This is a genomic window from Streptococcus mitis, from assembly GCF_023109105.1.
In the GTDB taxonomy this organism is placed as follows: Bacteria; Bacillota; Bacilli; order Lactobacillales; family Streptococcaceae; genus Streptococcus; species Streptococcus mitis_BW.
Map to the genome: position 1 here is coordinate 1 of NZ_JALDTZ010000009.1, position 57,671 is coordinate 57,671.

Sequence of the window (57,671 nt, forward strand, 5' to 3'; positions counted from 1 at the left end):
CGAGGGATTTGGTGATTTTTCTTGACGAGGGAAGTCTCAGCGACTGCCATTTTTGAGCACTGATAGCACTTAAAACGGCGTTTTTTCAGAAGGATTTTAGTATGCTTGCAAGTCGTTTAGAGGTAAGGAATCTTCGACGGTTTTTGAAAGTCATATTTCTTCATTAGACTTCCACAATCAGGACAAGATGGGGCATTATAATTTAGTTTAGCGATGATTTCTTTGTGTGTATCTTATTGATGATGTCTAAAATCTGAATATTAGGGTCTTTGATATCGAGCAGTTTTGTGATAAAATGTAATTGTTCCACATGAATCTTTCTAATGATGGTTTGGTTGCTTTTCATTATAGATCTTATGGGACTTTTTTCTACAACAAAATAGGCTCCATAATATCCATAGGGGATTTACCCACTACAAATATTATAGAGCCCCTTTTTTCTATGCAGTAGACTCCTATAGGGAGAGGTTTCTACTTTTCAAGGTAAACAAAAAGCCCTATTATAAGGGCTAAGCGCATTTAGGAGACTACACTTCAAATTCATAGAGTGCTGTAGACAAATAACGTTCGCCGTTATCTGGTGCAAGAGCAAGGACTTTCTTACCTGTACCTAATTTCTTAGCAACTTCAATGGCTCCATAGATAGCTGCAGCTGAAGAAATACCAACAAGGAATCCTTCTTTTCCACCAATCTCACGGCCAAGTGCGAGAGCATCGTCTGACGTTACACGAACGATAGCATCATAGGCATTTGTATCAAGTGTATCAGGAATAAATCCAGCTGAGATACCTTGAATTTTGTGAGGACCAGGTTTTTCACCAGATAGAATAGCAGATTCATCTGCTTCTACTGCATAAACTTGAATACCTGAATTTGCTGTTTTGAGTGCATGAGAAACACCAGAAATTGTTCCACCGGTACCAACTCCAGCAACAAAGGCATCTAATCCATCTTTACCGAAAGCAGCTAATATCTCAGCTCCTGTTGTTCTTTCGTGTACTTCTGGATTAGCTGGATTGTCAAATTGAAGAGGAAGGAAACCATCACGTTCAGCAGCGATTTCTTGAGCTTTAGCAATAGCACCTTTCATTCCCTCACTACCAGGAGTTAAGACGAGTTCAGCACCATAAGCTTGAATAATCTTACGTCGTTCTACACTCATAGTTTCAGGCATAACGATGACAACTTTATATCCTTTAGCAGCACCTACCCATGAAAGTCCAATACCAGTATTTCCACTTGTTGCTTCAACAATAGTAGAACCTGGTTTCAGAATACCGTCTTGCTCAGCTTTTTCAATCATGCTAAGGGCAATACGGTCTTTTACAGATGAACCAGGATTAAATGCTTCAAGCTTTACATAGACGTCCGCAGCACCTTCTGGCACGATGTTGTTGAGTTTAACAATCGGTGTTTGTCCGATTAATTCAGTAATGTTGTTATAAATAGACATATGAATACCTCTTTGTATAAGATATTTCTAGTATAACGCTATCTATAAAATTTGTAAAATATAGAAATACTATCGGAGCGATAGGATTTTTTTATATCATAGGTCTAAGCCATTAATTTTTAAGCGATTGTGATAAGCTAACTCTAGTAAATAGGTATAGAGTGGAACGATATCCGTTTTCTTAGGGAATTCAAATTTATGAGCACTAAAATGCTCATTATGTGCTTTTAGAAAGACATTTTCTAAATAAGTAATAGTAATTTCACTATCATCTATGCCTGCTCCTGCAGTTTCCATTTCAACGTTAACAATATTCATCAAAAAAATTGATTTAACGGACATCTTACGACCAGTAGCACCTTGTTTATCTGTAAAGATAATGCGGATATTTGTAAATATAATTGAGTCACGAATCAGTTTATATCCACTTTGGATTTCTTCATTTTCTAGTAGATATTGTCCATATTCTTTGATAAGAGTTTCTTTGTTTTGCTCGCTAAAGTTACCAGCGAGTCCTTGAATGAATTTACCAAATGCCATATTTTCTCCTTTTTTTACACTAAGTTTACAGGAACTTCAACTTCACGTAAACCTTGATCAGTTAAAGTGACTTTCCCATTAAAAAACTCTACAAGTGCAGCTTTAATATTTTCTTTTTCTTCTTTATCAACATAAATCATCGTATCGACTTGATCTGTAAAGTTTGTCTCAAGCTCCATGAGATTATATTCTTTAAGGAAGTTACTGTATTCTTGGTACTGAGCGTAAGACATTTGAATAGCAATGCCAGCCTGTTCCTTTATTTCAATGATGCCAATTTCCTTGACAGCTAAGGCCACACTGCCTGCGTAAGCACGAATTAGCCCTCCAGCGCCTAGTTTAATACCACCAAAGTAGCGTGTTACTACCACACAGATATTAGTAAGATTGTGATTTTCTAGTACCCCAAGCATGGGAACTCCAGCAGTACCACTGGGCTCACCATCATCACTTGTACGTTTAATTTCACTACGTTCCCCAATAATAAAGGCAGAGCAGTTATGCGTAGCTTTGTAGTGTTCTTTTTTGATGACAGTAATGAAGTCACGAGCCTCTTCTTCGCTATAAACACGCTTGGCATGACAGATAAAGCGTGATTTTTTAATTTCTTCTTGGACTTGACCGTCCTCTTTAATTGTTCTAAATTCCATGATTTAATTGTACTAAAAAATCATCTAAAGCGCTAGGTTTTTACGAATAAAGAAGTATGAAAGTAAATCCAAATTATCTCGGTCGATTGTTTACTGAGAATGAATTAACAGAAGAGGAACGTCAGTTAGCGAAGAAGCTTCCAGCAATGAGAAAGGAGAAGGGGAAACTTTTTTGTCAACGTTGTAATAGTGTTATTCTGGAGGAATGGTATTTGCCCATCGGTGCTTACTATTGTCGGGAGTGCTTAATTATGAAGCGAGTCAGGAGTGATCAAGCTTTGTACTATTTCCCGCAGGAGGATTTTCCGAAGCAGGATGTTCTTAAATGGCGTGGTCAATTAACTCCTTTTCAAGAGAAGGTGTCAGAGGGACTGATTCAAGCAGTAGACAAGCAAGAGCCAACTTTAGTTCATGCGGTGACAGGAGCTGGAAAGACAGAAATGATTTATCAAGTAGTGGCTAAAGTGATCAATGCGGGTGGTGCAGTATGTTTGGCCAGTCCTCGCATAGATGTTTGTTTGGAGCTATACAAGCGTCTGCAAAAGGATTTTTCTTGCGAGATAGCACTCCTACATGGAGAATCAGAGCCGTATTTTCGAACACCATTAGTTGTTGCGACGACCCATCAGTTATTGAAATTTTATCAAGCTTTTGATTTGCTGATAGTGGATGAAGTAGATGCTTTTCCTTATGTTGATAATCCCACGCTTTACTACGCTGTCAAGAATAGTGTAAAGGAGAATGGGCTGAGAATCTTTTTAACAGCGACTTCTACCTATGAGTTAGATAGGAAGGTTCGTTTAGGAGAATTAAAACGATTGAGTTTGCCAAGACGATTTCATGGAAATCCTCTGATTATTCCTAAACCTGTTTGGTTGTCGGATTTTAATCGCTATTTAGATAAGAAGTGTTTGTCGCCAAAGTTAAAATCTTATATTGAGAAGCAGAGAAAGACAGGTTATCCGTTACTCATTTTTGCTTCAGAAATTAAGAAAGGGGAGCAGTTAAAAGAAATCTTACAGGAGAAATTTCCAAATGAGAAAATTGGCTCTGTATCTTCTATCACAGAAAATCGATTAGAGCAGGTACAAGCTTTTCGAGATAGAGAACTGACAATACTTATCAGTACGACGATATTGGAGCGTGGAGTTACCTTTCCTTGTGTGGACGTTTTCGTAGTAGAGGCCAATCATCGCCTGTTTACCAAATCTAGCTTGATTCAGATTGGTGGACGAGTTGGACGAAGCATGGATAGACCGACAGGAGATTTGCTTTTCTTCCATGATGGGTTAAATGCTTCAATCAAGAAGGCAATTAAGGAAATTCAGCAGATGAATAAGGAGGCAGGTTTATGAAGTGTTTGTTATGTGGGCAGACTATAAAGATTGTTTTAACTTTTAGTAGTCTCTTACTGCTGAGGATTGATGACTCATATCTTTGTTCAGACTGTGATTTTACTTTTGAAAGAATTAGAGAAGAGCACTGTCCAAACTGTATGAAAATAGGTTTGTCAACAAAGTGTCAAGATTGTCAATTTTGGTGTAAAGAAGGAGTTGAGGTTAGTCATAGAGCGATTTTTACTTACAATCAAGCTATGAAGGATTTTTTCAGTCGGTATAAGTTTGATGGGGACTTCCTTTTAAGAAAAGTGTTCGCTTCAGTTTTAAGTGAGGAGTTGAAAAAGTACAAAGAGTATCAATTTGTAGTCATTCCCCTAAGTTCTGAAAGATTACTTGACAGAGGATTTAATCAGGTTGAAGGCTTGGTACAGGCGACAGGCTTTGCGTGTTTGGATTTATTAGATAAGAGAGAAGAGCGAGCCAGTTCTTCTAAAAATCGCTCAGAGCGCTTAGGGACAGAACTTCCTTTCTTTATTAAAAGTGGAGTCACTATTCCTAAAAAAATTCTACTTATAGATGACATTTATACTACTGGAACAACTATAAATCGTGTGAAGAAACTGTTGGAAGAGGCTGGTGCTGAGGATGTAAAAACATTTTCCCTTGTAAGATGAGGAAAAAATTTGCAAAAATAAAATGAAAGCGTTATAATGAAATTAGAAAAACAAAAATGTTTAGAAAGAAGGTACTCATATGATTAAATATAGTATCCGTGGTGAAAACCTAGAAGTAACAGAAGCAATTCGTGATTATGTAGTTTCTAAACTCGAAAAGATCGAAAAGTATTTTCAAGCTGAGCAAGAGTTGGATGCTCGAGTTAACTTGAAGGTGTATCGTGAAAAAACTGCTAAAGTAGAAGTAACGATTCCGCTTGGCTCTATTACTCTTCGTGCAGAAGATGTGTCTCAAGATATGTATGGTTCAATTGATCTTGTAACTGATAAAATTGAACGTCAGATTCGTAAAAATAAAACAAAAATCGAGCGTAAAAATAAAAATAAGGTAGCAACTAGTCAATTATTTACAGATGCTTTGGTGGAAGATCCAAATGTTGTCCAGTCGAGAGTTGTTCGTTCAAAACAAATTGATTTAAAACCAATGGATTTGGAAGAAGCTATTCTACAGATGGATTTATTGGGACATGATTTCTTTATCTATGTGGATGCTGAAGATCAAACAACTAATGTGATTTATCGTCGTGAAGATGGCGAAATTGGTTTGTTAGAAGTTAAAGAATCTTAATTAGAATACGTGTAAAGGTAGGTTTACTGAGTTGTAAACCTCCTTTTTCTTATAATTGATAGAATTACTGATTACACTTTTAAAAAGTCGCTTTTTGGTGGTTATTATGGTATAATGGGTGCCAAGAGGTTTGGAATGAAAAAATTTTATGTAAGTCCTATTTTCCCCTTAATATTAGGAATAGTGGCGTTCGGAGTGCTATCTGTGCAACTTGTTTTTGTAACGAATACACTAGTAACGCTATTTCTTTTGCTACTTATTTTGGGTTCATATAGTTTATTATTCATTCATCAGAGAGATTACTACTCAAGGAGTGAAGTAGAACAAATCCAGTATGTAAACCACCAAGCTGAAGATAGTTTGACAACCTTGTTGGAACAGATGCCTGTTGGGGTTATTAAGTTAGACTTGTCGTCAGGTGAAGTTGAATGGTTTAATCCTTATGCTGAATTGATTTTGACTAATGAAGTGGGCGAAATTGATGTGGCATTAATTCAAACAATTATCAAGGCTTCTGTGGGGAATCCAGGTTCTTATGCCATCTTGGGTGAGACCCGCTATTCGGTTCATATGGACAAGGTGTCTGGAGTTCTTTACTTCTTTGATGTGTCTGGAGAATACGAAGCGACTGTTGAGTTAGTCACGAGTCGTCCGGTTATTGGGATAGTTTCGGTTGATAACTACGATGATTTAGAAGATGAAACATCGGAGTCTGATATCAGTCATATCAATAGTTTTGTGGCCAATTTTGTTTCAGAATTTGCTGGGAAGCATGCCATGTTCTCCCGTCGAGTGAGTATGGACCGTTTTTATCTATTTACGGACTATACGGTACTTGAGGAATTGATGAATGATAAATTTTCTGTTATTGATGCTTTCAGAGAAGAGGCGAAACAGAGACAGTTGCCCTTGACCTTAAGTATGGGATTTTCTTATGGTGATGGAAATCATGATGAGATAGGGAAAGTTGCTTTGCTCAACTTGAACTTGGCTGAGGTGCGTGGTGGCGACCAGGTGGTTGTCAAGGAAAACGACGAAACGAAAAATCCTGTTTATTTTGGTGGTGGGTCTGCTGCCTCAACCAAGCGTACCCGTACCCGTACGCGCGCTATGATGACGGCTATTTCAGATAAGATTCGGAGTGTGGATCAGGTTTTTGTAGTTGGTCACAAAAATCTAGATATGGATGCTTTGGGTTCTGCTGTAGGTATGCAGTTATTTTCCAGCAATGTGACTGAAAATAGCTATGCTATTCATGATGAAGATCAAATGTCACCAGATATTGAACGAGCTGTTTCATTCTTAGAAAAAGAGGGAGTTACGAAGTTGTTATCTGTTAAGGATGCAATGGGAATGGTGACCAATCGTTCTTTGTTGATTCTTGTAGACCATTCAAAGACAGCTCTAACTCTATCAAAAGATTTTTATGATTTGTTTACTCAAACCATTGTCATTGACCACCACAGACGGGATCAGGATTTTCCAGACAATGCAGTTATTACTTATATCGAAAGTGGTGCAAGTAGTGCCAGCGAGTTGGTAACGGAATTGATCCAGTTCCAAAATTCTAAGAAAAATCGTTTGAGTCGTATGCAAGCCAGTGTCTTGATGGCTGGTATGATGTTGGATACTAAAAATTTCACCTCACGAGTGACTAGTCGGACATTTGATGTTGCTAGCTATCTCAGAACGCGCGGAAGTGATAGTATTGCTATCCAGGAAATTGCTGCGACAGATTTTGAAGAATATCGTGAGGTCAATGAACTTATTTTACAGGGGCATAAATTAGGTTCTGATGTATTAATAGCAGAGGCTAAGGACTCGAAATGCTATGATACAGTTGTTATTAGTAAGGCAGCAGATGCCATGTTAGCTATGTCAGGTATTGAAGCGAGTTTTGTTCTTGCCAAGAATACACAAGGCTTTATCTCTATCTCAGCTCGAAGTCGTAGTAAACTGAATGTACAACGAATTATGGAAGAGCTGGGAGGTGGAGGCCACTTTAATTTGGCAGCAGCTCAAATTAGGGATTTAACCTTGTCAGAAGCAGGTGAAAAACTGACAGAAATTGTATTAAATGAAATAAAGGAAAAGGAGAAAGAAGAATGAAAGTAATCTTTTTAGCAGATGTTAAAGGAAAAGGTAAAAAAGGCGAAATTAAGGAAGTACCGACAGGCTATGCGCAAAACTTTCTTATCAAAAAGAATCTAGCCAAAGAAGCGACTGCTCAAGCTGTAGGTGAACTTCGTGGTAAACAAAAATCTGAAGAGAAAGCTCACGCTGAGATGATTGCAGAAGCAAAAGCAATTAAAGCCCAACTTGAAGCAGAAGAAACTGTTGTAGAATTTGTTGAAAAGGTTGGTCCAGATGGCCGTACTTTTGGTTCTATTACCAATAAGAAGATTGCAGAGGAATTGCAAAAGCAATTTGGAATTAAGATTGATAAACGTCATATTCAAGTACAAGCTCCGATTCGAGCAGTTGGTTTGATTGATGTACCAGTGAAAATCTATCAAGATATCACAAGTGTAATCAATCTTCGTGTGAAAGAAGGATAAGTTTACACCTTCTTGACAAGATTGTAAAAGGAAGGGAAGTCTGATGGCAGAAGTAGAAGAGTTACGGGTACAACCTCAAGATATCTTAGCTGAGCAATCCGTTTTAGGGGCTATCTTTATTGACGAGAGTAAGCTTGTTTTTGTGCGAGAATATATTGAGTCTCGAGACTTTTTTAAGTATGCCCATCGTTTGATTTTCCAAGCTATGGTCGATTTATCCGATCGTGGCGATGCTATAGATGCAACAACGGTTCGTACCATTCTTGATAATCAAGGTGACTTGCAGAATATTGGTGGTCTGTCTTACTTGGTTGAGATTGTCAATTCTGTGCCAACTTCTGCTAATGCGGAGTATTATGCTAAAATTGTTGCAGAAAAGGCTATGCTACGGCGATTAATCGCCAAGTTGACAGAGTCTGTCAATCAAGCTTACGAGGCTTCGCAGCCAGCTGATGAAATCATTGCTCAGGCAGAAAAAGGGTTGATTGATGTCAGCGAAAATGCCAATCGAAGTGGATTTAAGAACATTCGAGATGTGTTGAATGTCAACTTTGGAAATCTGGAAGCTCGCTCTCAACAAACGACCGATATTACAGGTATTGCGACAGGCTATCGTGATTTAGATCATATGACGACTGGCTTGCATGAGGAGGAGTTGATTATCTTAGCAGCTCGTCCGGCGGTTGGTAAGACAGCCTTTGCCTTGAATATTGCTCAGAATATTGGGACTAAGTTGGATAAAACGGTTGCTATCTTTTCGCTCGAAATGGGTGCGGAAAGTCTAGTGGATCGTATGCTTGCGGCAGAAGGTTTGGTGGAATCCCATTCTATCCGTACAGGTCAATTGACCGATGAGGAATGGCAAAAATATACCATTGCTCAAGGGAACCTAGCCAACGCGAGTATCTATATCGATGATACTCCAGGAATTCGGATCACGGAAATTCGTTCGCGTTCACGCAAACTGGCCCAAGAAACTGGAAATCTTGGTTTGATTTTGATTGACTATTTGCAGCTTATCACGGGAACTGGTCGAGAAAATCGACAACAAGAGGTTTCTGAAATTTCTCGTCAGTTAAAAATCCTAGCCAAAGAACTGAAAGTTCCAGTAATCGCTCTAAGTCAGCTTTCTCGTGGTGTAGAACAACGTCAGGATAAGAGACCAGTCTTGTCTGATATTCGTGAATCTGGGTCTATTGAGCAGGACGCTGATATCGTAGCCTTTCTTTATCGCGACGACTACTATGAGCGTGGTGGTGAAGAAGAGGAAGGTATACCAAATAATAAGGTAGAGGTTATTATCGAGAAAAACCGTAGTGGAGCTCGTGGAACGGTGGAATTGATTTTCCAAAAAGAATACAATAAATTTTCAAGTATCTCAAAGAGGGAGGCATAAGATGTCAGATGCATTTACAGATGTAGCCAAGATGAAAAAAATCAAAGAAGAAATCAAGGCACATGAGGGACAAGTCGTAGAAATGACTTTGGAGAATGGTCGTAAGCGCCAAAAAAATAGATTGGGTAAGTTAATTGAGGTTTATCCATCCCTGTTTATCGTTGAATTTGGGAACGTTGAAGGAGATAAACAAGCTAATGTTTATGTTGAATCCTTTACTTACTCAGATATCCTTACAGAAAAGAATTTGATTCATTATCTGGACTAAAGTGAGAAATTTTCTCACTTTTTCTTTTTTCTCCGAATAGTTTAAGTGAAGGTAATCTTCAACTTATATTATTTTTCAAGGAGGAAGAATGAAAATTTCACCATTTAAAGTAACAGAGACAGGGTTTTCTTTTAGAAAATCAGTTAAAAAGGTTGTTCCTTTTTTAGTAGTAGGATTGATGCTAGCAGCAGGTGATAGTGTCTATGCCTATTCTGGAGGAAATGGATCGATTGCGCGTGGAGATGATTATCCTGCTTATTATAAAAATGGAAGCCAGGAGATTGACAAGTGGCGCATGTATTCTCGTCAGTGTACTTCTTTTGCAGCCTTTCGTTTGAGTAATGTCAATGGTTTTGAGATTCCGGCGGCTTATGGAAATGCGAATGAATGGGGCTATCGTGCTCGTCGTGAAGGGTACCGTGTAGATAATACACCAACGATTGGCTCCATTGCTTGGTCTACTGCAGGAACTTATGGTCATGTTGCATGGGTGTCAAATGTAGTGGGAGATGAGATTGAGATTGAAGAATACAACTATGGAATCAGGGAATCATACAATAAGCGCGTCGTGAAGGCCAATACCATGACTGGATTTATTCATTTTAAAGATTTAGTTGGAGGTAGTGCAGGGAATAGTCAATCCTCAACTTCAACAGGAGGAACACATTTTTTCAAGGCTAGGTCAGCTATCAAAAATCAGCCTCTAGCTAGCGCAACTGCGATTGATTACTATTATCCTGGGGAGAATGTTCATTATGATCAGATTCTCGAAAAAGACGGATACAAGTGGTTGAGTTATACGGCTTATAACGGAAGTCGTCGTTATATCCAGCTAGAGGAAGTGACTTCTTCACAGAATTATCAGAATCAACCAGGAAATAGCTCTAATTATAGCTCAAATAATGGATTGACTGTTGGTTGGAAGAAAATAAATGGTAGTTGGTATCATTTCAAATCAAATGGGTCTAAATCAACAGGTTGGTTGAAGGATGGTTCTAGTTGGTATTATTTGAAATCATCAGGTGAAATGCAGACAGGATGGTTAAAGGAAAATGGGGTTTGGTATTATCTGGATAGTTCGGGGGCAATGAAAACGGGATGGTATCAAGTCTCTGGTAAGTGGTATTATTCTTACTCTTCGGGCGCCTTAGCTGTTAATACGACGGTGGATGGCTACAGAGTAAATAGTGATGGAGAACGAGTATAGAAAATTGGAGTAGGAAAATTTCCTGCTCTTTTCTGTAAGCAGTTTCCTTGACATTTTTTTTGTTTTGCGCTATCATATTTCCATATAATATATGGGAGTCTGTGTACAGTCTGAGAGGAAGCGTTAAGCTTCGACCGCACCTGATCTGGGTAATGCCAGCGTAGGGAACGATACTTAGCCGAATTCTGCACCTTTTTCATATATGAAAGAGGTTTTTCTTTTTTTTACAAAGAAAAACTGTAACTTAGAAGGAGGTTTTAATGAAAGCAAGCATTGCTTTACAAGTCCTGCCCCTGTCACAAGGGATTGACCGCGTAGCTCTTATCGATAAGGTTATTGCCTATCTGCAAACCCAAGGAGTGACCATGGTGGTGACACCCTTTGAAACAGTTTTAGAGGGAGAATTTGATGAGCTTATGCGAATTCTCAAAGAAGCGTTAGAAGTGGCGGGGCAAGAAGCAGACAATGTTTTTGCCAATGTGAAAATAAATGTAGGAGAGATTTTAAGCATCGATGAGAAACTTGAAAAGTATAATGAGACGACATATTAGTCTGCTAGGATTTTTGTTTGTCTTATCCGTTTGGCAGGTGGCGGGATTCTTAAAACTCTTACCAAAGTTCATCCTACCGACTCCACTTGAGATCCTCCAGTCTTTTGTTCGTGACAGAGAATTTCTCTGGTACCATAGTTGGGCAACCTTGAGAGTAGCCTTATTAGGTTTGGTGTTGGGTGTCTTGATAGCCTGTATCATGGCCGTCCTTATGGATAGTCTGAGTTGGCTCAATGACTTGATTTACCCCATGATGGTAGTTGTCCAGACCATACCGACAATTGCCATAGCCCCTATCCTGATTTTATGGTTGGGTTATGGAATCTTGCCCAAGATTGTCTTGATCATCTTGACGACAACCTTCCCTATTATCGTAAGTATTTTAGATGGTTTTAGGCATTGTGACAAGGATATGCTGACCTTGTTTAGTTTGATGCGGGCCAATCCTTGGCAAATCCTGTGGCATTTTAAAATCCCTGTCAGTCTGCCCTACTTTTATGCAGGTCTGAGGGTCAGTGTCTCCTATGCCTTTATCACAACAGTGGTATCTGAGTGGTTGGGAGGCTTTGAAGGACTTGGTGTCTACATGATTCAGTCCAAAAAACTGTTTCAGTATGATACCATGTTCGCGATTATTATTCTGGTATCGCTGATCAGCCTTCTGGGTATGAAGCTGGTTGATATTAGTGAAAAATATGTGATTAAATGGAAACGTACTTAAAATAGAGCGTTTTAGAAAAAGAAAAGAGGAAATCAAAATGAAGAAAACATGGAAAGTGTTTTTAACGATTGTAACAGCCCTTGTAGCTGTTGTACTTGTAGCCTGTGGCCAAGGAACTGCTTCTAAGGATAACAAAGAAGCAGAACTCAAGAAGATTGACTTTATCCTAGATTGGACACCAAATACTAACCACACAGGGCTTTATGTTGCCAAAGAAAAAGGCTATTTTAAAGAAGCTGGAGTGGATGTTGACTTGAAATTGCCACCTGAAGAAAGCTCTTCTGACTTGGTGATCAATGGTAAGGCACCATTTGCAGTGTATTTCCAAGACTACATGGCTAAGAAATTGGAAAAAGGGGCAGGCATTACAGCCGTTGCAGCTATCGTAGAACACAATACATCAGGAATCATCTCTCGTAAATCTGATAATGTAACCAGTCCAAAAGACTTGGTTGGTAAGAAATACGGAACCTGGAATGACCCAACTGAACTTGCGATGCTGAAAACTTTGGTAGAGTCTCAAGGTGGTGACTTTGAAAAGGTTGAAAAAGTACCAAACAACGACTCAAACTCTATCACACCAATTGCCAATGGTGTCTTTGACACTGCTTGGATCTACTACGGTTGGGATGGGATCCTTGCTAAATCTCAAGGCGTAGATGCTAACTTCATGTACTTGAAAGACTACGTTAAAGAGTTTGACTACTACTCACCAGTCATCATTGCCAACAACGACTACTTGAAAGACAACAAAGAAGAAGCTCGTAAAGTCATCCAAGCTATCAAAAAAGGTTACCAATACGCTATGGAACACCCAGAAGAAGCTGCAGATATCCTCATCAAGAATGCCCCTGAACTTAAGGAAAAACGTGATTTCGTCATCGAATCTCAAAAATACTTGTCAAAAGAATATGCAAGTGACAAGGAAAAATGGGGACAATTTGATGCTGATCGCTGGAATGCCTTCTACAAATGGGATAAAGAAAATGGTATCCTCAAGGAAGACTTGACTGATAAAGGATTCACTAACGAATTTGTAAAATAATGACAGAAATTAGACTAGAACATGTAAGCTATGCCTACGATAATGAAAAGATTTTAGAGGATATTAATCTGCAAGTGACTTCAGGTGAAGTGGTCTCTATCCTAGGCCCCAGTGGTGTAGGCAAGACCACTCTCTTTAACCTGATTGCAGGGATTTTAGAAGTCCAGTCTGGCCGAATCATTCTTGACGGGGAGGAAAATCCCAAGGGGCGCGTGAGCTATATGCTCCAAAAGGATTTGCTCCTAGAACATAAGACAGTTCTTGGTAATATCATCCTGCCCCTTTTGATTCAAAAAGTGGATAAGGCAGAAGCCATTGCCAAAGCAGATGAAATCCTCGCTACCTTTCAGTTGACGGCTGTAAGGGATAAGTATCCTCATGAACTCAGTGGTGGGATGCGCCAGCGTGTTGCTTTACTCCGTACCTACCTTTTCGGGCACAAGCTCTTTCTCTTAGATGAGGCCTTTAGCGCTTTGGATGAGATGACTAAGATGGAACTCCATGCTTGGTATCTGGAGATTCACAAGCAGTTGCAACTAACGACTTTGATCATCACGCATAGTATCGAGGAGGCCCTCAATCTCAGCGATCGCATCTATATCTTGAAAAATCGTCCTGGGCAGATTGTTTCAGAAATTAAACTAGATTGGTCTGAAAATGAGGACAAGGAAGTTCAAAAGATTGCCTACAAACGTCAAATCTTGGCTGAATTAGGCTTAGATAAGTAGAAAAATAGGGACTTGGTGAAGATTATCCTTTACCAGCGCCCTTTTTCTTTTAAAAATGAGAAAATTTCGGTATAATAGTCAAAGATAGTCAAGGTTTAAAGAGAGAGGTGGGTTTGTTATGAGATTTAAAAATACATCGGATCATATTGAGGCCTACATCAAGGCAATTTTAGATCAATCTGGAATTGTGGAGTTGCAACGGAGTCAGTTGGCAGATACCTTTCAGGTTGTTCCTAGTCAGATTAACTATGTGATTAAGACACGCTTTACGGAAAGTAGAGGCTACTTGGTTGAAAGTAAGCGTGGAGGAGGAGGCTATATTCGTATAGGACGGATTGAGTTTTCTAGTCATCATGAAATGCTTCGAGAACTGCTTTATTCGATTGGCGAGCGAGTTAGTCAAGAAATTTATGAAGATATTCTGCAGCTTTTGGTTGAGCAGGAATTGATGACCAAGCAGGAGATGAATTTGTTGATGGCAGTAGCTTTGGATCGCGTTCTAGGAGAAGAAGCTCCAGTTGTTCGTGCTAATATGCTACGACAGGTCATACAAGAGGTAGATAGAAAAGAGAAGTAAGATGAACTATTCAAAAGCATTGAATGAATGTATCGAAAGTGCCTACATGGTTGCTGGCCATTTTGGAGCTCGATACCTAGAGTCTTGGCACTTGTTGATTGCCATGTCCAATCACAGTTATAGTGTGGCTGGGGCGACTTTAAATGATTATCCATATGAAATGGACCGTTTAGAAGAGGTCGCTTTGGAACTGACTGAAACGGACTATAGACAAGATGAAACCTTTACGGAATTGCCGTTCTCCCATCGTTTGCGGGTTCTCTTTGATGAAGCAGAGTATGTAGCGTCAGTGGTCCATGCTAAGGTGCTAGGGACAGAGCATGTCCTCTATGCGATTTTACATGATGGCAATGCCTTGGCGACTCGTATCTTGGAGAGAGCTGGTTTTTCTTATGAAGACAAGAAAGATCAGGTCAAGATTGCAGCTCTACGTCGAAATCTAGAAGAACGTGCAGGTTGGACTCGTGAAGATCTTAAGGCTTTACGTCAACGCCATCGTACAGTAGCTGACAAGCAAAATTCTATGGCTAATATGATGGGCATGCCCCAGACTCCGAGTGGTGGTCTCGAGGACTATACGCATGATTTGACAGAGCAAGCTCGTTCTGGCAAGTTAGAGCCAGTCATTGGTCGGGACAAGGAAATCTCTCGTATGATTCAAATCTTGAGTCGGAAGACCAAGAATAATCCTGTCTTGGTTGGAGATGCGGGTGTCGGGAAAACAGCTCTGGCGCTTGGTCTTGCCCAGCGTATTGCTAGTGGTGACGTGCCTGCGGAAATGGCTAAGATGCGCGTGTTAGAGCTTGATTTGATGAATGTCGTGGCAGGGACACGCTTCCGTGGTGACTTTGAAGAGCGCATGAACAATATCATCAAGGATATTGAAGAAGATGGCCAAGTCATTCTCTTTATCGATGAACTCCATACCATCATGGGTTCTGGTAGCGGAATTGATTCGACTTTGGACGCAGCCAATATCTTGAAACCAGCCTTGGCGCGTGGAACTTTGAGAACGGTTGGTGCCACCACTCAGGAAGAATACCAAAAACACATTGAAAAAGACGCAGCCCTTTCTCGTCGTTTCGCCAAAGTGACGATTGAAGAGCCAAATGTAGCCGACAGCATGAGCATTTTGCAAGGCTTGAAGGCGACTTATGAGAAACATCACCGTGTGCAAATTACAGATGAAGCGGTTGAAACAGCCGTCAAGATGGCACATCGTTACTTGACTAGTCGTCATTTGCCAGACTCTGCTATTGATCTCTTGGATGAGGCAGCGGCAACAGTACAAAATAAGGCGAAACATGTAAAAGCAGACGATTCTGGCTTGAGTCCAGCTGACAAGGCCTTGATGGATGGCAAGTGGAAACAAGCAGCCCAGCTAATCGCAAAAGAAGAGGAAGTGCCTGTCTATAAAGACTTGGTGACAGAATCAGACATTTTGACCACCTTGAGTCGCTTGTCAGGTATTCCAGTTCAAAAATTGACCCAAACAGATGCCAAGAAGTATCTCAATCTTGAAGCTGAACTCCACAAGCGAGTTATCGGACAGGAACAAGCGGTCTCTAGCATCAGTCGTGCCATTCGCCGCAACCAGTCTGGGATTCGCAGTCACAAACGTCCGATTGGTTCCTTTATGTTCCTAGGACCTACGGGTGTCGGGAAGACAGAATTGGCCAAGGCTCTGGCAGAAGTTCTCTTTGATGACGAATCAGCTCTTATCCGCTTTGACATGAGTGAATACATGGAGAAATTTGCGGCTAGTCGCCTTAATGGGGCTCCTCCGGGTTATGTGGGTTACGAAGAAGGTGGAGAGTTGACCGAGAAGGTTCGCAATAAACCATATTCAGTCTTGCTCTTTGACGAGGTAGAGAAGGCCCATCCAGATATCTTTAATGTTCTCTTGCAGGTCTTGGATGATGGTGTCTTGACCGATAGCAAGGGCCGAAAGGTCGACTTTTCAAATACCATTATCATCATGACGTCAAACCTTGGTGCAACTGCCCTTCGTGATGACAAGACAGTTGGTTTTGGGGCTAAGGAAATTCGTTTTGACCAGGAGAATATGGAAAAACGGATGTTTGAAGAGTTGAAAAAGGCTTATAGACCTGAGTTTATTAACCGTATTGATGAAAAGGTGGTCTTCCATAGCCTATCTAGTGATCATATGCAGGAAGTGGTGAAGATTATGGTCAAACCTTTAGTGGCAAGTTTGGCTGAAAAAGGCATTGACTTGAAATTACAAACTTCGGCACTGAAATTGTTGGCAAATCAAGGATATGACCCAGAGATGGGAGCTCGTCCACTTCGTAGAACCCTACAAACAGAAGTGGAAGACAAGTTGGCAGAACTTCTTCTTAAGGGAGAATTAGTGGTAGGCAGTACACTTAAGATTGGTGTCAAAGCAGGCCAGTTAAAATTTGATATTGCATAAAAATGGAGAATCAGGAGCAATCTTGATTCTCTTTTTTGCTAGTTTTTTATAAAAAATAATAAAAAACTATTGACAAAACAAAAATATAGTTTATAATAAAAACATATATAAGGTAAATATTAAAAACTATAAAAAGGTAATGTGTTTATGAAAAAGAAAACAGCAGTGGTTTTTGGGACCTTTGCTCCGCTTCATCAAGGTCATATCGATCTGATCCAGCGAGCGAAGCGGCAGTGTGACCAGGTTTGGGTTGTCGTTTCAGGCTATGAGGGAGACCGAGGGGAACAGGTAGGCTTAACGATTCAAAAAAGATTTCGCTATATCCGAGAGGCTTTTCGTGATGACGAGTTGACCTCGGTTTGTAAGTTAGATGAGACCAATCTTCCCCGTTACCCTATGGGTTGGCAGGAGTGGTTGGATCAGATGTTGCAGGCCATTTCCTATGACCAGACTGCTGAGGAGCTAATCTTTTTTGTAGGAGAGGCAAGCTACCAGCAAGAATTGTCTAATCGTGGTTTTGAGACTGTTTTACAAGAAAGAAAGTTTGGAATCTCAGCGACTATGATTCGAGAAAATCCAAGCAAATATTGGAAATATATCGCTCAACCTTTCCGACGTCAGTTTACCAAGAAAGTGTTGATTATGGGAAGTGCCAGCAATGGGAAGACCACTCTGGCCAAGGATTTGGCAAGGTATTACGATGCACCAGTCAGTTTGGAATACGCGCGTGAGTACCAGATCAAAAACAATGTCCGCGACGATGAATTGACTCCAAAAGATTACTATTATCTCCTGTTGGGGCAGTATGACCAGACCTCTAAGTTAATCGATAGCAATGCCAATAGGGGACTGGTGATAGCAGACACCAACTCCTTAGTAACCAAGGGCTACTATGACTATTACATGGAGACTGAGGATCAAGAGGACTTATCAGGAGAAACCTTTGACAATCTCTTTGCCTCGATTTTGGCTAAGGAAAAATGGGATTTAATCCTCTTTGTGCAACCTGTCGGCTCCTATATCAATGATGGCTTTAGAGATATGACCATGGCTGAAGACCATATTCGTCACAGTTTTTCCCAGCATTTGGATCAGATGAGGGAGCGCTACTTAGCAAACATTCCACTAGTTTATCTAGCTGAGGATTATCTAGGAAATTATGAAGCAGCAAAAGTGGCTATTGATGCCATTTACCAAGCAGATTAGGAGAAAATTATGAAAAAACTAACTGAAAAAATCACACAATTTATCGAAAACTTTAAAAATGTCCATGCAGAAGCCCGCAAGATTGGTTTTGCAGGAATCATGCACTTGCTCTGGAAAGATCTCTTTGTCGGCCGTAGTCTCTTCCAGTGGTTGTATCTCATCGCCTTGTCAAGTGTTCCCTTGATCTTGGAGTTCACTCAAAATACGGATAGTCACGATTGGTTAAGCTTGTTTGCATCTTGGACTGGGATTGTCTGTGTTATCTTGGTAGCAGAAGGGCGTGCAAGCAATTATCTCTTTGGGGCCATTAACTCTGCTATCTATTTGGTTTTGGCTATGAATGCGACTTTTTATGGCGAAGTTTTGACGACAGTTTATTTCTTTGTCATGCAACCGATTGGTCTCTATGCTTGGTTGTCTAATCGGATCAATGAACAAGGAAAACCAGAGGAGTCTCACTTTGAAGCTAAGAAACTTGGTCTGGTTGATTGGCTCAAGTACTTGGCATTGACTGCTATTATTTGGATTGGTATGGGCTTAGCTTACCAAAGTATTCATAGTGCTCGCCCATTCCGTGATAGTGTAACGGATGCGACCAATGGTGTTGGTCAGCTCTTGATGACACGTCTCTACCGTGAGCAGTGGATTTTCTGGATTGCAACCAATCTCTTTAGTATCTACCTCTGGTGGGGTGAAAATATACACATCCAAGGGATGTACTGGGTTTACACACTCAATAGTCTAGTAGGTTGGTACCAATGGACCAAGGCAGTTCGTAAGGAGGCATAAAATGACGGACACGATGATTCCAGCTGGGATGACGGAAAGAGAATATTTTGAAATCCATGCCAGTCAGGAAGAATTTTTAGACTGGTATTACAAGCAAGAACTCCCTCAATATGAAAAGCCAAGTGTGACGGTGGATATGGTAGCCTACTGCTTTGTCGAAGGAAAGATCAAGCTCTTATTAATTCGTCGCAAGGCTCACCCTTATCAAAATTGTTTGGCTCTGGTTGGAGGCTTTATGGATAAGGGTGAAGATGCTGCACATGCCTGTCAGCGTGAGGTGAGAGAAGAAGTCAATCTCGATCTTCCTTTAGAAAAAATCGAGCAATTGATGACTGTATCGACTCCCGGCCGTGACCCACGTGGCTGGACTGTGACCATTGCCCACTTGGTTTATCTGCCTAGCCGTGCATTAGAACTTGTTCAAGCAGGAGACGATGCCAAGGATGTCGTTTTCGTAGATGTCGATTTTCAGACAGGAAAATGCTACCTAGAGGGAGTGGAGTTGGAAGAGCAAGCCTTCGCTTTTGACCATTATGCCATTATCCAAGAATCCATCAAACGAATCCAAGGGCGACTTGACTGGAATCCGACCTTCCTCTATCTGCTGGAGGAGGAGTTCACTGTCTACGAAGGAACTGAACTGGTCAATCTTATCAATCCCGGTCGTCCAATCGTCAGCAATAATTTCCTCGTAAAATACGGAGAATATGTAGAAGAAGTTGGACTCAAACGAGTACCTAAAAAGAAACCAAGAAAAACCTATCGATTGAAATAAAAAGCGAGGTCGGAATCAAGTTCCCGACCTCTTTATGTACCATCATGAGATGGTTTTGTTGTTGCGATTGCTTTTAGTGTGCCTATTTTTCTTAGGATTGCTCAACATGTGAGTAAAGAAGTCTTTGTATTGATACTTGAGATAGTTCTCATGTAAAAATAAAAAGCGATATAGACAATCATAAAGACTGTAGTCAGATAGAAGACATCAAATGCAGTTCGCGCATAGTAAGTGGCTGTTTGATAAGAGCCAATAGCTCCCAAAATCAACCAAGGCAGATATTTGTAATACTTGTTTGACATAAACCTATATCTCCTATATCCTAGTTCACTATTATTATATTCCTTTGACAAAAATGCAAGCGATTACACAGGAGTGGTTTAAAAAATTTTAAACAAAATAGGAATTTATATCTGTTTTTTCTATTAGATTACGAATAGAAGAGTAGGAGGAGTAAATGTATCTAAAATATTTAAGATTTTTAAAATAGTTTAGATAAATAGTTGACATATTTAATTCTCAATGTTACAATTATATTACAAAAAGATTTCTTAATATTTCTAAAGTATAACAAAGGAGTGAAAAAATGAAAAAGAAAACCTATATCAAATTGATGGCAGCGACTGTATTGGCTTCTACCTTGCTATTAGGAGCTTGTGGAAATAAAGAGGAAACAACTCAAGCAAGCAGTTCTGTTAAGACAAGCCAATCATCAAGCTCTAAAGCAGCTTCTTCTAGCAAAGAAGGCAAGACTCAGAAGTCCTCAAGTTCAGCTTCATCTGAAAAGGCCAAGGCGTCTACCGAGCAGTCTTCAGCAAGTGCAACACCATCACAAGCGGCACCTGCAACAGAGCAAAGACAAGGTCAAGAAGTAGCTAATCAACAGTCTGCTAGTCAACAAACTCCTGCTCAGGCTCCTTCAACTCAACAGGCTTCTCAAACTCAGTCTAACCAATCAAGCTATGATCCAACAACTGACCGCAAACTTCAAGACAAGCAAGCAGAGCAAAATAAACGATACAAGGGTGTTTTAACCATGGTAGATGGTGATTTCTCAGCTGCATCGGGCAATTGGAAGGGAGCCAATGGCGAAACCATCACAGTTTCATCAGGTGGTCAATTTACAGTAGAATCTGCTGATGGAAAGAAAGAAAACTACTCTATCAAAGGCTATTCTTATACTCTTGACGATGGTAAGTATAATGCCAAAATCGGTGGAGGAAAAATCATCCAAATTACAACAGGAGCGGATGGCAAGGTCTCCAGTGTTGCTTTGAGTCAATAATAATACTCTTCGAAAATCAAATTCAAACCACGTCAACGTCGCCTTGCCGTACTCAAGTACAGCCTGCAGCTAGTTTCCTAGTTTGCTCTTTGATTTTCATTGAGTATAACTCTCAGTATTTGAATTTTTACAATCAAAAACCCGTAACCTTTAAGAGAGTTACGGGTTTTGGTCTATTAAGCCTTATCCAATTGCAAGAGGGCTTCAATCTCTGCTAGGGTGCTAGCTTGTGAAATGGCTCCACGGAGTTTGGCAGCGCCAGATGTTCCACGGAGGTAGTGTGGAGCGAGGCCACGGAACTCACGAACTGCGACATTTTCCCCTTTGAGGTTAATCAATCGTTTCAAGTGTTCGTAGGCGATTTTCATCTTGTCTTCAAAGGTCAAATCAGGAAGGATTTCTCCAGTTTCAAAGTAATGGTTGATTTGATTAAAGAGGTAAGGATTTCCCATGGCAGCGCGGCCAATCATGACTGCGTCAGCACCGACTTCTTCGATGCGTTGTTTGGCTTCTTGGACCGTACGGATATCACCGTTGGCGATAAATGGAATCTTGGTCAAAGCTTGAGCGACCTTGTGAAGGGTCTCAAGGTCTGCGTGACCTGTATACATTTGCTCACGGGTACGACCATGCATGGCGAGGGCAGAAACGCCTGCAGCTTCAGCAGCGAGGGCATTTTCAACTGCAAGAGATGGATCGGACCAGCCGGTACGCATTTTGACAGTAAGGGGGATATCAAGGACAGATTGGACCTTGTTGATGATAGAGTAGATCTTGTCTGGATCCTTGAGCCACATAGCGCCAGCTTCGTTCTTCACGATTTTGTTAACTGGGCAGCCCATGTTGATATCCACGATATCGGTTTTGGTGTTTTCTTGGATGAATTCTGCTGCGCGTGCTAGGCTGTCTTCATCACTACCAAAAAGTTGGATAGAGACAGGGTTTTCGCCTTCATCGATATGAAGCATGTGCAGGGTTTTTTCGTTGTTGTATTGGATTCCCTTGTCAGAGACCATTTCCATGACAACGAGTCCAGCTCCGAGCTCTTTTGCAATAGTACGAAAGGCTGAGTTTGTCACACCAGCCATAGGCGCTAGAACGGTACGATTGGGAATCTCAACATTGCCAATCATAAAGGGTGTATTAAGATTTGTCACGAATGAGTTCCTCCAGGTCGTTTTCATCAAAGTTGTAAGTTGTTTGGCAGAATTGACAAGTGATTTCTGCCCCGTGATCTTCCTCTTTCATTTCCTGTAAGTCTGAGCTTGGAAGGCTGGCAAGAGCGTTCATAAAGCGCTCATGGCTACAGTCACATTGGAAACGGATTTCTTCTTCAGAAAGACGCTTGTAGGCCTCGTCACCGTAGATAGCCTTGAGGAGGGCTTCAATATGGTCTTCACTTTCTAGAAGAGTTGAGATAGCTGGCATTTCTTGGATGCGTTTTTCAAAGCGAGCAATCTCTTCTTCCTTGGCTCCTGGCAAGACTTGAACTAGGAAACCACCTGCAACCTTAACCTTGTCTTCTTCGTCCAAAAGGACATTGAGACCGACTGCTGAAGGCGTTTGTTGACTTTCAGTCAGGTAAAAGGCAAGGTCTTCGCCGATTTCTCCAGAGATGAGAGGAGTCATAGAGTTGTAAGGATTTCCAGTACCGTAGTCTGTGATAACGAGAAATTGACCATTTCCAACAAAAGGTCCGACTAGAACTTCACCAGTTGCAGTCTTTTTGATGTCAACACCAGGATTTTGAACATAGCCTTTGACATTCCCCTTGGTATCAGCGACCGTGATAATGGCACCTAGAGAGCTAGAGCCCAGCACTTTAACTGTTAGTTTGGTATTTCCTTTTTCATTGGCTGCGAGAATCTGGCTAGCGATAAGAGTTCGACCAAGTGCTACAGTTGAGCTAGCTTGGGTTTGGTGTTTTTCTTGAGCAGTGCGGACTGTTTCTGTGCTGTCAAGGACAAAAGCACGAAAGGCTCCGCTTTCTGATATAGTTTTAATAATTTTATCCATAGCTACCATTTTAGCATAAAAATGCCCAAAGGGGGAGCCGTGTGTTTGCTGATTTTTAGGATAATGGACCAGGAAATCAGCATGAAAATAAAAAGAGAAACAGATTATTTCAGCATTTCTAAGATTTATGCTATGCTTAAGGTAGAAAATGAAAGGGGTAACAAATGTATTTAGGAGATTTGATGGAAAAGGCTGAATCTGGCCAATTTTCAATCCTTTCCTTTCTATTACAAGAGTCTCAGACGACCGTCAAGGCTGTAATGGAGGAAACAGGATTTTCAAAAGCAACTCTAACCAAATATGTCACCCTGCTCAATGACAAGGCTTTGGATAGTGGCTTAGAGCTGAATATTCACTTAGAAGATGAAAATCTGCGTCTATCGATCGGTGCAGCTACCAAGGGGAGAGATATTCGGAGCTTGTTTTTGGAGAATGCTGTTAAATACCAGATTTTGGTTTATCTTCTCTACCACCAACAGTTTTTAGCCCATCAGCTGGCTCAAGAATTGATGATTAGTGAGGCTACACTTGGTCGCCACTTAGCTAGCTTAAATCAGATTTTGTCAGAATTTGATTTATCCATCCAGAATGGACGTTGGCGAGGTCCAGAGCATCAGATTCGCTATTTCTATTTCTGTCTTTTCCGCAAGGTCTGGTCGAGTCAGGAATGGGAAGGTCACATGCAGAAACCAGAGAGAAAACAGGAGATTGCCACTTTAGAAGAAATCTGCGGTGCAAGTTTGTCTTCGGGTCAGAAATTGGACTTGGTTCTCTGGGCTCATATCAGTCAACAGCGTCTTCGGGTCAATGCCTGTCAGTTTCAAGTCATAGAAGAGAAAATGCGAGGGTATTTTGACAATATTTTCTACCTTCGTTTGCACCGAAAGGCTCCGTCCTTTTTTGCTGGGCAACACCTTCCTCTCGGAATTGAGGATGGAGAGATGATGATTTTCTTCTCATTTCTCCTATCTCATCGTATTCTTCCTCTTCATACTATGGAGTATATTCTTGGTTTTGGAGGGCAGTTGGCAGCTTTACTGACGCAATTGATTCAAGAAATGAAGAAGGAGGAACTATTGGGGGACTATACAGAGGACCATGTCACCTATGAACTCAGTCAGCTTTGTGCTCAAGTCTATCTATATAAGGGTTATATCTTACAGGACCGCTATAAGTACCAGTTAGAGAATCGTCATCCTTATTTGCTGATGGAACATGATTTTAAAGAGACAGCAGAAGAGATTTTTCATGCTCTACCTGCCTTTCATCAGGGGACGGATTTGGATAAGAAAATTCTCTGGGAATGGCTCCAGTTAATTGAATATATGGCTGAAAACGGTGGCCAGCATATGCGGATTGGTCTGGATTTGACATCTGGTTTTCTTGTCTTTTCAAGGATGGCCGCCATTTTGAAACGGTATTTGGAATACAATCGTTTTATTACCATTGAAGCCTATGACCGAACTCGACATTATGATTTGCTGGTTACCAATAACCCGATTCATAAGAAGGAACAGACTCCAGTTTATTATTTAAAAAACGACTTGGATTTGGAAGATTTGGCAGGGATTCGTCAGTTATTATTCACTTAAAAGGCTTGGTTCTTCCAGGTCTTTTTTGTGAAATTCGCACAATCTCCTCACATTTTTTTAAAAATTAAAAAAAGTTGATAAACAGGAAAGCGCTTTATTTTGTATACTAGTAAGTGTAAAGAGGAAACATCCTCAAGATCTTTATGAGGAGGACAGCACATGTCACAAGAAAAATACATTATGGCCATTGACCAGGGAACTACAAGTTCTCGTGCCATCATTTTCAACAAAAAAGGAGAAAAGGTTAGCTCGAGTCAAAAAGAGTTTACTCAGATTTTTCCTCAGGCAGGTTGGGTAGAGCATAATGCCAATGAAATTTGGAACTCTGTTCAGTCAGTTATTGCGGGAGCTTTCATCGAAAGTGGTGTCAAGCCAAATCAAATCGAAGCAATCGGGATTACCAACCAACGTGAAACAACGGTTGTTTGGGATAAGAAAACAGGGCTTCCTATCTACAATGCTATCGTTTGGCAATCACGCCAAACTGCTCCTCTGGCTGAACAACTGAAAAACCAAGGTTATGTGGAAAAATTCCATGAAAAGACTGGTTTGATCATCGATGCTTACTTCTCTGCGACCAAGGTTCGTTGGATTTTGGATCATGTAGAAGGCGCTCAAGAGCGAGCAGAAAAAGGGGAATTGCTCTTTGGTACCATCGATACTTGGTTGGTTTGGAAATTGACTGACGGTGCGGCTCACGTGACTGACTACTCAAATGCAGCTCGTACCATGCTTTATAACATTAAAGAACTCAAATGGGATGATGAGATTTTAGAAATCCTCAATATTCCTAAAGCAATGTTGCCTGAGGTTCGTTCTAACTCTGAAATCTACGGTAAGACAGCCCCATTCCATTTCTATGGTGGAGAAGTCCCAATCTCAGGTATGGCTGGGGACCAACAGGCAGCCCTCTTTGGACAGTTGGCCTTTGAACCTGGTATGGTTAAAAATACTTATGGAACAGGTTCTTTCATCATCATGAATACTGGTGAAGAGATGCAGTTGTCTGAGAACAACCTCTTGACAACCATTGGTTACGGAATTAACGGCAAGGTTTACTATGCCTTGGAAGGGGCTATTTTCATCGCAGGAAGTGCCATTCAGTGGCTTCGTGATGGACTTCGCATGGTCGAAAATTCACCAGAATCTGAAAAATATGCCCGTGATTCTCACAACAACGATGAAGTTTATGTTGTTCCAGCCTTTACAGGTTTAGGAGCTCCATACTGGAACCAAAACGCTCGCGGTTCTGTCTTTGGCTTAACTCGTGGAACAACTAAAGAAGACTTTATCAAGGCAACTCTTCAATCTATCGCTTATCAAGTGCGTGACATCATCGACACCATGCAAGTGGATGCTCAGACAGCTATCCAAGTCTTGAAGGTGGATGGTGGTGCAGCTATGAACAACTTCCTCATGCAGTTCCAAGCTGACATTTTGGGAATCGATATCGCACGCGCCAAAAACTTGGAAACAACAGCTCTAGGTGCAGCCTTCCTAGCAGGTTTGTCAGTGGGCTATTGGAAGGACTTGGATGAGTTGAAACTCTTGAACGAGACAGGAGAACTCTTTGAACCATCTATGAACGAATCTCGCAAGGAACAACTCTACAAGGGCTGGAAGAAAGCTGTGAAAGCAACCCAAGTCTTTGCGGAAGTAGACGACTAATACTGGAAGAATAAAGCGACTCAGTTAGAAAGTGTGTAAATATGGAATTTTCAAAGAAAACACGTGAATTATCAATTAAAAAAATGCAGGAACGTACCCTGGACCTCTTGATTATCGGTGGAGGAATCACAGGGGCTGGTGTAGCTTTACAGGCAGCAGCTAGTGGTCTAGATACTGGTTTGATTGAAATGCAGGACTTCGCAGAAGGAACATCCAGCCGTTCAACAAAATTGGTTCACGGCGGTCTTCGTTACCTCAAACAATTCGACGTAGAAGTGGTATCAGATACAGTTTCAGAACGTGCAGTGGTACAACAAATTGCTCCACACATTCCAAAACCGGACCCAATGCTCTTGCCAGTTTATGAAGAAGAAGGAGCAACCTTTAGCCTCTTTCGTCTCAAAGTAGCCATGGACTTGTATGACCTTTTGGCAGGAGTTAACAACACACCAGCTGCTAACAAGGTTTTGAGCAAGGAAGAAGTCTTGGAACGCCAGCCAAACTTGAAGAAAGAAGGTTTGGTAGGAGGTGGGGTCTATCTTGACTTCCGTAACAACGATGCGCGTCTTGTGATTGAAAACATCAAACGTGCCAACCAAGACGGTGCCCTCATTGCTAACCACGTGAAGGCAGAAGGCTTCCTCTTTGACGAAAGTGGCAAGATTACAGGTGTTGTAGCTCGTGATTTGTTGACAGACCAAGTCTTTGAAATCAAGGCCCGTCTGGTTATCAATACAACAGGTCCTTGGAGCGACAAGGTACGCAATTTGTCTAATATGGGAACCCAATTCTCACAAATGCGTCCAACTAAGGGAGTTCACTTGGTAGTGGATTCAAGCAAGATCAAGGTTTCACAGCCAGTTTACTTTGATACAGGTTTGGGTGATGGCCGTATGGTCTTTGTTCTCCCACGTGAAAACAAGACTTACTTTGGTACAACGGATACAGACTACACAGGTGATTTGGAACATCCAAAAGTAACTCAAGAAGATGTAGATTACCTACTTGGTATTGTCAACAACCGCTTCCCAGAAGCGAATATTACAGTTGCTGACATTGAAAGTAGCTGGGCAGGTCTTCGTCCATTGATCGCAGGCAATAGCGCTTCTGACTATAATGGAGGAAATAACGGTACAATCAGTGATGAAAGCTTTAACAACTTGATTGCGACTGTTGAATCTTATCTCTCTAAAGAAAAAACGCGTGAAGATGTTGAGTCTGCTGTCAGCAAACTTGAAAGTAGCACATCTGAGAAGCATTTGGATCCATCTGCAGTTTCTCGTGGTTCTAGCTTGGACCGAGACGATAATGGTCTCTTGACCCTTGCTGGTGGTAAAATCACAGACTACCGTAAGATGGCTGAAGGAGCTATGGAGCGCGTGGTTGACATCCTCAAATCAGAATTTGACCGTAGCTTTAAACTCATCAATTCTAAGACTTACCCTGTTTCAGGTGGGGAATTGAACCCAGCAAATGTGGACTCAGAAATCGAAGCCTTTGCGCAACTTGGAGTGTCACGTGGTTTGGATAGCAAGGAAGCTCATTACCTAGCAAATCTTTACGGTTCAAATGCACCGAAGGTCTTTGCTCTTGCTCATAGTTTGGAACAAGCACCAGGACTCAGCTTGGCAGATACCTTGTCCCTTCACTATGCAATGCGCAACGAGTTGGCTCTTAGCCCGGTTGACTTCCTTCTTCGTCGTACCAACCACATGCTCTTTATGCGTGATAGTTTGGATAGCATCGTTGAACCAGTTTTGAATGAAATGGGACGATTCTATGATTGGTCAGAAGAAGAAAAAGCAGGCTATCGTGCGGATGTCGAAGCGGCTCTCGCTAACAACGATTTAGCAGAATTAAAAAATTAAGAAAAAATAAAAGAGGTGGAGGGCAGCATTCCTTGCCGCCCGCCCCTTCTTTTTAATGGAGACAGAAAGATGATGAATGAATTATTTGGAGAATTTCTAGGGACTTTAATCCTTATTCTTCTAGGAAATGGTGTTGTAGCAGGTGTGGTTCTTCCTAAAACCAAGAGCAACAATGCCGGTTGGATTGTGATTACTATGGGTTGGGGGATTGCAGTTGCGGTTGCAGTCTTTGTATCTGGAAAACTCAGTCCAGCTCATTTAAACCCAGCTGTGACAATTGGTGTGGCTTTAAAAGGTGACTTACCTTGGGCTTCAGTATTCCCTTATATCCTAGCTCAGTTTGCAGGAGCTATGTTTGGTCAGATTTTGGTTTGGTTGCAATTCAAACCTCACTATGAGGCAGAAGAAAATGCAGGAAATATTTTGGCTACTTTTAGCACAGGACCAGCTATCAAAGATACTGTATCAAACTTGATTAGTGAAATCCTTGGAACCTTTGTATTGGTATTGACAATCTTTGCCTTGGGACTTTATGACCTTCAAGCAGGAATCGGAACCTTTGCAGTGGGAACATTGATTGTCGGTATCGGTCTATCACTAGGTGGGACAACAGGTTATGCCTTGAACCCTGCGCGTGACCTTGGACCTCGTATCATGCACAGTATCCTTCCAATTTCAAACAAGGGAGACGGAGACTGGTCTTACGCTTGGATCCCTGTTGTGGGACCTGTTATCGGTGCAGTCTTGGCCGTGCTTGTATTCTCACTTTTCTAATCTAGAAAACAATTATGTTGATAGGGCTTGAGATGAAAATCTCAGGCTTTTTCATGTGAAAACCATCACTTTTGTTTTCTGCTATTTTATGCTAAAATATTAAAAATCAAATTTAATTCCAAAGTTGGCAACTAAGATAGGAGAGCTGTATGTCTAATTCATTTATCAAGTTGTTAGTCTCTCAATTGTTTTCGAATTTAGCAGATATTTTCTTTAGAGTAACAATCATTGCTAACATATACATTATTTCAAAATCAGTAATTGCCACATCACTAGTTCCCATTTTAATAGGGATATCCTCTTTTGTTGCGAGTCTTTTAGTTCCTTTGGTTACTAAAAGGTTAGCGCTAAATAGGGTTTTATCTTTATCCCAATTTGGAAAGACTATATTATTGACGATATTGGTAGGAATGTTTACCGTAATGCAATCAGTAGCGCCTTCGGTAATCTATCTATTTGTTGTTGCAATTTCCATATTAGATGGTTGTGCAGCACCTGTTTCCTATGCTATTGTGCCGCGCTATGCGACTGATTTGGGTAAGGCTAACTCAGCCTTATCAATGAGTGGTGAAGCCGTTCAATTGGTGGGGTGGGGGTTAGGTGGACTCTTGTTTGCAACAATTGGTCTGTTACCTACCACGTTTATAATTTTAATGTTGTATATAATTTCTAGCTTTCTGATGTTATTTCTTCCTAACGCTGAAGTGGAGGTGTTAGAGTCAGAAACTAATCTTGAAATTTTGCTCAAAGGTTGGAAGTTGGTTGCTAGAGATCCTAGATTGAGACTTTTTGTATCAGCAAATTTATTTGAAATTTTCTCAAATACAATTTGGGTTTCTTCCATTATGCTTGTTTTTGTAACGGAGTTATTAAATAAAACGGAAAGTTACTGGGGATATTCTAATACAGCATACTCTATTGGTATTATAATTAGTGGCTTAATTGCTTTTAGTCTATCTGAAAAGTTCCTCGCTGCTAAATGGGAAAGTATTCTTTTTCCTCTAGTAGCCATGGCAATAGTGACACTGACTATTCTATATTTTCCAAACGCACAGATGTTTTTAGTATTTTCAGCTTTAGTTGGTATGTTATCGCAACTAAAAGAAGTTCCTGAAAGTGTATTTCTTCAGGAAACAGTAGAGGAAAATCATTTGGTTAATGTCTATTCCGTTCTTGAAGTGATTTCGACACTATCATTTTCAGTATTTGTTTTGCTAATGAGCTATATTACTGAGAGTTTTGGTATTAGCATAAGTTTTTGGCTATCAGCCATTTGTCTGATGATAGAAGCTGTTTTAATTTATATCAGACGAGACTATTTTAAATGAGAGACGGATTAAAAAGTCTTTAAAAATCAGAAAAGCGCATAGTATCAGGTATTGAAAAAACTTGATATTGTGCGTTTTGTTATGGGAAGATTTACTTCGTTGTCTCCTGAAATGGAGTTTTGAACCAGGATCACTCTATTTAAAATATACATAGAAAAACCGCATAATCCTTAAAATAAGCTGAAATCTAGTGAAAATCTACGGTAAACGATTGAAAAAATACTATATAAAGTGGTACAATGGTAGAAAAATAAGCTAGTAAGAATCACTCTTATTTTAGCGAAAAATTACAGAAATGAATGGTTTTCTTGATGAAACAGAGAAAAGAATTGTACCTCTTTCTTGGTAGGATAGCCTTGTATTTTCTTATCTTTCTAGGGCTGCTTTACTTCTTTAGCTATCTTGGACAGGGTCAAGGAAGCTTTATCTATAATGAATTTTAACTTGAAGGAGAATCCCTATTGTGTCAAATAAACCAATAGCAGATATGATTAAAACCATTGAGCATTTTGCTCAGACCCAGCCTAGCTATCCTGTCTATAATGTTTTGGGTCAGGAACACACTTATGGAGATTTAAAGGCTGATTCGGATAGTTTGGCTGCAGCCATTGACCAACTAGATTTGCCAGAGAAGTCTCCTGTGGTTGTTTTTGGTGGCCAAGAATATGAAATGTTGGCAACTTTTGTAGCGTTGACTAAGTCAGGTCATGCCTACATTCCCATTGATAGTCATTCGGCCTTGGAGCGAGTTTCGGCTATTTTAGAAGTAGCAGAGCCAAGCTTGATTATTGCCATCTCAGATTTTCCATTGGAGCAGGTTTCTACACCGATGTTGACTCTAGCTCAGGTTCAAGAAGCCTTTGCTCAAGGGACTAGCTATGAGATGACGCATCCAGTCAAGGGAGATGATAACTACTACATTATCTTTACTTCTGGCACGACTGGTAAACCCAAGGGGGTGCAGATTTCCCATGATAACCTCCTCAGCTTTACCAACTGGATAATTACGGATAAGGAATTTGCGACGCCAAGTCGTCCGCAAATGCTAGCTCAGCCACCTTATTCATTTGACCTGTCCGTCATGTACTGGGCACCGACCTTGGCGCTAGGTGGTACACTTTTTGCTCTTCCATCTGCCATTACTCAGGACTTTAAGCAACTCTTTGCGACCATCTTTTCATTGCCAATCGCTATCTGGACATCAACACCTTCTTTTGCGGATATGGCCATGTTGTCTGAAGACTTTAACAGTGAGAAAATGCCAGGTATCACGCATTTCTACTTTGATGGAGAAGAATTGACGGTCAAAACGGCTCAAAAACTGCGTGAGCGTTTCCCACATGCCCGTATTATCAATGCCTACGGCCCAACAGAAGCGACAGTGGCTTTGTCAGTTGTTGCCGTGACAGACGAGATGTTGACGACTCTCAAACGTCTACCAATCGGCTATACCAAGGCTGATTCTCCAACCTTTATCATTGATGAGGAAGGTAAGAAAGTTCCCAATGGTGAACAGGGAGAAATCATTGTCTCAGGACCAGCTGTTTCAAAAGGCTATATGAACAATCCTGAAAAAACGGCAGAAGCTTTCTTTGAGTTCGAAGGACTGCCAGCCTATCACACAGGTGATGTGGGAACCATGACAGATGAAGGCTTGCTTCTCTACGGTGGACGCATGGATTTCCAGATTAAATTCAACGGTTACCGCATTGAATTAGAAGATGTTTCTCAAAATCTTAATAAGTCTCGTTTTATCGAGTCTGCTGTTGCTGTGCCACGTTATAACAAGGACCACAAGGTACAAAATCTATTGGCCTATGTCATCTTAAAAGACGGTGTCCGTGAGCAGTTTGAACGTGATATCGATATTACCAAGGCTATCAAGGAAGATTTGACAGATATCATGATGTCCTACATGATGCCGTCCAAATTCCTTTATCGAGATAGTTTGCCACTGACTCCAAATGGGAAGATTGACATCAAAGGATTGATTAATGAGGTGAATAAGAGATGATGGAGTTCTTTCAACAGCTTCCTCATTTAGAGCCATATGGTAATCCTCAGTATTTTGTCTATGTGATTGCTGCAACCTTGCCCATCTTTATCGGTCTCTTTTTCAAGAAACGATTCGCCTGGTATGAAGTACTAGTTAGTTTCTTCTTCATCGTCACTATGTTGGTAGGTGGGAAGACTAATCAATTGGCTGCCTTGGGTATTTATCTGTGCTGGGAAATATTGCTCCTGCTTTTCTACAAGCACTATCGAAAAAGTAAGGATGGCAAGTGGGTCTTCTACCTAGTCAGTTTTCTGTCCTTACTTCCCATTATCTTTGTCAAGGTGCAGCCAGCTATCAATGGAACGCAGTCTTTGCTGGGATTCTTGGGAATTTCCTACCTGACTTTTCGTTCGGTTGGGATTATCATCGAGCTGAGAGATGGAGTGATTAAGGATTTTACCCTCTGGGAATTCCTCCGCTTTCTTCTCTTCATGCCGACCTTTTCAAGTGGCCCAATCGACCGCTTTAAGCGGTTTAATGAAAATTATCAGACCATTCCTGAGCGGGATGAGTTGATGGATATGCTGGAAGAATCTGTTCGCTATATCATGTGGGGCTTTTTGTATAAATTTATCCTAGCTCATGTTTTAGGAGAGACCTTGTTGCCTCCTCTGAAGAATTTAGCCTTGCAGTCAGGTGGCTTCTTTAACCTCTATGCCTTGGCAGTTATGTATACCTTTGGTCTGGAACTTTTCTTTGACTTTGCAGGTTACTCTATGTTTGCCTTAGCCATCTCAAACTTGATGGGAATCCGTAGTCCTATCAACTTTAATAAGCCCTTTTTGTCAAGGGATTTAAAGGAATTTTGGAATCGTTGGCATATGAGCCTGTCTTTCTGGTTCCGTGACTTTGTCTTTATGCGGATGGTAATGGTATTGACCAGAAAGAAGGTCTTTAAAAATCGTAATGTAACTTCAAGTGTGGCTTACATTGTAAATATGCTGATTATGGGATTTTGGCACGGTGTGACCTGGTACTATATCGCCTATGGACTCTTTCATGGACTGGGATTGGTCATCAATGACGCTTGGGTTCGCAAGAGAAAAACACTCAATAAGGAGCGGAAAAAAGCAGGGAAGGTTGCTCTACCTGAGAATCGCTGGATTCAGTTGCTTGGCATGGTGGTCACCTTCCATGTCGTCATGCTGTCATTCTTAATCTTTTCTGGATTTTTGAATGATTTATGGTTTAAAAAATAAAAGGAAATAAAATATGGATATCAAATCAGAAGTTATCGAAATTATTGATGAGTTGTTTATGGAAGATGTTTCTGACATGATGGATGAAGATCTTTTTGACGCAGGTGTCTTGGATAGTATGGGGACGGTTGAATTAATTGTGGAGATTGAAAACCGTTTTGACATTCGTGTTCCTGTAACAGAGTTTGGTCGCGACGACTGGAATACAGCCAATAAAATCATAGCTGGTATTGTGGAGCTACAAAATGCTTAAACGCTTATGGATGATCTTCGGACCGGTCTTGATAGCTGGTTTGTTGGTTTTTCTGCTCATTTTCTTTTATCCTACTGAGATGCGTCATGATTTGGGGGTCGAAAAGCGTTCGGCGGTGGCTATTACTATTGAAAGTTTTAAGGAGAGGAGTCAAAAGGTCAGAGCCCTATCTGATCCAAATATGCGTTTTGTTCCCTTCTTTGGCTCCAGTGAGTGGCTTCGTTTTGATGGAGCTCATCCTGCGGTATTGGCTGAGAAATACAATCGTTCTTATCGCCCTTATCTTTTAGGACAGAGAGGAGCTGCATCGCTCAATCAGTATTTTGGAATGCAACAGATGTTGCCACAGCTAGAGAATAAACAAGTTGTGTATGTTATCTCACCTCAGTGGTTCAGTAAATATGGCTATGAACCAGCAGCCTTTCAGCAGTATTTTAATGGAGATCAGTTGACGAGTTTTCTGGCACATCAATCTGGAGATCAGGCTAGTCAATATGCAGCGACTCGCTTACTGGAGCAGTTCCCAAACGTAGCTATGAAGGATTTGGTTCAGAAGTTGGCAAGTGAAGAAGAACTGTCGACTGCAGACGATAAAATGATTGAATTATTGGCTCGTTTTAATGAGCGCCAAGCTTCCTTTTTTGGTCAGTTTTCGGTTAGAGGCTATTTCAAATATGATAAGCATGTAGGTAAGTATTTAAAGACCTTGCCAGACCAGTTTTCTTATCAAGCCATAGAAGATATTGTTAAAGCAGATGCTGAAAAGAATACTTCCAATAATGATCTGGGAATGGAAAATTATTTCTATAATACGCAGATTAAGAAGGATTTGACGAAATTAAAGGATTCTCAGAAAAACTTTACCTATCTCAAGTCGCCAGAATATAATGACCTACAATTAGTGTTAACCCAGTTTTCTAAATCCAAGGTAAACCCGATTTTTATCATTCCACCTGTTAATAAAAAATGGATGGACTATGCTGGTTTGCGGGAGGATATGTACCAACAAACGGTGCAGAAGATTCGTTACCAGTTAGAAAGTCAAGGTTTTACAAATATAGCAGATTTTTCTAAGGATGGTGGAGAACCATTCTTTATGAAGGATACTATTCACCTTGGGTGGTTGGGTTGGTTGGCTTTTGACAAGGCAGTTGATCCTTTCCTGTCTAATCCCACACCAGCTCCGACTTATCATTTGAATGAGCGCTTTTTCAGCAAAGATTGGGCGACTTATGATGGAGATGTCAAGGAATTTCAATAGATAATAGTATAGAAGAGTTCAAGAATGAAGCCTATTTTCACGTTTTTTCTTGACTCTTTTTTGGTTTGTGATATAATTAACCAGTAAAGAATCGGTGACTATCGGTACTTTTATCTAAAAGTGATAGTTAAGAAAGGAGTAATACATGAGACAGCTTGCGCAGGAAATTGATACTTTTTTGAATGAGGTTATCTTGAAATCTGAAAATCAGCATGAAATCCTAATAGGTCATTGTACTAGCGAGGTGGCCCTGACCAATACTCAGGAGCACATTCTCATGCTTTTGTCAGAGGAATCTTTAACAAATTCAGAGTTGGCGCGTCGCCTCAATGTCAGCCAGGCAGCAGTTACCAAGGCCATTAAGTCTTTGGTCAAGGAAGGGATGTTGGAAACATCTAAAGATCCGAAGGATGCGCGTGTGATTTTTTATCAGTTGACTGATTTGGCTCGTCCAATCGCTGAGGAGCATCATCATCACCATGAGCATACACTTTTAACCTATGAACAAGTGGCAACTCAGTTTACTCCAAATGAACAAAAAGTGATTCAGCGGTTTTTGACTGCTTTAGTAGGAGAAATCAAATAATGAGATATATTACGGTAGAGGATTTATCCTTCTATTATGATAAGGAGCCCGTTCTTGAACATATCAATTATAGTGTTGATAGTGGGGAATTTGTTACCTTGACAGGGGAAAATGGAGCCGCTAAGACAACTCTAATCAAGGCCAGTCTGGGCATTCTTCAACCAAGATTTGGCAAAGTTACTATTTCAAAGACCAACACTCGTGGGACGAAACTAAGAATTGCCTATCTTCCTCAGCAAATCTCTAGTTTTAATGCGGGCTTTCCAAGTACAGTTTATGAGTTTGTAAAATCAGGCCGATACCCTAGAAAGGGCTGGTTCCGTCGTTTGAATGCCCATGATGAAGAACACATCAAGGCTAGTTTGGATTCTGTTGGGATGTGGGAGCATCGGGATAAACGCATTGGTTCTCTCTCTGGTGGGCAAAAGCAAAGAGCTGTTATCGCACGTATGTTTGCTTCAGATCCGGATATCTTTATTTTGGATGAGCCGACGACAGGGATGGATGCAGGAACCAAGAATGAATTTTATGAGCTTATGCACCATAGTGCCCACCATCATGGCAAGGCTGTTTTGATGATTACTCACGATCCAGAAGAAGTCAAAGACTACGCAGATCGCAACATCCACCTGGTTCGAGACCAAGATTCGCCATGGCGTTGCTTTAATGTTCATGAAAGTGACCAGGAGGTGGAGCATGCTTAATCTACTGTCTTATGATTTTATGCAACGGGCCTTTTTGGCCGTTATTGCCATGAGTCTTTTCTCGCCGGTATTGGGAACCTTCCTCATCTTGCGTCGTCAGAGTTTGATGAGTGATACCCTCAGCCACGTCTCACTTTCGGGTGTAGCCTTTGGTCTGGTTCTGGGGATTTCTCCGACTATTTCCACTATTGCTATTGTCTTGATTGCGGCGGTCTTTCTGGAGTATCTCCGTACGGTTTACAAGAGCTTTATGGAAATCGGGACAGCTATCCTCATGTCGACAGGTTTGGCCGTTTCTCTGATTGTCATGAGCAAGGGTAAAAGCTCGAGTTCTATGAGTTTGGACCAGTATCTTTTTGGTTCAATCGTGACTATCAGCGAAGAGCAGGTCATTTCCCTCTTTGTCATTGCGGCGGTTGTTTTGATTTTGACCTTCCTCTTCCTTCGTCCGATGTATATCTTGACCTTTGATGAGGATACGGCCTTTGTGGATGGCTTGCCCGTTCGTACCATATCTATTCTTTTTAACATGGTGACAGGGGTGGCTATTGCCCTTATGATTCCTGCAGCAGGAGCTCTTCTGGTATCGACCATTATGGTCTTGCCAGCTAGTATTGCCCTGCGTCTGGGTAAAAACTTTAAATCGGTTATGCTGCTTGCCAGTGCTATTGGATTTTTGGGAATGGTAGTAGGACTTTACATTTCCTATTATGCAGAAACACCTGCTAGTGCAAGTATTACCATTATTTTTGTAACTGTCTTTTTACTCATTAGTTTAGTAAGACGTTTTATCAAATAGGAGACTAACGTGAAAAAAATTAGCTTATTGTTCGCCAGTCTATGCGCCTTGTTTTTAGTGGCTTGTTCCAATCAAAAGCAGGCAGATGGCAAACTCAATATTGTGACAACCTTTTACCCCGTCTATGAATTTACCAAGCAAGTCGCAGGAGATACTGCTAATGTGGAACTCCTTATCGGTGCTGGTACAGAACCCCATGAATACGAACCTTCTGCCAAGGCAGTTGCCAAAATCCAAGACGCAGATACCTTCGTTTATGAAAATGAAAACATGGAAACATGGGTACCTAAATTGCTAGATACTTTGGATAAGAAAAAGGTGAAGACTATCAAGGCGACAGGCGATATGCTGCTCTTGCCAGGTGGCGAGGAAGAAGAGGGAGACCATGACCATGGAGAAGAAGGCCATCACCATGAGTTTGATCCCCATGTTTGGCTATCACCAGTTCGCGCCATTAAACTAGTGGAACACATCCGTGATAGCTTGTCAGCAGATTATCCTGATAAAAAAGAGACCTTTGAGAAGAATGCAGCTGCCTATATCGAAAAATTGCAAGCCTTGGATAAGGCTTATACAGAAGGCTTGTCTCAAGCCAAACAAAAGAGCTTTGTAACGCAACACGCAGCCTTTAACTACCTTGCTTTGGACTATGGACTCAAACAAGTCGCAATCTCAGGTCTCTCTCCAGATGCAGAACCATCAGCTGCTCGCTTGGCAGAATTGACAGAGTATGTCAAGAAAAATAAAATTGCCTATATCTACTTTGAAGAAAATGCCTCACAGGCCCTTGCTAGTACACTTTCAAAAGAGGCAGGTGTCAAAACAGATGTTCTCAATCCTTTAGAAAGTTTGACTGAAGAGGACACCAAGGCTGGAGAAAATTACATCTCCGTGATGGAGAAAAATCTCAAGGCTCTAAAACAAACAACAGACCAAGAAGGTCCAGCAATTGAGCCTGAAAAGGCAGAGGATACCAAGACAGTTCAAAATGGTTACTTCGAGGATGCAGCTGTCAAGGACCGCACCTTGAGTGACTATGTAGGTAACTGGCAATCAGTTTATCCTTTCCTTGAAGATGGTACGTTTGATCAAGTCTTTGACTACAAGGCTAAGTTGACTGGTAAAATGACCCAGGCTGAGTACAAGGCCTACTATACAAAAAGCTATCAGACAGATGTCACTAAGATTAATATCACTGATAACACTATGGACTTTGTTCAAGGTGGACAAAGTAAGAAATTCACCTACAAGTATGTTGGCAAGAAAATCTTGACTTACAAGAAAGGCAATCGTGGCGTGCGCTTCCTCTTTGAAGCCACAGATGCTGGCGCTGGACAATTCAAGTATGTTCAGTTTAGTGACCACAATATCGCCCCAGTTAAGGCAGAACATTTCCATATCTTCTTTGGAGGCACAAGCCAAGAAGCCCTCTTTGAAGAAATGGATAACTGGCCAACCTACTACCCAGATAACCTATCTGGCCAAGAAATCGCCCAAGAAATGTTGGCGCATTGATGAGAAATCGACTAGTTCATAAGAGCTGGTCGGTTTTTGGGTAATAGATAGCTAACTATATTATAGACCTTTCAGATACCTAAGGAACTTTAAACAATAAATAAAACTCTTGAAATATCTGGACCTGTATGTTAGAATAATTTTATCGGGTAAGGTTCATTAGAACACCAAAGCCCTTAACTATGCCAGTAGTTAAGGGCTTTTTTGACGTATCTTAGCGATTTAACGGGTGTTTACAGGCTAGTCAGTCGGTCTACTTCTTACCATCTAGCCATTTGCAGACGAAATACAAGATAATTCCTGCTATGACGTCCGCTACAATAGTAAGAACGAGCTCTGGGGCAAGGTTCATTAGTTTCACCTCCTCTCACGAACCCATAGGAACGTAATCGGTAACCGATGACAAAAATAGTATATCACATTAAATTTAGATCATCAACTTCACTTAATTCTTGAAATATAGGGGATAGGCAAAAAGTCTTTAAAATCAAAAAAAGTATAGTATCAGATGTATAAAAGCTTGATGTTATATCAATTATAAAAGTGGATAGGAAAGTTTTCTGATTATCAGAATTCCTTCCTATCCACTTTTTGAAGATTGTAAGCTAATTTTATTTTATGTAGAATTAGTTTATTTGTTTTATTTATCAAAACCTTGCAAGGCTTTTTGGCGTTCTTCTACTTGACCTTTAGCATCTAGTTTATTACCAGCGTATACAGCTGATTCCCATGATCCGTACATTGGATTTGGGAAGATGATGAATTTTTCACCGAATTCTTTTTGCAATTCTTCAAGTTGTTTATCACGGTCAGATTCAGAAGTCTTAGAAAAATCTGCAAAGTCTACGAGGTTATCACCAAACAATAAGATAAGGTTTGTTTTTTCTTGAACTTTTTGGCGACGACCTTCTTTGGATTTTACACCACTTTCTAAGAACATAAGATGATCACGTCCTTGAACAGGAATTCCTTCACTTTCAAGATTTTTAATAGTAGCATCTACTTGATTAGCTGAGCGGTCAGAAATATAGTAGATTTGGACACCGTTTTGATCAGCAAACTGAAGAAAATCTTTGGCACCTGGGACGGCTTTTGCTGAAGCTTTTTGAACCCAAACATCCCAATTTTCGGGTGTAAATGCTGTACCATCTTTGACATTTTGTACTTGATAAGGGCTATTATCTAGGACAGTTTCATCCAAGTCTAAAACGATAGAGTAAGGTTTGTCTGATTCTGTTTTGAGCAATTCCTTTAGGTGACTTGTTGCAACGTTATAACCCTGTATGTATAAAGCTTTAGTTTCAGCTGATTTTTGATACCAAAGGGTTGACATAGTGTTTTCTCTTGACCGTAGTTGGTCATATGTCATTGTAATCTGATTATCAGATGAGCTATTATTGCTTGTCTGTGTTTCTGTAGACTTTGTTGCACAACTAGCCAATAAGACGACAGAAGCAAGTGTAGAAAGGATTGTAACAGTAGTTTTTGCTGTTTTCATGAAATATCTCCTATTCATTAATTTCAATCACTAGTATAGCACGAGGGAAAAGTTAAGGCAAGTCATTCTCGGACTATGGATGTAGATTCTACAGAAGTTAATGTAATGAAAAAAGCGATTGCATTTTATAAAGAGTTGTTTTAGCCAGAGATTAGACGACAATGTGACAATTCACCTCTAATTATTGACATTTCAGGAAAAATCGCAGCAAAAAGTGCACAACCTTCTTTAAATGTGCTATAATACAGGAAAAAATAATGATGGAGGTCACGATAATGGCAACATTTTTGATGATTTTTGTGGTGGTTTGTGTGCTCCTATTGGTGATAGTCACACTGAGTACAGTTTATGTGGTTCGTCAGCAGTCGGTGGCGATTATTGAACGCTTTGGGAAATACCAAAAGGTTGCCAATAGCGGTATTCATATTCGCTTGCCTTTTGGGATTGACTCGATTGCAGCGCGGATTCAGTTGCGCTTGTTGCAAAGCGATATTGTGGTTGAGACTAAGACCAAGGATAATGTGTTCGTTATGATGAATGTGGCGACCCAGTATCGTGTCAATGAGCAGAGCGTGACAGATGCCTACTATAAACTCATGCGTCCAGAATCTCAGATTAAATCTTATATCGAAGACGCCCTTCGCTCTTCTGTTCCCAAATTAACCTTGGATGAATTGTTTGAGAAAAAAGATGAGATTGCCCTTGAAGTTCAACACCAAGTAGCAGAAGAAATGACTACTTACGGCTACATTATCGTGAAAACCTTGATTACTAAGGTGGAGCCAGATGCAGAAGTTAAGCAATCCATGAATGAAATTAATGCGGCGCAACGTAAGCGGGTTGCTGCGCAAGAATTGGCGGAAGCCGATAAGATTAAAATCGTCACTGCAGCTGAAGCCGAAGCAGAAAAAGACCGCCTTCATGGTGTGGGGATTGCCCAACAACGTAAGGCGATTGTGGATGGATTGGCAGAGTCTATCACCGAACTCAAGGAAGCCAATGTTGGCATGACAGAAGAGCAAATCATGTCCATCCTCTTGACCAACCAGTATTTGGATACCTTGAATACCTTTGCCTCTAAAGGAAATCAAACCATCTTTTTACCAAATACACCAAATGGTGTAGATGATATCCGTACACAAATCTTGTCAGCCCTCCGTGCTGAGAAGAAATAATAGACTAAAGAGCTTGGCAACAGGCTCTTTTTATCTTTACTCTTCGAAAATCTCTTCAAACCACGTCAGCGTCGCCTTGCCGTAGGTATGGTTACTGACTTCGTCAGTCTTATCTACAACCTCAAAACGGTGTTTTGAGCTGACTTCGTCAGTCTTATCTACAACCTCAAAACGGTGTTTTGAGCAGCCTGCGGCTAGTTTCCTAGTTTGCTCTTTGATTTTCATTGAGTACAAAGAGCTTGGCAACAGGCTCTTTTTGCGTAGTCCTTGTAGCTTTGAGGATTAAGATCCTTCTCCACAAATTATAGAATCTTTTCTGAGGATTTAGGGAGTGATGGAGGCAGTCTTGAAAGCGCTTTTGTTTTGTGCTATAGTCAAGTAAATCGAGTTGTTTAAAGAGGGATGCTCATATGAGAAGAGAAGAAATTTTACGAAGTCACTGGTTTTTTAGCCAAGAGGTGGGGAAAGAAGAGGCCTTGGCACCGGATTTTCAGAGGGAAAATTGGCAGGCTATTCAAGTACCACATGACTGGAGTATTTACAATGATTTTGACCAGTATTCGCCAGCTCAAAATGAGGGTGGTCAGTTAAACGGGGGTCAAGCCTGGTACCGGACGCAGTTTTACTTGGAAGAAGATGCCAGTCTGGTTTCGGTGCGTTTGCTCTTTGATGGGGTTTACATGAATGCCCCAGTCTATATCAATGGACAAGTGCTGGGCTATTATCCCAATGGCTATACACCTTTTTCTTATGATATCACGCCTTATCTAAGAAACGATGGGACGGCCAACCAGCTTGCGGTTTTTGTTGAAAATCAGCAACCTAGCAGTCGTTGGTACTCTGGTAGCGGTATTTACCGAGAAGTAAAATTGTTGGTGACAGATTCAGTTCATCTGGATTTGTATGGGATTAAGATAGAAAGTCCTAAGCTCGAGGAACAAAGAGATGGATGGGTAGAAACTCAGCTTGAAAGTAAGGTTTCAAATGATGGATCTCAATCCGTGTCGGTGTATTTGGAACAGAGTATCTGGTATGAGGGACAGCAGCTGTCAGACTGGCAGGCGACAGATTTTCTAGTAATTGATTCTGGAGAAAAACATCATTTCCAACAAGCCATATCAATTTTTCACCCTTTACTTTGGGATATTGATCATCCTCACCTTTACCAATTGAAGACTCGCCTTTACAAAAATGGCATTTTGGTTGATGAAGAAGAGGAGACCTTTGGTTATCGCTATATGGATTGGCAAGCGGATAAGGGCTTCTTTCTAAATGGTCGCTGGTTGAAGATTCATGGAGTTTGTCTGCACCATGACTACGGAGCGCTGGGAGCTGTGGAAAACAGGTCAGCTGCTGAGAGACGCTTATGCCAGATGAAGGAAATGGGCGTCAATGCGATCCGGATCACCCATAATCCAGCTAGTAGTATCTTGCTAGATGTGGCGGCCAAAATGGGATTACTTATCCAAGAAGAAGCCTTTGATACCTGGTATGGAGGCAAGAAAGAATATGACTATGGTCGCTTTTTTGAGGAAGAAGCGACTCACCCAGAAGCGAAAGCAGGCGATTTCTGGTCAGATTACGATTTGCGCACCATGATTGAGCGTGGCAAGAACAATCCAGCTATCTTTATGTGGTCCTTGGGAAACGAAGTTAGTGAAGCAAATGGAGATGCTCATTCATTGAAGACTATCAAACGCTTGCTAGGGAGGGTCAAGGAAGTGGATGATGGTCGTTTTGTGACCATGGGAATGGATCAATTCCGCTTTGGAGATGGTTCTGGAGGTCATGAAAAGATTGCTGATTTGCTGGATGTAGTGGGCTTGAATTACTCAGAAGACAATATTGATGGGATTCGCAAAAGACATCCCAATTGGCGACTTTATGGATCTGAAACCTCATCGGCCACCCGAACGCGTGACAGCTATTTTCGTCCAGATAAGGAATGGGTTGGGGATAATCGTCGCGTGAGGAATTTTGAACAGTCAGACTATGGCAATGATCGGGTTCCTTGGGGGAAGACAGCGACGGCTTCTTGGATAGCAGATAGAAATCGACTAGACTACGCAGGTCAGTTTATCTGGACAGGAGTGGACTATATCGGTGAGCCGACTCCTTGGCACAACCAAAATGATACGCCTGTCAAGAGTTCCTATTTTGGGATCGTGGACACAGCAGGTATTCCTAAAAATGACTATTATCTCTATCAAAGTCAGTGGTTGGACGTAAATCAGCATCCCATGGTTCATATCCTGCCCCATTGGAATTGGGAAATCCACAAGAGTTATCAACAAGTTGTGGATAAGTATGGGGATATCCCTGTTCGAGTGTATTCAAATGCTGGTTCTGTAGAGTTATTTCTCAATGGAAAATCCCAAGGTCTGAAAACCTTTCAGGAAAAATGGACTGCAGATGGTAGAAAATACCAAGAGGGAGAAGATTCTGACCAACTCTATCTCGAATGGCGTTTGGCTTATCAACCAGGAGAATTGCGTGCTGTGGCCTATAACTGTCAAGGTCAGATTGTGGCAGAAGATAGGGTAGTGACTGCAGGTAAGTCTGCTAAGATTGGGCTTCATGCCGAGAAAACACAGCTGGAGGCAGATGGGCAAGACCTCCTCTATCTCTATTTTGATGTATTGGACCAAGATGGAAATTGGGTGCCGAGTGCTTCCAATCAGTTTCATTTTGAAATTGAAGGACCAGCTCGCATTGTGGGTGTGGATAACGGCAGTCAGGCCAGTCGTGAACGTTATCAGGCTCAGAAAAATGGTCAGTTTAAGCGTAAAGCCTTTCATGGCAGAGGTGTCCTCTTGGTTCAGAGCTTGGATCAGGAAGGTCAAGTTAGAGTAAAAGCCAGTGCCAGAGGGCTAGAGCCAGCAAGTTTCGATTTCTTAGTGGGAGAGGCTTTGGCTTGCCATCCAGTGAAAAATCAGCTCTTGTTTGAGATTCGAGTGAACAAGCAGGCAGGTTTGCAAGAAGGAGATTCCCCAGCTATTGGACTTTATCCACAAACTGTGGATAACCCTGTGAACAAGGTGGGGAATAGTGAAGTGATTTGGGAGACGAGTGGTAGTTCCCACGCTATTATCAAGCAGGGAGTGCTTCATTTCTTGTCCGCAGGCGACTTGGCTATTCGCGCCATTTATCAAGGGAAAACCTATCAAACTTACATGCAGGTGGCAGAAAATAGCTCACTAGGGCAGGCAGTTTCTGTACGACCACTTCGCTTGTATACAGATAAGGGGACTTATCCACAACTGCCATCTTCAGTCTTGGTGGACTATGAGTCAGGCGGTGTAAGACGCGTCAAGGTTGTTTGGGAGGCAATTCCTAAAGAAGATTTGGAAAAATTTCATGAATTTACGGTATCTGGTCAGCTAGAGGGGCTGAATTTAAAGGTTTCGGCTCAGATTTGTGTCCAAGGGATTTGCGCTATTGAGCCTGAAAGGGTTTGGACGCTTGTCAAGGAAACCCCACACTTACCAGACCGAGTCAAGCTAGTCTTATCGGATGGCAGACGAGATACGGCCAAGGTGACTTGGGATGAACTCGAACCCCAAGTCTATGCTCAGGTAGGAGAATGTGTGCTCACAGGACAAGTAGCGGGCTGTGAGTTGCCGGCAACAGTCACCATTCATGTGACAGATGCCAGTGTAGCTGGGGAAGTTATTTCCAATCAGTGGACAGGATCCAACCTGCCTCTGGTCTTTGCTTCCCACTCAGAGCCGAATCACCCAGCCTCTTACCTCAATGACAAGGTCATTGCTCGGAAAAAATCGACAGCCAATACTTGGATTGCCAAGTCAGAGAAAGCCAGCGTCGGCATTCTTTTTGGAGATGCAGGGATTTTAAAACCTCGATTTGTGGATAACGTGACCTTGTATTATGTTGAGAATCAAGAATACGTGGCGGTGGAGCCTAGTTTTATTGATTATTACATAGGGAATGAGCCTGCCTTGCCTCGGACTCCAAATCATTTGGATAAGGAATCTCTGCTCAAGCAAGAGGAGAATTGGCGACCTGTATCAGCTATTAGAAAAGTGTCAAGCGACAAGGATGAAGAGCTTGGTTTTGAATTTGACAAGGTGGCGACCTATGCCCTTCGTCTTCGATTTGAAAACTTGGCAAGCTCTCTAGCGTTAACAGAATTGCAAGTACACGCCAAAAAAGTTAAGAAAAATGTAGATAGGAAGTAGTATGGTAAGAGAAATAAAACCGCATGGCCCCTTGCCTAGTCAGGCCCAGCTAGCTTATCTAGAGGATGAACTAGCAGCTTTTATCCATTTTGGTCCCAATACCTTTTATGACCAGGAATGGGGGACAGGTCAGGAGGATCCTGAACGCTTTAACCCGACACAGCTAGATGCGCGTGAATGGGTTCGCGTGCTCAAGGAAACAGGCTTTAAAAAGTTGATTTTGGTGGTCAAGCACCACGATGGCTTTATCCTTTATCCGACAGCTCACACAGATTATTCGGTTAAGGCTAGTCCTTGGAGGAATGGAGAGGGGGACTTGCTCCTTGAAGTGTCCCAAGCTGCTACAGAATTTGATATGGATATGGGGGTCTACCTATCACCCTGGGATGCCCACAGTCCTCTCTATCATGTGGACCGAGAAGCGGACTACAATGCCTATTATCTGGATCAGCTGAAGGAAATCTTATCAAATCCTGCCTATGGAAATAGAGGAAAATTTGCTGAGGTGTGGATGGATGGTGCTAGAGGAGAGGGCGCTCAAAAGGTCAATTATGAATTTGAAAAATGGTTTGAAACCATTCGTGACCTGCAGGGCGATTGCTTGATTTTTTCAACAGAAGGCACCAGCATTCGCTGGATTGGCAATGAACGAGGGTATGCAGGTGATCCACTGTGGCAAAAGGTGAATCCTGACAAACTAGGAACAGAAGCAGAGCTGGACTATCTTCAACACGGAGATTCCTCGGGCACGATTTTTTCAATCGGTGAGGCAGATGTCTCCATTCGGCCGGGTTGGTTCTACCATGAAGATCAGGATCCCAAATCTCTTGAGGAATTGGTCGAAATCTACTTTCACTCGGTGGGGCGAGGCGCCCCTCTCTTACTCAATATTCCACCGAATCAAGATGGTCTCTTTGATGCAAAGGATATTGAACGACTTTATGAATTTGCGACCTATCGCAATGAGCTCTATAAAGAAGATTTGGCTCTGGGAGCTGAGGTATCTGGTCCTGCTTTTTCCGCAGACTTTGCTTGTCATCATCTAACAGATGGCTTTGAGACCAGCTCTTGGGCAAGCGGCGTAGGCTTGCCCATCCAGTTAGAACTCGATCTAGGATCTCCTAAAACTTTTGATGTAATTGAGTTAAGAGAAGATTTGAAGCTAGGGCAACGAATCGCTGCTTTTTATGTGCAAGTAGAGGTGGATGGTGTCTGGCAAGAATTTGGAATGGGCTTTACAGTTGGTCATAAGCGTCTCCTGCGAGGTCCGCTAGTAGAGGCACAGAAGGTGCGCGTGATGATTACAGAGGCACAATCTATGCCTGTATTGACCAAGATTTCCCTCTATAAAACTCCTAGCTTATCAAAAAAAGAAGTTGTTCAGGGACTAGCATTTGCAGAAAAAAGTCTGGCTGTGACAAAGGGAGAGACTCTTCATTTTAGGATTGAACGTAGCGAAAGTAATACTCCTTTGGAGGCTAAGATTTCGATTCAACCGGGGACAGGTGTCCATGGTGTCGCCTATCAGGACGAGATTCAAGTCCTTCAATTCCAAACTGGTGAAAGCAAAAAAGATTTGTGCCTACCAACCCTGTATTTTGCTGCTGATAAGACCTTGGATTTCTATCTGAATCTGACTGTTGATGGACAGTTGGTTGATCAAGTTCATATTTTAGTTGAAACGAGATAACATATCTTTACAATTCATTTCCTTTTCGAATAAATAGATAGAGCCAGAGAATCTAACACTCTGGCTTTTGAAAATGTGTTATAATGAAAGGGGAGAAAGTATGACTGTACGTCATCCGGGCATTAGCCCGACCAATGATTTGGTTGCTAAGAAAATCTTTAGCAATCCAGAAATCACTTGTCAATTTATCCGCGACATGCTGGACTTGCCAGCCAAAAATGTGACCATTTTGGAGGGAAGTAACATTCACGTCTTACCTTCCCTGCCTTACTCGGCGCAGGATTTTTACACTAGTATAGATGTTTTAGCTGAACTAGATAATGGCACTCAAGTTATCATCGAAATACAAGTCCATCATCAGAATTTTTTCATCAATCGTCTGTGGGCTTATTTATGTAGTCAGGTCAATCAAAACCTAGAAAAAGTTCGCCAGCAAGAAGGCAATACACACCAGAGTTACAAGCACATCGCACCAGTTTATGCTATCGCAATTGTGGACAGCAATTACTTCCAAGATGACTTAGCCTTTCATAGTTTTAGTATGCGTGAGGACACAACAGGTGAGGTCTTAACCATCACAAACAATGGACAAGAAAACCATCTAGTCAAGATGGCATTCTTGGAACTAAAAAAATACAGAGAAACCAGCAAAGACGAGGTTCGTAAGCCCTGGTTGGAGTTTTTCGGGAACAAACCTTTTACCCAAGAACCCGAGCGAGCCATCAGTCAAGCAGACCAACTGCTAGACTACAAGAGCTGGTCCGAGGAGGACAGGAAGATGTTTAGTCAACTACGTATGCGAGAAGAACAAGCCTTGTTGGCACAGGACTATGCCTTGGAACAAGCTGAAGAAAAAGGCTTAGAACGTGGTCGTGCAGAAGGTATCGAACAGGGACTTGAACGAGGGAAAGTTGAAGGAAGAGTCTTTGCTTTCCTAGATATGGTTCACCAAGGTCTTCTGACTTCCGAGGTTGCTAGTCAGCAATTAGGTATGACGGTCGCAGAGTTTGAAGCACTCTTATAAGACCATCACAAGTAATGGCATTCTTGGAACTAAAAAAATACAGAGAAACCAGCAAAGACAAGATTCGCAAGCCCTGGTTGGAGTTTTTTGGCAACAAGCCCTTTACCCAAGAACCCGAGCGAGCCATCAGCCAAGCAGACCAACTGCTGGACTACAAGAGCTGGTCCGAGGAGGACAGGAAGATGTTTAGCCAACTACGTATGCGAGAAGAACAAGCCTTGTTAGCACAGGACTATGCTTTGGACACCGCTAGAGCCGAAGGTATTGAACAAGGTTTAGAACGTGGTCTTGAATGCGGTCGAGTAGAAGGAAGAGTCTTTGCTTTCTTAGATATGGTTCGCCAAGGTCTTCTGACTTCGGAGGTTGCTAGCCAGCAATTGGGTATGACTGTCGTTGAGTTTGAGGCTTTACTATAAATGAGAATGGGGACATGTTATCGAATTAGATAGCATGTTTTATTTTGTACTCTTCGAAAATCTCTTCAAACCACGTCAGCTTCGCCTTGCCGTAGGTATGGTGTTCTATCCACAACTTCAAAACACTGTTTTGAGCAGCCTGCGGCTAGCTTTCTAGTATGTTCTTTGATTTTCATTGAATATTGGGCTAATAGTCAATTCTTGTTTTTAAACTCACTTGAATTATAATTATATATATGTAAAACCTTCTATAATATAAGTATAAATCGCACTAAAACACAACAGTATAATATGGCGATTAAATATATATCCAAGCGTAAAAAAATGCAAAAGCAAACTGTCTGAAAATCCCCTACTTTATCAAAAATGTTTTTTTTTTTTTTTGAAATTTTATAGTCGAAAAGTTTGCATATATATTGAAAAAAGGATAGAAAAGGTCACGCGTTATTCGATTCGTAAATATAGCTTTGGAGCGGCTAGTGTAGCAGTCGCTGCTCTTTTCATGTTCTTAGGAAATGGAGCTGTATCAGTTCAAGCGGAGGAAATTCAGGGAACGCAGGTTACTGAAAGCGCCAAACCACAACCTGAACAAGACAAGTCTAAGCCTGCGATAGAAGCAGCGCCAGTTTTGAACAAAACTCAACTTGAAAGCTACATTTCAGAAATTGAGACAAAACTTTCTAACGGTTCTTACGATAACAAAACTGAAGAAAGTGTTGCAGTCTTAAAAGCTGACTTAGAGGCAGCAAAAGCTACATTAGCGAATGCAACTGCTCAAGTTCAACTAACAGAAGCTTACAACAAACTTGTCACTACAGTTAATACTAAATTAAAAGCTAAGCCTGTAGAGCAAAAAGAAACTCCAGCAGTAGACACTACTAACGGAAAAGAAACTGTAGGTAAAAAAGCAGAAAACACTGAGAAAAAATCTGATTCTAACTCAATCGAAAACACAGGATCTAACGCCCCACGTAACGGTAAAGCATTAGATAAAGATAATGCATTTAGAGCTGAGACAACAAAAACTGTACAGAATATTAGCTATACAATGGAGTTTTCTGATGATGCTACAAAAGAAATTTATCTGTATAACCAAGAAGATACAGATATTAATATTGCTATAAATTCATCAACAGGAAATATCACAAAAGCAGTAGTTAGAGGTGGGGGTAATAGAGCGCTTGATGAAACGACTAAAGATAGTGCTGTTCAAATTGATGGTTTTGGATGGAGCTATACTCAAACTCTAAGTGAAACAGCTGGTCCTGTAAATATGAAAATTACAGGTAAAAGAAATGAGAGATTTTTAGGACTTGCTAATACTAACAGACGTGAAGATCAACATTCTGTTTTAGGTGAAAGATATCTCAAAATTTATAATACAGCTGGTGAAAAGGTTGAATCTACAGATAATGGTTTAACTCAAGATGGTTACTTCAAGTTAGTTGTTAAATCTCAAACATACAAATACCAACCAAAAGAATTAACTAATGCGGATAAAGTTACTGTAGCTAATCCTAATACTTTATCACAGACTGATCTTGATTCTATAAAAAATAATCTTAAGCTTATCTACTCTACAACAAGTACAGATGCACGTCTTGCGAGCGTTAGAGGTAGTGAAGTTACAAATTCTAGTTCGTTTATCAAGAGTGTAACGCAATCAACTGAAGCTGGTAAACTTGTCGTAACGTATAACGATGACTCAACTGATTTAATTGAAAAGTCTACAGTAATTAAGAGCGGAACTGCACCAACAGTAAATACAACAATAACAGCACAAGGAAGTATTCCGAATTCAGTTCCATCATCAGATTCAGAATTAACAGGTACAGGGACACCTGGAGCAACAGTTAAAGTTACTGTTAAGAATCCAGAAACAGGAGCTGTGATTTCAGAAAAAACAGCTGTAGTAGGAGAAGATGGTACTTGGAAACTCCCATTAGAAGAAGGATTAAATAGTAATACACAATTACCAGGAGCTAGTGAGGCAGCAAGACGCTTCTTTGCACCTAAAAATCCAGTAGAAATTACACAAGTTGTAAATGGAATAGAAACACCGTCTACAGCAGTTTCAGTAGCAGTAGGGGCGTCTAAGATTTTACCATCAGCAGCAGCTAAAGATGGTGCTAGTGTTGTAGCAGGAGCAAAAGAAGTAACTGTAACAGTACCACATGATGCGGGAAGATCATATTTCTTCTATACTGCTAAAGGTGCTACATCTACGACTGAGATTGCTTTAGAACAAAGCCAAAATGGATGGTCAATCATCAAAAATGGTGATAAAGCAACTATTAAGTCAGTGGACAAAGGAGTATCTGTTCATACAATCACATTGACAATGAACGAAAATGCGCCATTCCAAGAAGGTAACAATAAGCTAGAAATCATCAGTCATAATGGACCTGATTCACCTGCTAGTCGTCTGGGAAGATACAAAATTAATGTAACAAACGAAAAACCAGTAGTATCATCTGCAACAGATTCAGATGTAACGACAGTAACTGCAGGAGGAACTGTAGATCTTTCAACTCTAGCGAAAGTAACAGACCATGAAGATGACCAAAATGCTACATTGGGAACAAAAGGTACACCAACAGTAGTATCAATCAATGGTGATACAAGCAAAACAACTCTTGAAGCAGTAGATTTAGCAACACCAGGAACATTTACTGTTAAATATAAAGCAGTAGATAGTCAAGGTAAAGAGTCTGACGAGTATACACACACTGTAACTGTTCAAGCCCCAGCGCCAAAAGATGCAGCAGGCCTTAAAGACCCAGCAGTAACACCAGTTAAAGATCCAGCTAACTTAACAGACGCAGAAAAAGCTAAAGTTGCAGACGAAGTTAAGAAATCTAACCCAACAGCAACAGATGTTAAAGTAGGTCAAGATGGAACAGCGACTGTAACCTTCCCAGATGGATCAACAGCAGTAATTCCAGCCGATAAAGCAGTAGCGAAAGCTAAAGATTCAGAAGGCGTTCAAGATCCAACAGCAACAGCAGTTAAAGATCCAAGCAACTTGACAGACGCTGACAAAGCTAAGGCGGCATCTAATGCTAGCCAAGCAACATCAGCACAAGCAAATGCGCGTAAAGTAGCTAAAGAATTACCAAATACAGGTACAGCAGATTCTACTGTAGCTATGGTAGCAGCAGCCGCAAGTGCATTACTTGGTCTTGGTCTTGCAGGCCGTCGTCGTAAAGAAGACGAAGAAGCTTAATTGGTAGATTATTTGATAATTATCAGATGATAAGTCCGATTTTCAAAGCTTAAACAAGTACCTCTCATAAGAAAATCTCCTAGCAGGAAAGTCTGCTAGGAGATTTTTGCATTTCAGAAAGTTGACGAGTGACTTGGCAACCAGCTAAGTGTAAAGGTCAGTTGCTCAGCTTTTAAGAGGTCTTGATGTTGAATGCTAGTTATAGAGGTATTATCTAGTCGGCATTCTTTTACAAAGTTAAAATGGCTGTGGTTTTGTTTAGTATGGATATCTAGCCATTTATTTTCTTTAGCCAAATAGACACGAAGGTGGTCAAAGAGTGGAATTCCAAGGTCATAACTTGCTTTTCCTGGGCAGGTTGGGTAAAGTCCGAGAGCAGACCATACATACCAAGCCGATAGACTACCATTATCCTCATCTCCTGGATAGGCATCCCAGCCAGCTCGAAAGGATTTTTGACGGAGAGTCTTGATTAAGAGGCTGGTATATTGGGGATAACTACTGTAGTGGAAAAGATAAGGGATGTGGAAACTTGGTTGGTTTGAAATGGCTAGTTGAGCAAATGGCGCTGTTGCCATCTCACTCATCTCATGAATTTCATATCCATAGCCAGTCGTTTCAAAGAGCGGAGCATCCTGACAGGTTTTCAAAAGATAGTTGCTGAAGGCTTCTTTTCCACCCATAAGTTGGATCAAACCTGGGATGTCGTGGAGGATGCCTAAAGTAGCTTGGACGGCTGAACATTCGGCATAGTCGCGTCCCCAACTATAAGGAGAGAAGTCAGGGCGGAAGTTGCCTTGACTATCACGCGCTCTCATGTAACCTGTCTCAATGTCAAATAGATGGCGGTAATTTTGTGATGCGGCCTTGTAGGTTTCAGCGATTTCTATTTTCCCTCGTTTTTTGGCACAGCTTGCGATACAAAAGTCACTGTATGCATAGTCTAGTGTGTGGCTGACGCTTTCGTGGTGGTCGGTAGAGAGGTAGCCTAGTTCTTGGTATTGGGCTAGTCCGTGACGACCATTGATGCCGAGAGGATCGGACTTGCTGGCTGTTTCAAGCATAGCTTGGAGAAATTCTTCTTCAAGTTCAGGTGCCATGTCTTTGCAAGCACTATCTGCTAGTACACCATCAATCAAAGTACCAGGCATCATTCCTCTTTCATCTGGAGCCAGCCACTTAGGAAGGTATCCAGCGTCGCGGTAGCTATTGAGGAAGCCCTCAAGAAATTGACGATAGTGTTCAGGAATAATCAAGGCAAAGAGTGGGAATGAAGTGCGGAAGGTATCCCAAAAACCATTGTTGGTAAAGAGCAGACCGGGCTTGATAGTTCCTGAAGCAAGATCTATATGAATATTCACACCCTGTTCATTTACCTCATAGAAGGTTTGCGGGAAGAGAAAGAGTCGATAAAGACAGTGATCAAAAAATGTTCGGTCTACAGAGCCAGTTTCCACGACATCAAAACGACCTAGAAGGTTTTCCCAACTAGCTTTAGCATCTGATTTCGTTTCTTCAAAGTCTTTTCTAGGCAGATTAAAGAGGGCCTGTTCTTTAGAAATAAAAGAAGTCGCCAGTTGAACTTGAGTTTCCGATCCAGCCAAGTCAATACGCCAGTCTTGCCCCACTTGATTGATAGATAGAATATCCTTAGAGAATGCGAGGGCAGTGAACATGACGAGAGGACTCTTATTTGTTTCGGTTAATCCACTTTGGACAAGGCTGACAGTACGCTCATCCACTTGCTCCACTGTCAAATCATCATTCGTATGCAGATAGATGGATAGGTTTTTTCCTTGTGTCTGTCTTAGTTGAACAGAAGCACCGTAGCAAGTAGGAGTTAACTGAGTTTCAATCTGATAACGCTCAGAAAAAATTCTGAGATAATGGGGATTGAAAATAGCACGATCAAGGTTATAGGAAGACTGACGATGGAAGAGGCTGTCTCCACTAATCTGACCTGTGACAGGTGTCAGAAGGAGCCAAGAGTAGTCTCCAATCCAAGGGCTGGGCTGGTGGGTTAGTCGAATGCCCTGAAATATGGGAAGATGGGGATCAAAAAACCAAGATCCTTCCTGATCACTCGTTTGTGGAACAAAGTAATTCATCCCAAAAGGTACTCCAGTGTATGGTAGTGTATTACCTCGTGAAAATGCATGTTTACTGGCTGTTCCAAAACGCGTATCTATGGTTTCAAGTAGTGGTTTCATAGTCTTTCCTTTAGCTGTTTTTCTACATTATATCAGAAAAATAGGTCCTTTATAAAATGACTTTAAAATATAACTATTTTGTAGAGAAATGACTATCATTTGTGTATGTATTTTCTGTCTCAAAAGCTATATACTGAAAATGAAACTTGTTTGAAAGAGGATACTGCACGATGATTTATTCAAAAGAAATTGTTAGAGAATGGCTAGATGAAGTAGCAGAACGGGCTAAGGACCATCCAGAGTGGGTGGATGTCTTTGAGCGTTGCTATACCGATACCTTGGACAATACGGTTGAAATCCTAGAAGACGGTTCAACTTTTGTCTTGACTGGGGATATTCCTGCTATGTGGCTTAGGGATTCGACAGCCCAACTCAGACCATATCTGCATGTGGCTAAAAGAGATGCCCTCCTGCGTCAGACCATTGCAGGTTTGGTCAAGCGTCAGATGACCTTGATCCTCAAGGATCCCTATGCTAACTCCTTCAACATTGAAGAAAATTGGAAGGGTCACCACGAAACAGACCATACAGATCTCAATGGCTGGATTTGGGAACGCAAGTATGAAGTAGATTCGCTTTGCTATCCATTGCAGTTGGCTTATCTTCTTTGGAAAGAAACAGGAGAAACCAGTCAGTTTGATGAGATTTTTGTTACAGCAACCAAGGAGATCCTTCATCTTTGGACGGTAGAACAAGACCACAAGAATTCACCTTATCGCTTTGTTCGGGATACCGATCGTAAGGAAGACACTTTGGTAAATGATGGTTTTGGTCCTGACTTTGCCGTGACAGGAATGACCTGGTCAGCCTTTCGTCCGAGTGATGATTGTTGTCAATATAGCTACTTGATTCCGTCAAATATGTTTGCAGTCGTTGTCTTAGGTTATGTTCAAGAAATATTTGCAGAATTGAATCTAGCTGATAGCCAGAGTATTATCGCAGATGCAAAACGTCTCCAAGCTGAGATCCAAGAAGGAATCGAAAACTACGCCTACACCACCAACAGTAAGGGTGAAAAGATTTACGCCTTTGAAGTGGATGGTCTAGGAAATGCTAGCATCATGGACGACCCTAATGTACCAAGTTTGTTGGCTGCTCCATATCTTGGTTACTGCGATGTCAATGATAAAGTCTATCAAGCAACTCGTCGTACCATTCTGAGCCCTGAAAATCCTTACTTCTACCAGGGAGAATATGCTAGCGGTCTCGGAAGTTCTCATACCTTCTATCGTTATATCTGGCCGATTGCCCTATCTATCCAAGGCTTAACAGCTACAGATAAAGCTGAGAAAAAATTCTTGCTAGATCAGCTCGTTGCTTGTGATGGTGGAACAGGTGTGATGCACGAAAGCTTCCATGTAGATGATCCGACTCTCTACTCTCGTGAATGGTTCTCTTGGGCCAACATGATGTTCTGTGAATTGGTCTTGGATTACTTGGATATTCGCTAATGAGCTATCGCTCAACAGATTCTTGTCAGAATCACAAATTTACATTTAAAACATTAACAATAAAAATTTAATTTAGAATGAGGTTTTACTCATGGAAAATGTTGTTGTACATATTATTTCTCACAGTCACTGGGATCGTGAGTGGTATTTACCTTTTGAAAGTCACCGGATGCAATTGGTGGAATTATTTGACAATCTCTTTGATCTCTTTGAAAATGACTCTGAGTTCAAGAGCTTCCACTTGGATGGTCAAACCATTGTCCTTGATGATTATTTAGAAATCCGTCCTGAAAACCGTGACAAAGTCCAACGTTACATCGACGAAGGCAAACTCAAAATTGGTCCCTTTTACATCTTACAGGATGACTACTTGATTTCAAGTGAAGCCAATGTCCGCAATACTCTTATTGGTCAGCAAGAAGCTGCAAAATGGGGGAAATCAACTCAGGTTGGTTACTTCCCAGATACCTTTGGAAATATGGGGCAGGCTCCTCAAATCCTTCAAAAATCAGGTATTCACGTAGCAGCCTTTGGTCGCGGTGTCAAGCCAATCGGATTTGACAATCAAGTCCTTGAAGATGAACAGTTTACCTCTCAATTTTCTGAGATGTACTGGCAAGGGGCTGATGGTAGCCGTGTGCTCGGTATTCTTTTTGCTAACTGGTACAGTAACGGGAATGAAATTCCAGTGGATAAAGACGAGGCTTTGGCTTTCTGGAAGCAAAAATTAGCGGATGTCCGTGACTATGCATCGACCAACCAATGGTTGATGATGAACGGCTGTGACCACCAGCCTGTTCAGAGAAATCTGAGCGAAGCCATTCGTGTGGCAAACGAACTCTTCCCTGACGTGACCTTTATTCATAGCTCATTTGACGAATATGTCCAAGCACTGGAAAGTGCCCTTCCTGAACAATTATCAACGGTCACAGGTGAGTTAACTAGCCAGGAAACGGATGGCTGGTACACCCTTGCCAATACCTCTTCTTCACGCGTTTACCTCAAACAAGCCTTCCAAGAGAATAGCAACTTGTTAGAGCAGGTCGTGGAACCATTAACCATTATCACTGGTGGACATAACCACAAGGATCAATTGACCTATGCTTGGAAAGTACTTCTGCAAAATGCACCGCACGATAGTATCTGTGGCTGTAGTATTGACGAAGTTCACCGTGAAATGGAAACTCGTTTTGCAAAGGTTAATCAAGTCGGGAATTTTGTTAAGACTAATCTTCTTAACGAATGGAAGGGTAAATTAGCTACCCAAAATGCACAAAGCGACCACCTCTTTACCGTTGTCAACACAGCTTTACATGACAAGGTTGATACAGTTAGTGTTGTAGTGGATGTTGTGACTTGTGATTTTAAAGAATTGCATCCGACTGAAGGTTACAAGAAAATGGCAGCCGTGACCTTGCCAGATTACCATGTTGAAGATTTAGATGGCCATGTCCTTGAAGCCAAGATTGAAGACTTGGGAGCAAGTTTTGGCTATACTTTGCCTAAGGATAAATTCCGTCAACCATATATTACACGCCAAGTGCGCGTGACAATCCCAGTCCACCTTGCTCCGCTTTCTTGGGCAAGCTTCCAATTGGTCGAAGGTCAAGTAGATTACCGTGATGGTATTTACCAAAATGGAGTCATTGATACCCCATTCGTAACAGTCAGTGTAGATGAAGGAATTACACTCTACGACAAGACTACTAATGAAGCTTACGAAGATTTCATCCAATTCGAGGACCGTGGAGATATTGGTAACGAGTACATTTACTTCCAGCCGAAAGGAACTGAGCCAATTTATGCTCAACTGAAAGGTTATGAAGTCTTAGAAAACAATGCTCGCTATGCCAAAATCTTGCTCAAACATGACTTGACTATTCCAGTTAGCGCAGATGAAAAATTGGATGCAGAACAAAGAGGTATCATCGAGTTCATGAAACGAGATGCAGGTCGTTCAGAAGAGTTGACAACCATTCCTCTTGAAACAGAAATGACTGTCTTTGTGGACAATCCACAGATTCGCTTCAAGACTCGCTTTACCAATACAGCCAAAGACCACCGCATCCGTCTCTTGGTGAAAACTCATAACACTCGTCCAAGCAATGATTCTGAAAGCATCTATGAAGTTGTGACAAGACCAAATAAACCAGCAGCTTCTTGGGAAAATCCTGAAAATCCACAACACCAACAAGCCTTTGTCAGCTTGTATGATGATGTTAAAGGAGTGACAGTAGCTAACAAAGGATTGCACGAATACGAAATTCTTGGAGATGACACCATGGCTGTAACCCTTCTGCGTGCTTCAGGCGAACTAGGTGACTGGGGCTATTTCCC

Annotated in this window: 47 protein-coding genes, 3 pseudogenes and 1 riboswitch (1 of these 51 running past the window's edge); of the genes and pseudogenes, 40 read left to right on the forward strand and 10 right to left on the reverse strand. The window is 41.3% G+C overall.

Annotation, left to right across the window (positions count from 1 at the left end):
- The 4 genes and pseudogenes from M1F37_RS06300 to M1F37_RS06315 all read right to left on the reverse strand — a co-directional run.
- Positions 1 to 310 (reverse strand): annotated as a pseudogene (locus tag M1F37_RS06300) (transposase family protein); the annotation flags it as partial.
- A gap of 217 nt (positions 311 to 527) precedes the next feature.
- The gene (gene cysK / locus M1F37_RS06305) at positions 528 to 1,454 is read right to left on the reverse strand and encodes a cysteine synthase A (protein WP_247935161.1); all 927 of its coding nucleotides are present in this window, start codon (positions 1,452 to 1,454) and stop codon (positions 528 to 530) included.
- A 96-nt stretch (positions 1,455 to 1,550) separates the two neighbouring features.
- Entirely contained in the window at positions 1,551 to 1,994 is a 444-nt protein-coding gene (locus tag M1F37_RS06310; RefSeq protein WP_125827384.1) for a PH domain-containing protein, read from the reverse strand.
- Between the two features lie 14 nt (positions 1,995 to 2,008).
- Positions 2,009 to 2,644: a YigZ family protein gene (locus tag M1F37_RS06315; RefSeq protein WP_247935162.1), complete on the reverse strand. Its 636-nt coding sequence runs from the start codon at positions 2,642 to 2,644 to the stop codon at positions 2,009 to 2,011.
- 56 nt (positions 2,645 to 2,700) lie between these two features.
- Here M1F37_RS06315 and M1F37_RS06320 point away from each other — a divergent pair, with 56 nt between their 5' ends.
- From M1F37_RS06320 to M1F37_RS06400, 17 genes are all read left to right on the forward strand, one after another.
- The gene (locus tag M1F37_RS06320) at positions 2,701 to 3,999 is read left to right on the forward strand and encodes a DEAD/DEAH box helicase (RefSeq protein WP_247935163.1); all 1,299 of its coding nucleotides are present in this window, start codon (positions 2,701 to 2,703) and stop codon (positions 3,997 to 3,999) included.
- Positions 3,996 to 4,658 (forward strand): ComF family protein, encoded by a 663-nt coding sequence (locus M1F37_RS06325; protein WP_247935164.1) that lies wholly within the window; start codon positions 3,996 to 3,998, stop codon positions 4,656 to 4,658. The genes M1F37_RS06320 and M1F37_RS06325 overlap by 4 nt, the downstream gene beginning before the upstream one ends.
- 79 nt (positions 4,659 to 4,737) lie before the next feature.
- Complete coding sequence (hpf, locus tag M1F37_RS06330; protein WP_247935165.1) at positions 4,738 to 5,286, forward strand: ribosome hibernation-promoting factor, HPF/YfiA family; 549 nt, start codon at positions 4,738 to 4,740, stop codon at positions 5,284 to 5,286.
- Between the two features lie 135 nt (positions 5,287 to 5,421).
- Positions 5,422 to 7,395 carry a DHH family phosphoesterase gene (locus tag M1F37_RS06335; protein WP_247935166.1) on the forward strand — a complete coding sequence of 658 codons (1,974 nt, stop codon included), beginning with the start codon at positions 5,422 to 5,424 and terminating at the stop codon, positions 7,393 to 7,395.
- On the forward strand, positions 7,392 to 7,844 hold the full coding sequence (gene rplI / locus M1F37_RS06340; protein WP_000864214.1) for a 50S ribosomal protein L9: 453 nt from the start codon (positions 7,392 to 7,394) through the stop codon (positions 7,842 to 7,844). The genes M1F37_RS06335 and rplI overlap by 4 nt, the downstream gene beginning before the upstream one ends.
- A gap of 43 nt (positions 7,845 to 7,887) precedes the next feature.
- A complete protein-coding gene (dnaB, locus tag M1F37_RS06345) occupies positions 7,888 to 9,240 on the forward strand; it encodes a replicative DNA helicase (protein ID WP_000852490.1) in 1,353 nt (450 codons plus the stop codon).
- A gap of 1 nt (position 9,241) precedes the next feature.
- Positions 9,242 to 9,508, forward strand: coding sequence for a Veg family protein (locus M1F37_RS06350; RefSeq protein ID WP_001278169.1), 267 nt, complete (start codon positions 9,242 to 9,244; stop codon positions 9,506 to 9,508).
- Positions 9,509 to 9,596: 88 nt separating this feature from the next.
- Complete coding sequence (cbpD, locus tag M1F37_RS06355) at positions 9,597 to 10,715, forward strand: SH3 domain-containing protein (protein ID WP_247935167.1); 1,119 nt, start codon at positions 9,597 to 9,599, stop codon at positions 10,713 to 10,715.
- Positions 10,716 to 10,796: 81 nt separating this feature from the next.
- Positions 10,797 to 10,899: riboswitch (TPP riboswitch) on the forward strand.
- A 76-nt stretch (positions 10,900 to 10,975) separates the two neighbouring features.
- On the forward strand, positions 10,976 to 11,266 hold the full coding sequence (locus M1F37_RS06360; RefSeq protein ID WP_247935168.1) for a thiamine-binding protein: 291 nt from the start codon (positions 10,976 to 10,978) through the stop codon (positions 11,264 to 11,266).
- Complete coding sequence (locus tag M1F37_RS06365) at positions 11,229 to 11,987, forward strand: ABC transporter permease (RefSeq protein ID WP_247935169.1); 759 nt, start codon at positions 11,229 to 11,231, stop codon at positions 11,985 to 11,987. The genes M1F37_RS06360 and M1F37_RS06365 overlap by 38 nt, the downstream gene beginning before the upstream one ends.
- A 37-nt stretch (positions 11,988 to 12,024) precedes the next feature.
- Positions 12,025 to 13,032, forward strand: a complete 1,008-nt coding sequence (locus tag M1F37_RS06370) for an ABC transporter substrate-binding protein (protein WP_247935170.1) — start codon at positions 12,025 to 12,027, stop codon at positions 13,030 to 13,032.
- Entirely contained in the window at positions 13,032 to 13,760 is a 729-nt protein-coding gene (locus tag M1F37_RS06375) for an ABC transporter ATP-binding protein (RefSeq protein WP_247935171.1), read from the forward strand. The genes M1F37_RS06370 and M1F37_RS06375 overlap by 1 nt, the downstream gene beginning before the upstream one ends.
- A 118-nt stretch (positions 13,761 to 13,878) precedes the next feature.
- Positions 13,879 to 14,337, forward strand: a complete 459-nt coding sequence (locus tag M1F37_RS06380) for a CtsR family transcriptional regulator (protein ID WP_247935172.1) — start codon at positions 13,879 to 13,881, stop codon at positions 14,335 to 14,337.
- A 1-nt stretch (position 14,338) separates the two neighbouring features.
- On the forward strand, positions 14,339 to 16,771 hold the full coding sequence (locus M1F37_RS06385; protein WP_247935173.1) for an ATP-dependent Clp protease ATP-binding subunit: 2,433 nt from the start codon (positions 14,339 to 14,341) through the stop codon (positions 16,769 to 16,771).
- Positions 16,772 to 16,918: 147 nt separating this feature from the next.
- The gene (locus M1F37_RS06390; protein ID WP_247935174.1) at positions 16,919 to 17,977 is read left to right on the forward strand and encodes an AAA family ATPase; all 1,059 of its coding nucleotides are present in this window, start codon (positions 16,919 to 16,921) and stop codon (positions 17,975 to 17,977) included.
- A gap of 9 nt (positions 17,978 to 17,986) precedes the next feature.
- The gene (gene pnuC, locus M1F37_RS06395) at positions 17,987 to 18,766 is read left to right on the forward strand and encodes a nicotinamide riboside transporter PnuC (protein WP_247935175.1); all 780 of its coding nucleotides are present in this window, start codon (positions 17,987 to 17,989) and stop codon (positions 18,764 to 18,766) included.
- 1 nt (position 18,767) lies between these two features.
- Positions 18,768 to 19,541, forward strand: a complete 774-nt coding sequence (locus tag M1F37_RS06400; RefSeq protein WP_247935176.1) for an NUDIX domain-containing protein — start codon at positions 18,768 to 18,770, stop codon at positions 19,539 to 19,541.
- Positions 19,542 to 19,583: 42 nt separating this feature from the next.
- On the opposite strand, the pseudogene M1F37_RS06405 reads toward M1F37_RS06400, so the two are convergent.
- Positions 19,584 to 19,843 (reverse strand): annotated as a pseudogene (locus tag M1F37_RS06405) (hypothetical protein).
- 284 nt (positions 19,844 to 20,127) lie between these two features.
- Here M1F37_RS06405 and M1F37_RS06410 point away from each other — a divergent pair.
- Complete coding sequence (locus tag M1F37_RS06410) at positions 20,128 to 20,826, forward strand: hypothetical protein (protein ID WP_247935177.1); 699 nt, start codon at positions 20,128 to 20,130, stop codon at positions 20,824 to 20,826.
- A gap of 176 nt (positions 20,827 to 21,002) precedes the next feature.
- Here the strand turns inward: M1F37_RS06410 and dusB are convergent, their stop codons facing one another.
- The gene (gene dusB, locus M1F37_RS06415) at positions 21,003 to 21,983 is read right to left on the reverse strand and encodes a tRNA dihydrouridine synthase DusB (protein WP_000183317.1); all 981 of its coding nucleotides are present in this window, start codon (positions 21,981 to 21,983) and stop codon (positions 21,003 to 21,005) included.
- The gene (hslO, locus tag M1F37_RS06420) at positions 21,970 to 22,842 is read right to left on the reverse strand and encodes an Hsp33 family molecular chaperone HslO (protein ID WP_000357854.1); all 873 of its coding nucleotides are present in this window, start codon (positions 22,840 to 22,842) and stop codon (positions 21,970 to 21,972) included. The genes dusB and hslO overlap by 14 nt, the downstream gene beginning before the upstream one ends.
- A gap of 164 nt (positions 22,843 to 23,006) precedes the next feature.
- Between hslO and M1F37_RS06425 the strand changes: the two genes are divergently transcribed.
- The 14 genes from M1F37_RS06425 (at position 23,007) to adcA (ending at position 38,445) form a co-directional block, all read left to right on the forward strand.
- The gene (locus M1F37_RS06425; RefSeq protein ID WP_247935178.1) at positions 23,007 to 24,434 is read left to right on the forward strand and encodes a helix-turn-helix domain-containing protein; all 1,428 of its coding nucleotides are present in this window, start codon (positions 23,007 to 23,009) and stop codon (positions 24,432 to 24,434) included.
- Between the two features lie 159 nt (positions 24,435 to 24,593).
- A complete protein-coding gene (glpK, locus tag M1F37_RS06430) occupies positions 24,594 to 26,102 on the forward strand; it encodes a glycerol kinase GlpK (RefSeq protein WP_247935179.1) in 1,509 nt (502 codons plus the stop codon).
- Positions 26,103 to 26,143: 41 nt separating this feature from the next.
- Positions 26,144 to 27,970, forward strand: coding sequence for a type 1 glycerol-3-phosphate oxidase (gene glpO, locus M1F37_RS06435; protein WP_247935180.1), 1,827 nt, complete (start codon positions 26,144 to 26,146; stop codon positions 27,968 to 27,970).
- Positions 27,971 to 28,039: 69 nt separating this feature from the next.
- The gene (locus tag M1F37_RS06440; protein WP_247935181.1) at positions 28,040 to 28,744 is read left to right on the forward strand and encodes an MIP/aquaporin family protein; all 705 of its coding nucleotides are present in this window, start codon (positions 28,040 to 28,042) and stop codon (positions 28,742 to 28,744) included.
- Positions 28,745 to 28,893: 149 nt separating this feature from the next.
- Complete coding sequence (locus M1F37_RS06445; RefSeq protein WP_247935182.1) at positions 28,894 to 30,072, forward strand: ryptide export MFS transporter; 1,179 nt, start codon at positions 28,894 to 28,896, stop codon at positions 30,070 to 30,072.
- A gap of 311 nt (positions 30,073 to 30,383) precedes the next feature.
- Positions 30,384 to 30,515: a teichoic acid D-Ala incorporation-associated protein DltX gene (locus tag M1F37_RS06450; protein ID WP_247935183.1), complete on the forward strand. Its 132-nt coding sequence runs from the start codon at positions 30,384 to 30,386 to the stop codon at positions 30,513 to 30,515.
- A gap of 20 nt (positions 30,516 to 30,535) precedes the next feature.
- Positions 30,536 to 32,086, forward strand: a complete 1,551-nt coding sequence (gene dltA, locus M1F37_RS06455; RefSeq protein WP_247935184.1) for a D-alanine--poly(phosphoribitol) ligase subunit DltA — start codon at positions 30,536 to 30,538, stop codon at positions 32,084 to 32,086.
- Complete coding sequence (gene dltB, locus M1F37_RS06460; RefSeq protein WP_247935185.1) at positions 32,083 to 33,327, forward strand: D-alanyl-lipoteichoic acid biosynthesis protein DltB; 1,245 nt, start codon at positions 32,083 to 32,085, stop codon at positions 33,325 to 33,327. The genes dltA and dltB overlap by 4 nt, the downstream gene beginning before the upstream one ends.
- 13 nt (positions 33,328 to 33,340) lie before the next feature.
- The gene (gene dltC, locus M1F37_RS06465; RefSeq protein WP_000351967.1) at positions 33,341 to 33,580 is read left to right on the forward strand and encodes a D-alanine--poly(phosphoribitol) ligase subunit DltC; all 240 of its coding nucleotides are present in this window, start codon (positions 33,341 to 33,343) and stop codon (positions 33,578 to 33,580) included.
- Positions 33,573 to 34,841, forward strand: a complete 1,269-nt coding sequence (gene dltD / locus M1F37_RS06470) for a D-alanyl-lipoteichoic acid biosynthesis protein DltD (protein ID WP_247935186.1) — start codon at positions 33,573 to 33,575, stop codon at positions 34,839 to 34,841. Before dltC ends, dltD begins: the two co-directional genes overlap by 8 nt.
- A gap of 145 nt (positions 34,842 to 34,986) precedes the next feature.
- Positions 34,987 to 35,427 (forward strand): zinc-dependent transcriptional regulator AdcR, encoded by a 441-nt coding sequence (adcR, locus tag M1F37_RS06475; RefSeq protein WP_153224128.1) that lies wholly within the window; start codon positions 34,987 to 34,989, stop codon positions 35,425 to 35,427.
- On the forward strand, positions 35,427 to 36,131 hold the full coding sequence (locus M1F37_RS06480) for a metal ABC transporter ATP-binding protein (RefSeq protein WP_247935187.1): 705 nt from the start codon (positions 35,427 to 35,429) through the stop codon (positions 36,129 to 36,131). The genes adcR and M1F37_RS06480 overlap by 1 nt, the downstream gene beginning before the upstream one ends.
- Entirely contained in the window at positions 36,124 to 36,930 is an 807-nt protein-coding gene (locus M1F37_RS06485) for a metal ABC transporter permease (protein WP_247935188.1), read from the forward strand. The genes M1F37_RS06480 and M1F37_RS06485 overlap by 8 nt, the downstream gene beginning before the upstream one ends.
- A 9-nt stretch (positions 36,931 to 36,939) precedes the next feature.
- The gene (gene adcA, locus M1F37_RS06490; RefSeq protein ID WP_247935189.1) at positions 36,940 to 38,445 is read left to right on the forward strand and encodes a zinc ABC transporter substrate-binding protein AdcA; all 1,506 of its coding nucleotides are present in this window, start codon (positions 36,940 to 36,942) and stop codon (positions 38,443 to 38,445) included.
- Positions 38,446 to 39,085: 640 nt separating this feature from the next.
- Here adcA and M1F37_RS06495 read toward each other — a convergent pair.
- Positions 39,086 to 39,943, reverse strand: a complete 858-nt coding sequence (locus tag M1F37_RS06495; RefSeq protein WP_247935190.1) for a 5'-nucleotidase, lipoprotein e(P4) family — start codon at positions 39,941 to 39,943, stop codon at positions 39,086 to 39,088.
- Between the two features lie 290 nt (positions 39,944 to 40,233).
- On the opposite strand from M1F37_RS06495, the gene M1F37_RS06500 reads away from it, so the two are divergent.
- Positions 40,234 to 41,118 carry an SPFH domain-containing protein gene (locus M1F37_RS06500; protein WP_004235732.1) on the forward strand — a complete coding sequence of 295 codons (885 nt, stop codon included), beginning with the start codon at positions 40,234 to 40,236 and terminating at the stop codon, positions 41,116 to 41,118.
- Positions 41,119 to 41,154: 36 nt separating this feature from the next.
- Here M1F37_RS06500 and M1F37_RS06505 read toward each other — a convergent pair whose 3' ends face one another.
- The gene (locus M1F37_RS06505) at positions 41,155 to 41,343 is read right to left on the reverse strand and encodes a hypothetical protein (RefSeq protein WP_247935191.1); all 189 of its coding nucleotides are present in this window, start codon (positions 41,341 to 41,343) and stop codon (positions 41,155 to 41,157) included.
- A gap of 185 nt (positions 41,344 to 41,528) precedes the next feature.
- Between M1F37_RS06505 and M1F37_RS06510 the strand changes: the two genes are divergently transcribed.
- From M1F37_RS06510 to M1F37_RS06530, 5 genes and pseudogenes are all read left to right on the forward strand, one after another.
- Positions 41,529 to 45,317, forward strand: coding sequence for a sugar-binding domain-containing protein (locus tag M1F37_RS06510; protein WP_247935192.1), 3,789 nt, complete (start codon positions 41,529 to 41,531; stop codon positions 45,315 to 45,317).
- A gap of 1 nt (position 45,318) precedes the next feature.
- On the forward strand, positions 45,319 to 47,007 hold the full coding sequence (locus M1F37_RS06515) for an alpha-L-fucosidase (RefSeq protein ID WP_247935193.1): 1,689 nt from the start codon (positions 45,319 to 45,321) through the stop codon (positions 47,005 to 47,007).
- A gap of 100 nt (positions 47,008 to 47,107) precedes the next feature.
- Positions 47,108 to 48,031 (forward strand): Rpn family recombination-promoting nuclease/putative transposase, encoded by a 924-nt coding sequence (locus M1F37_RS06520; protein WP_247935194.1) that lies wholly within the window; start codon positions 47,108 to 47,110, stop codon positions 48,029 to 48,031.
- Between the two features lie 14 nt (positions 48,032 to 48,045).
- A pseudogene (locus M1F37_RS06525) lies at positions 48,046 to 48,447 on the forward strand (flagellar assembly protein H domain protein); the annotation flags it as partial.
- 382 nt (positions 48,448 to 48,829) lie between these two features.
- Entirely contained in the window at positions 48,830 to 51,673 is a 2,844-nt protein-coding gene (locus tag M1F37_RS06530) for a YSIRK-type signal peptide-containing protein (protein ID WP_247935195.1), read from the forward strand.
- 113 nt (positions 51,674 to 51,786) lie between these two features.
- Here M1F37_RS06530 and M1F37_RS06535 read toward each other — a convergent pair whose 3' ends face one another.
- Complete coding sequence (locus M1F37_RS06535) at positions 51,787 to 53,883, reverse strand: GH92 family glycosyl hydrolase (protein WP_247935196.1); 2,097 nt, start codon at positions 53,881 to 53,883, stop codon at positions 51,787 to 51,789.
- 170 nt (positions 53,884 to 54,053) lie between these two features.
- Here M1F37_RS06535 and M1F37_RS06540 point away from each other — a divergent pair, with 170 nt between their 5' ends.
- On the forward strand, positions 54,054 to 55,334 hold the full coding sequence (locus M1F37_RS06540) for a glycoside hydrolase family 125 protein (protein WP_247935197.1): 1,281 nt from the start codon (positions 54,054 to 54,056) through the stop codon (positions 55,332 to 55,334).
- A 91-nt stretch (positions 55,335 to 55,425) separates the two neighbouring features.
- Positions 55,426 to 57,671, forward strand: the 5' portion of a protein-coding gene (locus M1F37_RS06545; RefSeq protein WP_247935198.1) for an alpha-mannosidase. 400 nt of this gene lie beyond the right edge of the window; only the first 2,246 of its 2,646 coding nucleotides appear in the window; its start codon is at positions 55,426 to 55,428; its stop codon lies off the right edge, out of view.

What these genes read in the sequence shown, in the direction of transcription:
- cysK (WP_247935161.1), bottom strand. Translation starts at nt 1,454, where the DNA reads ATGTCTATTTATAACAACATTACTGAATTAATCGGACAAACACCGATT.
- M1F37_RS06310 (WP_125827384.1), bottom strand. Translation starts at nt 1,994, where the DNA reads ATGGCATTTGGTAAATTCATTCAAGGACTCGCTGGTAACTTTAGCGAG.
- M1F37_RS06315 (WP_247935162.1), bottom strand. Translation starts at nt 2,644, where the DNA reads ATGGAATTTAGAACAATTAAAGAGGACGGTCAAGTCCAAGAAGAAATT.
- M1F37_RS06320 (WP_247935163.1), top strand. Translation starts at nt 2,701, where the DNA reads ATGAAAGTAAATCCAAATTATCTCGGTCGATTGTTTACTGAGAATGAA.
- M1F37_RS06325 (WP_247935164.1), top strand. Translation starts at nt 3,996, where the DNA reads ATGAAGTGTTTGTTATGTGGGCAGACTATAAAGATTGTTTTAACTTTT.
- hpf (WP_247935165.1), top strand. Translation starts at nt 4,738, where the DNA reads ATGATTAAATATAGTATCCGTGGTGAAAACCTAGAAGTAACAGAAGCA.
- M1F37_RS06335 (WP_247935166.1), top strand. Translation starts at nt 5,422, where the DNA reads ATGAAAAAATTTTATGTAAGTCCTATTTTCCCCTTAATATTAGGAATA.
- rplI (WP_000864214.1), top strand. Translation starts at nt 7,392, where the DNA reads ATGAAAGTAATCTTTTTAGCAGATGTTAAAGGAAAAGGTAAAAAAGGC.
- dnaB (WP_000852490.1), top strand. Translation starts at nt 7,888, where the DNA reads ATGGCAGAAGTAGAAGAGTTACGGGTACAACCTCAAGATATCTTAGCT.
- M1F37_RS06350 (WP_001278169.1), top strand. Translation starts at nt 9,242, where the DNA reads ATGTCAGATGCATTTACAGATGTAGCCAAGATGAAAAAAATCAAAGAA.
- cbpD (WP_247935167.1), top strand. Translation starts at nt 9,597, where the DNA reads ATGAAAATTTCACCATTTAAAGTAACAGAGACAGGGTTTTCTTTTAGA.
- M1F37_RS06360 (WP_247935168.1), top strand. Translation starts at nt 10,976, where the DNA reads ATGAAAGCAAGCATTGCTTTACAAGTCCTGCCCCTGTCACAAGGGATT.
- M1F37_RS06365 (WP_247935169.1), top strand. Translation starts at nt 11,229, where the DNA reads ATGAGAAACTTGAAAAGTATAATGAGACGACATATTAGTCTGCTAGGA.
- M1F37_RS06370 (WP_247935170.1), top strand. Translation starts at nt 12,025, where the DNA reads ATGAAGAAAACATGGAAAGTGTTTTTAACGATTGTAACAGCCCTTGTA.
- M1F37_RS06375 (WP_247935171.1), top strand. Translation starts at nt 13,032, where the DNA reads ATGACAGAAATTAGACTAGAACATGTAAGCTATGCCTACGATAATGAA.
- M1F37_RS06380 (WP_247935172.1), top strand. Translation starts at nt 13,879, where the DNA reads ATGAGATTTAAAAATACATCGGATCATATTGAGGCCTACATCAAGGCA.
- M1F37_RS06385 (WP_247935173.1), top strand. Translation starts at nt 14,339, where the DNA reads ATGAACTATTCAAAAGCATTGAATGAATGTATCGAAAGTGCCTACATG.
- M1F37_RS06390 (WP_247935174.1), top strand. Translation starts at nt 16,919, where the DNA reads ATGAAAAAGAAAACAGCAGTGGTTTTTGGGACCTTTGCTCCGCTTCAT.
- pnuC (WP_247935175.1), top strand. Translation starts at nt 17,987, where the DNA reads ATGAAAAAACTAACTGAAAAAATCACACAATTTATCGAAAACTTTAAA.
- M1F37_RS06400 (WP_247935176.1), top strand. Translation starts at nt 18,768, where the DNA reads ATGACGGACACGATGATTCCAGCTGGGATGACGGAAAGAGAATATTTT.
- M1F37_RS06410 (WP_247935177.1), top strand. Translation starts at nt 20,128, where the DNA reads ATGAAAAAGAAAACCTATATCAAATTGATGGCAGCGACTGTATTGGCT.
- hslO (WP_000357854.1), bottom strand. Translation starts at nt 22,842, where the DNA reads ATGGATAAAATTATTAAAACTATATCAGAAAGCGGAGCCTTTCGTGCT.
- M1F37_RS06425 (WP_247935178.1), top strand. Translation starts at nt 23,007, where the DNA reads ATGTATTTAGGAGATTTGATGGAAAAGGCTGAATCTGGCCAATTTTCA.
- glpK (WP_247935179.1), top strand. Translation starts at nt 24,594, where the DNA reads ATGTCACAAGAAAAATACATTATGGCCATTGACCAGGGAACTACAAGT.
- glpO (WP_247935180.1), top strand. Translation starts at nt 26,144, where the DNA reads ATGGAATTTTCAAAGAAAACACGTGAATTATCAATTAAAAAAATGCAG.
- M1F37_RS06440 (WP_247935181.1), top strand. Translation starts at nt 28,040, where the DNA reads ATGATGAATGAATTATTTGGAGAATTTCTAGGGACTTTAATCCTTATT.
- M1F37_RS06445 (WP_247935182.1), top strand. Translation starts at nt 28,894, where the DNA reads ATGTCTAATTCATTTATCAAGTTGTTAGTCTCTCAATTGTTTTCGAAT.
- M1F37_RS06450 (WP_247935183.1), top strand. Translation starts at nt 30,384, where the DNA reads ATGAAACAGAGAAAAGAATTGTACCTCTTTCTTGGTAGGATAGCCTTG.
- dltB (WP_247935185.1), top strand. Translation starts at nt 32,083, where the DNA reads ATGATGGAGTTCTTTCAACAGCTTCCTCATTTAGAGCCATATGGTAAT.
- dltC (WP_000351967.1), top strand. Translation starts at nt 33,341, where the DNA reads ATGGATATCAAATCAGAAGTTATCGAAATTATTGATGAGTTGTTTATG.
- dltD (WP_247935186.1), top strand. Translation starts at nt 33,573, where the DNA reads ATGCTTAAACGCTTATGGATGATCTTCGGACCGGTCTTGATAGCTGGT.
- adcR (WP_153224128.1), top strand. Translation starts at nt 34,987, where the DNA reads ATGAGACAGCTTGCGCAGGAAATTGATACTTTTTTGAATGAGGTTATC.
- M1F37_RS06480 (WP_247935187.1), top strand. Translation starts at nt 35,427, where the DNA reads ATGAGATATATTACGGTAGAGGATTTATCCTTCTATTATGATAAGGAG.
- M1F37_RS06485 (WP_247935188.1), top strand. Translation starts at nt 36,124, where the DNA reads ATGCTTAATCTACTGTCTTATGATTTTATGCAACGGGCCTTTTTGGCC.
- M1F37_RS06495 (WP_247935190.1), bottom strand. Translation starts at nt 39,943, where the DNA reads ATGAAAACAGCAAAAACTACTGTTACAATCCTTTCTACACTTGCTTCT.
- M1F37_RS06500 (WP_004235732.1), top strand. Translation starts at nt 40,234, where the DNA reads ATGATTTTTGTGGTGGTTTGTGTGCTCCTATTGGTGATAGTCACACTG.
- M1F37_RS06505 (WP_247935191.1), bottom strand. Translation starts at nt 41,343, where the DNA reads ATGAAAATCAAAGAGCAAACTAGGAAACTAGCCGCAGGCTGCTCAAAA.
- M1F37_RS06510 (WP_247935192.1), top strand. Translation starts at nt 41,529, where the DNA reads ATGAGAAGAGAAGAAATTTTACGAAGTCACTGGTTTTTTAGCCAAGAG.
- M1F37_RS06515 (WP_247935193.1), top strand. Translation starts at nt 45,319, where the DNA reads ATGGTAAGAGAAATAAAACCGCATGGCCCCTTGCCTAGTCAGGCCCAG.
- M1F37_RS06520 (WP_247935194.1), top strand. Translation starts at nt 47,108, where the DNA reads ATGACTGTACGTCATCCGGGCATTAGCCCGACCAATGATTTGGTTGCT.
- M1F37_RS06535 (WP_247935196.1), bottom strand. Translation starts at nt 53,883, where the DNA reads ATGAAACCACTACTTGAAACCATAGATACGCGTTTTGGAACAGCCAGT.
- M1F37_RS06540 (WP_247935197.1), top strand. Translation starts at nt 54,054, where the DNA reads ATGATTTATTCAAAAGAAATTGTTAGAGAATGGCTAGATGAAGTAGCA.